Genomic DNA, 56,962 nt, shown 5'->3' with positions numbered 1-56,962 from the left:
CGACCGTGCCGATCTCGATCGCGTCCATCCCGACCAGCCAGCCGCCGACCCCGATGGTGATCGCCGTCGCGAAGATGCCCATGGCCTCGACCAGACCGAAGTACCAGGTGGACACGCGGATGCTGCGCACGTGCGACCGGTAGAGCGAGCGGTTCGAGGAGACGAACTGGCGGGTCTGCTGACCCTCCTGGGCGTACGCCTGGATCACTCGGACGCCGGAGATCCCCTCCTGAAGCTCGGACAGGTTCTGGCCGACCCGTTCACGGACTTCGAGGTACGCCTCGTTCGAGTCGCGCTGGAACTTGCGCGACCCGATGATGATCACCGGCATCACCAGCAGTGCGCCGATCGTCAACTGCCACGACATCGCCAGCATCAACCCGAGTGCGATCACGATGAGGAACACGGCGGCGATCAACTGCAGCAGCCCCCACTGGACCAGTTCGCCCATGGACTCGATGTCGGCCGTCATGCGCGAGATCAGCACGCCCGACTGGTACCGGTCGAAGAATCCGAGCGACTGCTTCTGGATGTGATCGAACGTGCGGACCCGCAGCGACTGCAGGAACCCCTCCCCCGCCCGGTTGACGAAGATGTACTGTTGGCGAGCCGCCAGGTACCCGATCACCACGACCACCACGTAGGCGAGCACCGCGTTGCGCAAGACGGTTCGATCGTTCGCGACGATGCCGTTGTCGATGCCGTAGCCGACGATCACCGGCCCGAGCAGCAGCCCGAGCGTCGACAGCAGGACGAAGCCGAGAGCAGCCAGGATCGTGCGGCGGAACGGCGCGGCCATCCGGATCGCACGACGCAGCACGGCGCGGGTCTGGTCCTTGTCGAGCTTGTCGTCGTCGGCGACGCCACCCACGCGGAACACGTCAGTCCCCCGCCACGACCCCGACGGCGCCGATGACGTCGTCCGCAGCGTCGGCTCCGGACGGAGATTCCATCGCGGCGAGGACGTCGCGGTACCGCGGCTCACTCGCCAGGAGTCGGTCGTGAGGTCCGCTCGCCACGACGCGCCCGCCGTCGAGCAGCACGACGGTGTCGGCGAGTGCGATCGTTCCGGGCCGGTGCGCGATGACGATCGTGGTCCGCCCGTCCATGACCGTCGACATCGCCGAGCGGATCTCGTGCTCCTTGGACGGGTCGACGGCGGACGTGGCGTCGTCGAGGACCAGGATGCGCGGGTCGGCGAGGATCGCACGGGCGATCGCGATCCGCTGTCGCTGGCCGCCCGACAGCGAGAAGCCACGTTCGCCGAGCATCGTGTCGTACGCGTCGGGCAGGCCCATCACGAAGTCGTGGGCACCCGCGAGTCGCGCCGCCCGCTCGATGGTGGCGCCGTCGGCCTCGGGGTCGGCGAAGGCGATGTTGGCGCGCACCGTGTCGTGGAACAGCAGGGTGTCCTCGAAGACGATGCCGACGGCACGTCGGAGGTCGTGCAGGCTCAACTCGCGGATGTCGACCCCGTCGATCGACACCGAGCCCGCATGCACGTCGTAGAACCGCACGAGGAGGCGCGCCACGGTCGACTTGCCCGATCCGGTCGCCCCGACGATGGCCACGGACTCGCCCGGCGCCATGTCGAGCGTGAAGCCGGCGAGCACCGGACCTGCGTCGGCGGCGTCGGGCGCCTCGTACCCGAACGTGACGTCGCGGAACGACACGGCGCCGAACCCGTCGGTCGGGCGGTCGCCCTTCCCGGTGGGAAGGGTCGTGGGACGATCCGGGTCCCGGACCTGGGAGTCGACGTCGAGGACCTCGTTGATCCGCTGCAGAGCAGCAGCGGCGCGCTGCGCGAAAGCGATCGTCATCCCGATCATCCGCAGCGGCGTGACGAGAAGGGCGACGAACACGTTGAACTGCACGAGCCCGCCGAGGGTGAGGTCGCCGTCGATCACCCGGTTGCCACCGAACCAGAGCACCGCGACCAACCCCACCTGGGGCAGGAGTTCCATGGCCGGGAGGTACACGGCGCGGATGCGGGCCGCAGCGATCGACTCCCGGCGGATGTCGTCGGCGGCGAGCTCCAGCTTGGCGGACTGCACGCGCTCGGCACCGAAGCCCTTGATGACGCGGACGCCGCCCACGGACTCCTCGACCACCGTCGCGAGTTCGGCCTGCTCGGCCTGGACGGAGAGCATCGCGGGATGGATGGCACTCGAGAAGCGCGCACCGAGCACCTGGATCAGGGGCAGGGAGATCAGGGCGAGCAGAGCGAGGAACCAGTCGGTGACGAACAGGATCACCACGACGGACGCGATCATCGCCATGTTCGACAGCGTGATCGGGATCATCACCACGAACATCTGGATCGAGTTGAGGTCGCTCGACGAACGGCTCATCAACTGCCCGGTCTGGGCCCGGTCGTGGTAGCCGATGTGCAGCGACATGATGTGGCTGAACAGGCGTTCGCGCAGACGGGTCTCGGTCCAGCGAGCCTCGCGGAATGCGTAGAACCGACGGAAGGCGGTGAACGTGCCGGCGACGAGGCCGGCCGCGGCGATCAGCCCCGCCCACAGCCACAGGCGGTCGTCCTCACGGATCCCGCGGTCGATGCCCAAGCGGATCAGCAGTGGCGAAGCGACCTTCCCGATGGTCCACAACAGACCGATCAACGTTCCGATGATCAGGTTGCGTCGTTGCGCCCGCAGCGTGAGCCACAGCAGACCCCACTTCGACGACACGGGCTTCGTCGTTGCGGTCGTGGAGGCGCGGTCGGACATGGATGGTGGCGGAAGTGATCAGCCGAGGAGTTCGGCGACTCGACTCTTGGGTCGTCCGATGATGGCCGTGTCCTTCGTGACGACGAGCGGCCGCTGCAACAACTGCTTGTGCTTCACCAGGATGTCGACGATCTGATCGTCGGTGGCAACGTCGTCATCGGTGAGCTCGAGCTTCTTGAACTTGCTGTCTCGGCGAACCAGGTCGGTGGCCGGATCCTCCAGCTTGGCGATGATCGCGCGCAACGTGTCGGCATCGGGTGGGTCCTTGATGTAGAGCACGACGTCGTGTTCGACGCCGAGTTCTTCGGCAATGCGCACGGCATTGACGGAAGAGTTTCAATGTTGGTTGTGGTAGATCGTGACTCGATCGTTCGTGGGGGACATGGCGTCGAGACTACGCCGATGTGATCCGATCCCACTGATCGGTTCGGCGGCCCTCCGATGCCGGCTCGATGTCGGCCGATCAGTCGTCGGTGTGCAACGACACCTCGTCGAGTCGGCCCGTCGACACGTCGTACACGAAGCCGCGTACGTACTCCTTGTGCGGCACGAAGGGCGTCATCTCGAGACGCTTCATCGACTGACGCACGTCGAGGTACGGGTCCTCGAAGGACTCGACGGCCCACCAGGGCTTCACGCCGAGTTCGGATTCGAGTTCGGACTTGAGGCCGTCCTCGGTGACCAACATGAGACCGCAGTCGGTGTGGTGGACGAGCACGATCTCGCGTGTGCCGAGGTAGCGCTGCGACAGGCACAGCGAGCGGATCACGTCATCGGTGATCACGCCGCCTGCGTTGCGGATGATGTGGGCTTCGCCGTGGCCGAGGCCGAGGAGAGCGAAGATGTCCATCCGCGAGTCCATGCAGGTCACGACGGCCATGCGGCGCGTCGGGCTGACCTGGAGGTCCTGATCGGCGAATCCCTCGGCGAAGCGTTCGTTGCCCGCGACGAGTTCGTCGGCCGTCGGTGTGAACGGCGTGTCGGTGTCTGACGATGAGGAGGCCACGCCAAGAGTGTGACACCCCCTGCGTACTGTTCGTCAAACCAACTCCCTCCCCCGTTCCGTTCCGGGCACGCGCCCGACGAATCCCACAGGGGGACCCATGCACCACCACCGCCCACTCCGTCACCGTTCCCACTCCGGACGCCGCTCCGGCATCGCCTCACCGTGGCCTGCGCTCGGCGCCGTGACCGGCGTGCGACTCCCGGTCGCCGACGTCGACGCGATCGACGATCCGAGTCTGGCGCTCACGCTGATCGGGGAACTGGCGTCCGATCCGCCCGCCCACGAGACGCTGGTGATCCTGCTCGACACCGAGCGCCGGGGGTCGACCATCATGATCATCCACGGAACGGTGGACAACGATTCGGTCCTGCACGTGGCCGACCACGTCATCGAGCGGGGGCACCGCATCGATCACATCGGTGCGGTGATCATCGCGTCGATGCGACCGGGCGGCTCGGACGAACTCGACGACATCGACCGCTGGCTCACCATCGACGAGCAACTCGGGCTCGTCGGCATCGAGTTGGTCGAATGGTTCGTCATCGGACGATCCGTCTCGTGCCCGCGCGCCCTCCTCGGCGACGCTCCCCGCTGGGCCGCATGAGCTCGCCGACCGATCGGCGTATCGCAACGCGTGATACATTGATGCGCGTGGCTTCCGAACTCGCCTTCCCTGTGTCGGTCCGACTCGACCTCGAGTCGTTCGGCTCCCTTCGGCGACTCGAAGCGACCGGCCTGTCCCGCTCCGATGCCATCCGCCAGGCACTCGTCGCCGCCGCGGACCGGCTGTGGGAGCCCGAGGTCTTGGCGGCGGAGGCGGCGGAGCTGATGAACGATTCCGTCGACCGAGCTGAGATGCGCCGGCTCGACGCGGAACTCGACGGCCTCGACGAACCGATCGGTGGGGTCTCCGATGCTTCGGGGTGACGTCGTGCGGCTTCGGATCGGCCGCACGGTCGGTCACGAGCAGTCCGGGACTCGACCCGGCGTGGTCGTCCAGTCCAATGCGTTGCTTCGGTGGTCGACCGTGCTCGTCGCACCACTCTCGACAGGAGCCCAGCCGAGTTCGTTCCGTCCCGAGGTCGAGGTCGATGGCATTGCGACCCGCGTGCTCACCGATCAACTCCGAGCGGCCGACATCAGCCGGATCGGCGACGTCGTCGGGCATCTCTCGGTGAGCGAGATGTGGTCGCTGGAACGGGCGATGGGACGAGTGCTCGACCTGTAGCGACGACTCGGACCGCCAGAGGTCAGGGGTCCGAGGTCTGGGCGGCTGTCGTCCGTGCCCGCCGCTCGCTCGGGCTGAGCCGGAGCCCCGCCGCCCGGAGACGCCGCACGAGTTCCCTGCTCTCCGTCACCACGGCACCCGCCGAGATCATGTCGTCGCGGTACTCCTCGGGAATGTCGAAGTGGTCGCCCTGGAATGCCCGGCGGGGGATGTCGAGCGCATCGGTGAACTCGAACAGTTCGTCGTACGACACGTCGCTCACCAGGTGGCACCACTTGCGCCCCTGGAACCACCAGCGGGCTTCGTCGATGAGGATCGCCACGTGCCGAGCATGCCACGACCGGGTCGGCATGCGCGAGACTCCATCCGTGCCCGACGACCCCGGCGAACCCGCCTCGACCGACCTCGCCGCACCCGGCGACCCGTTGGCCGAGGAACGTGCCCAGTGGGTGGAACTCGTCGGCGACGACGCCGTGCTGGACGGTCTCGTCCGCCGACACCGCGAGCGCCACCGCCGCTATCACACGCTCGGCCACGTGCTCGCCGTCGTCCGTCACGTCGACGAACTGGCATCGGTCGAGGCGATCGGGGATCTCGGAGCCGTGGTGGCTGCGGCCTGGTTCCACGACGCCGTGTACGAGCCCCGCTCGTCGGCGAACGAACGTGCGAGCGCCCGGCTGGCGCGACGCGACCTGACGAAACTCGGATGGGCCGGCGAGCGCGTGGAGTCGGTGGCCACGATGGTCGAGGGCACCACGCATCATCGCGATCCGGACGATCTCGGCACCGCCGTGCTCTACGACGCCGACCTGGCGATCCTCGGCGCAGCGCCCGACGAGTACTCCGCCTACGTGGCGAACGTGCGAGCCGAGTACGCCCACGTGGACGATGTGGCGTGGGCCGCCGGCCGCTCGGACGTCTTGGCCGCATTCATCGGCCGCACCCGGATCTTCTCCACCGGCACCGGCTACGCCAGGTGGGAGTCGTCCGCCCGGACGAACGTCGAATCGGAGATCGCGCAACTCCGACGCTGATCACCGACCGTCCCGGGCATGGTCGAGTCGGTCGGCCCGACGTCCGACTCGTGGGCTGCTAGTCCGGGCGAGGCCGACGAGGAGGGTTCACCGGGATCGGGATGAGTGCCGGCTCGGGCTCGCGCTGCGTTGCGATCACACCGCCGATGGCCGCAGCAGCAGCCCCGACGGCGACGATGATCGTGATCAACATGAGATGACCGTACCCCAATGGCGTGGGTGTCGGACGACGCTTCTCGATGTTCACCAGGTGTTGTCGAACGTGCGTCGGCGACTCACGAGATCCACCGACGGTGCGTCCGCCTGCAAGAATGACGTCATGACCGATCTCGAGACGATGCCCCAGATCGACTTCGACACGATCACGGATTCCGAGAACGAGACGAGCGAGCCCACGTCGGCCCACATCGTCAAGGCCGGACCCGGCGAGAACGGTGCCGCGATCGTGCTCGAAGCCCGTGTCATGGGCACCCCGATCGAAGCGCTCTGCGGCTTCGTGTGGGTGCCGTCGAAGGATCCGAAGCAACTGCCGGTGTGCCAGAAGTGCAAGGACGTCTACGAGATGTACAAGTCGTTCAGCGACAACGTCAACCGCGACACCCCCGTCGATTGAGCAATCCGCTACGCATCCGCCAGGCGGTGCGTGCCGTCGTCACCACCCCGGACCACTCGATCCTCCTCGTCCGATTCGAGTTCCCCACCGCGACCGTCTGGGCGCTGCCCGGTGGCGGGCTCGACCCCGGCGAGGATCACCTCACGGCGCTGCATCGCGAACTCCACGAGGAGGTCGGACTCGTCGGTGCCGAGATCGGCCCGCACGTGTGGACACGCGAGCAGATCATCGAGTTCATCGACGGCAACTGGGACGGTCAGCGCGACGTGTACCACCATGTGCCGGTGCCGGCCCGATTCGAACCGACGCCCGCCCTGAGCTGGGATCAACTCAGGGCGGAACGTCTGCACGAGTTGCGCTGGTGGACGATCGACGAGATCGATCACGCGACGACGAGTGGCGTGCGCTTCGCCCCAGGTCGCCTCGGTGGTCTGGTCCGTGCCCTGAGCACCGACGGTGCACCGTCGACCCCGATCGAGACGGGCGTCTGAGGACGACCGGAATCCGCCGCCCACCGGGCGAGGTCAGCGTCGGTGGTGGCTGGTGCGCACGATCGCCGACTGCTGGGCCAGTCCCAGGAGTCGGCCGTCCTCACTCCACAACTGCGCGGTCGAGTGGCCGACCGAGCGGTGGAAGCCGTCGGCTTCGAGGTCGATCAGCACCCAGTCGCTCGGCGTGGGGTCGACGACACGGATCGTGTTGTCGAGGCTCGTCCCTCCCGGTGGCACGCCCAGTGACGCGCACACCACGAGCGGACCGAGGTCGGCGACAAAGCCCTGCGTCGCCGGGCTGCCGATCCCCTGGTCGAACATCCGCACCCACATCGCGAGTCCGTCGGTCTGGGGTTCACCGACCGCCTCGTGGGCGAACTTGCCGGCGGCGATCCGACGCTCGAACGAGCCGAAGAACGACGCCGACACTCCGGTCTGGAAGATCTCGTCGAACGGGCGGGAGTCGTGCGGGCCGGGCACGTCGGGCATGGTGGCGAAGGCATTCTCGTCGCCGGCCGGTCGCACGTTGTGGGCACACACCGAGGCGAGGACGACCTGCCCGTCCACCGATCCGGTCACCTGCGTCTGCGTGGTCGCGCGCCCGGCTGCGGCGATGTTCACCTCGAACTCCACCACCTCGCCCGGCGTCGGGGAACCGACGTACTGCGTCGTGATCCACTGCAGCGGCCGACCCGTCGCCCGCTCCGACGCCTCCACCGACGCTGCGATGCCCGAACCGCCGTAGAGGAAGGCGAACGGCGTACACAGTTCGGAGCGGACGTCGAGTCGGAACGACGTCGCTGTCGCCCCGTCGGCCAGTTCGAGCAGGTCGAATCGCGCGAGCGGCACGCCACCGTCGAGGTCGGGCACATGATCGATCGCATCGGACACCCGGTCAGCGTCGCATCTCACCTCGCACCCCCGGAAACCGGTGGGGTGTGACCGTTGCGACGGTGTGGCAGGCTCGGCGACGTGAAGATCACCGACGTCACCACGTTCGTCATCAAGAATCCCCCGCCGGCGTTCGGGGGCCGGTACTTCATCGTCGTCAAGCTCACCACGGACACCGGGATCGTGGGGTACGGAGAGATCTACGCCGCCACGTTCGGCCCGCACACCATCTCCGCCATGGTCGACGACGTCGCAGCGCGCTGGGTGATCGACCAGGATCCGAACCGGATCGAGCTGATGTGGCGACGGATCTACTCGAGCGGATACGCACTGCGACCCGACCCGACACTCGTGGGCATCATGAGTGGGCTGGAGATGGCGTGCTGGGACATCGTCGGCAAGGACGCCGGCAAGCCGATCCACGACCTGCTCGGCGGCCGGGTCCACGAGAAGCTCCGCACGTACACGTACCTGTATCCGAGTGCCGGGTACCGCGAGGTCTACACCAACCCGGACCATGCGGCAGCCCGGGCCGTGAACGAGATCGAGCGCGGGTTCACGGCGTTGAAGTTCGATCCCGCCGGTCCCTACACCGCGTTCGACGGCCACATGCCGAGCCAGGACGACATCGCGAACTCGGTGCAGATGATCGCGAGACTGCGCGGCGCGGTCGGACCGAAGGCCGACCTGCTGTTCGGGACCCACGGACAGTTCACCGCCGCAGGAGCCATCCGCCTGGCTCGGGAACTCGAGCCGTTCGACCCGCTGTGGTTCGAGGAGCCGTGCGCTCCCGACCTGCCCCACGAGATGGCGCGCGTCGCGTCGCACACGACGATTCCGATCGCCACCGGCGAGCGTCTGACCACGGTGTCGGAGTTCGCGGCTCTCGGTCGACACCAGGCGGCGTCGATCTGGCAGCCGAACCTGGGGCGCTGCGGGGGCATCCTCGCGGGCAAGAAGATCGCGGCGATCGCGGAGGTCAACGGCTGCCAGATCGCACCGCACCTCTATTCGGGGCCGATCCTCGGAGCTGCCAACGTGCAACTCGCCGCGACCCTTCCGAACCTGCTGATCATCGAGGGCATCCGCGAGTGGAACGGTTTCCACGCCGACCTGCTCAACACTCCGATCGTGTGGGAGGACGGCTACGTGATCCCGCCGACCGCGCCGGGACTGGGTGTCGAACTGAACGAGGAGGTCGCTCTGGCCAACCCGTGGCCGGAGGGCGACGGCGGCCCACTCCACCTGTCGATGGTCTCCGACCCGGTGCGATGACGATCGCACTCGTCGTCCTCGGTGTCGCGGTCGTCGCGTTCATCGTCGAGATCATCGCCGAGGTCGTGTTCGAGATCTTCGGCCAACTGCTGTTCGAACTCGTGGTGGAGGGGGTCCGCAAGGCATTCGGACTCGGAGGGCGATCGGTGAGGGTCGCCGCCGGATCCACGGGTCCGTCACTGTCGCTGCGGACCGGCGCCGGCCGCGTGATGTGGGTGGTGGCGATCGCGATCGGCGCCTCGTTCGGCGTGTGGCGAGGCAGCCGGGCCGACACCGTGACGTGGGGTTTCGTCGTGGCCGCCGCCGTCGTCGTCGTGACCGTGATCGCCGCGCAGCGACCGTCTCGCGGTGTCGAGCCGGACTCGCGATGGAGACGGCTGGTGTTCTGGTGGCCGAGCGACCGGCTGTACTGGTTCGCCGCGGCCAACGGTTCCTTCGTGGTCGGCTACCTCGTTGCTCTCACCTTCCTGACGGGCGGTTCGGAACCGATGTGAGCCGTAGCCTCCGTTGCGATGGTCTACGTCGAACCCGAGTTCCTGCCGTGGGACGGGCGGCGGGTGCCGATCACGTTCGTCGGCGGCTACCTGGGCGCCGGCAAGACCACGGCGATCAACGAGATCCTCGCGGAAACCGATCGTCCGATCGCCGTGATCGTCAACGACGTGGGTGCGATCAACATCGACGCGAAGCTGATCCGCCAGCGGTCGGGCGACACGATCGAGCTGGCCGACGGGTGCGTCTGCTGTTCGTCGATCGACGGCTTCGGCGCAGCGTTCGATCAGATCCGCGAGCGCGTCGAGCCGCCTGAGCACGTCATCGTCGAACTGAGCGGCGTGGCCGAACCGGCCAACGTCGTCCCGTGGGGGCAGTCGGCCGGATTCCTCCTCGACGGTGTCGTGGTCGTGGTCGCCGTCGACCAGGTGCTCGACGACGACATGCCCGAGTGGGTCCGCACGCACCTCGACCGACAGATCGTCGAGGCCGACCTGCTCGTGCTCACCAAGACCGATCTGGCCGACGCCGGGGCGATCGAGTCGGCAGCGGCACGACTCGCCGACCTCGCGCCGGGCGTCACGGTGGTCGACGCCGGCCGCCATCGACGCGAACCCGGATCACTCGGACGGTTCCTCGCTCTCGGCGGTCACCGGGCCGGCGACGCCGCCCGGGTCCCCGGACCCACCCTCTTCGATCTCCACCAGATCGACACGATCCCGGTCGACGGGCCGCTCGACCGCGCCGGCATCGATGCACTGATCGATTCGCTCCCGCTGCACGTCGGCGGCCGCATCGCTCGCGCCAAGGGCGTGATCGACACGCCCGACGGTCCGGTCCTCGTGCAGGTCGTCGGCAACCGACGCGACGTCACCCGCCTGCTGCCACCGGAGTTCCAGGCGCCGACCGACCTCGTCGTGATCTCGCTCCCCCGTTGAACCGTTGAACCGGGCGCGCTGCGCCCGGCAGTGCGACGTCGGGCCGGAGACGAGTCGGATGTCGCACCCGTTCCCGCGCGGTGGTCGCGCACGAAGCCACCTACCATCGAAGGCTCCGCTGCCATGCAACCCGGTTCGTCGCGGACTCGTTTCGAATGGAGACCCACCTGATGACCATCGTTCCCGCTCTCGAAGTCATGATCCTGTTCGCCGGTGCCTGGATGCTCGCGTGGGTCGTGCGTCGGGTCATCCGTGCCTCGACTCGTCGCGCCGTCCGCCTCGCTCAGGAGCGTCCCGGCACCTGGCGGCTCCGTCTGCCACGGGTCAGCGAGGTCGACACCGAGGTCGAGACACGACGACGGCAGCGGGCCGACGCCGCAGCGCGCATGTTCGGCCACATCGTCACGTCGTTCATCTTCGTGGCCGCAGCGTTCATCGGGCTGCAACTGGTCGGGGTCAACCCGGTGTACGCGGTGTCGAGTGCCGGTTTCCTCGGGGTGGCGATCGCACTGTCGTGCCAGGAGATCATCCGCAACGTGCTGACCGGCACCCTGGCGCTGCTCGAGGACCGCTACGCCGTCGGCGACGACGTGCTCCTGGCACTCGGTGGCAACGAGGTCCGCGGGACGGTCGACCTGATGGGTCCGGCCTCCATCCGTCTGCGCACGGCCGACGGTGCGACGTGGCACGCGGGTCACTCGTCGATCGACTCCGTCACCAACTTCTCCCAGGTCGCGGCGGTCGCGGAACTGATGGTGCCGACCGAACAGTGGAACGACGTGGAGGACGTGGCGGCCAAGCGACTCGCCGCAGCATCCAACGACGTCGGGCTGACCGGTGTGATCTTCCTTCCCGAACTGACCGCGATGGCGCATCCGACGGGTGTCACCACCGTGCAGGTCCGGTCGAACAAGCCACTGTCCGACGGCCAGAAGGAGTCGTTGCACGAGCGACTCGTCGAGTCGACCGATTCACGCTGACGGTCCGCCGGACGGGTCCCCCTCGACGAGACGGCGTCAGACCCCGCGCGCGTCGATCACGCCCTGGTCCAGCGGCTCGATCATGATGCACTCACCCGGGCATTCCTCGGCTGCCTCGACGGCATCGTCGATCTTCCCGTCGGGGATCCGGGCGACGCCCTTGCCCATGTCGGGTCCGTGACCCGGGCCGTCAGCACCGTCGAAGACGATCGTCGTCCCGAAGTGGCTGGCCTCCTCCTTCACGACCCAGAGTCCGTCGTCTCTCGCCTGGAAGACATCCGGGCAGATCTCGGAACAGATGCCGTCCCCCGTACAGAGATCCTGATCGATCCAGACCATCAGTTGTGCCATCGGTGTCTCAACCCTTTCGAAGAAGTCGTCGTGAGCGAGGGTAGGCGAAGCTCGGCGGACCGAAACATCAACGGAAGTCACGGCTGACGGTCCTGCCGGGCATCGGGAGCACGGCGAGGTGATCGGCGACGATGTTGATGACGCCTTCGGAACGTTCGAGGCGGCCGCGGATCAGCATCGCCGGAGCACCGCGGGCGACCGTTCGGAACCGGGCCCAGCAGCCTTTCGACACCACGACGTTGATCAACCCGAACTCGTCCTCCAGATTGAGGAACGTGGTGCCCTGTGCGGTCATCGGACGTTGACGGTGGGTGACCACGCCGGCCACCCGGACCGTGGAGGTCGGTTCGGCATCCCACAGGTCCTTCGACGTGAGCACCCCGAGTCGGTCCATCTCCTGGCGCACGAAGATCGTCGGATGCCCCTCGGGTGACACGCCGGTGGCCCACAGGTCGGCCACGGCGACCTCGACCGGTGTCATCCCCGGCAGGCGCGGTGCGTCGACTCCGGTGACCATCCCTTCCAATCGACCCGGCCTCGACTGCGAGGTGGCCCCGACGGTCCACAGCGACTCACGGCGATCGAGGTCGAAGCACTCCTGGAACGCGCCCGCCGTCGCGAGTGCTTCGAGGTTGCCGAGGGTGAGCGACGGCACCCGACGCACCAGATCCTCCGTGCCGGTGAACACGCCGTCACGCTCGCGGGCGTCGACCATCGCCTCGGCCAGGTCGGCCCCGATCGAGCGCACCGACCCCAACCCCAACCGCACCGCCAGCCCCGTCGCCAACGACTCCTCCACTCCTCCGCTCCCGGGAGTTCCCGGCTCCTGTCGACGATTCGACGTGGCGAATCCGTGCGCTGTCGGGCGGGCGGTGGAACCCAGTGAACCTTCGCACGGTTCCAGGGTCGCTCCGGCGCCGGACGCGTTGAGGTCGGGGGTGTGCACGACCACACCGTGGCGGCGGGCGTCCTGGACCAGGGTGTGCGGCGACCAGAAGCCCATCGGCTGCGCGTTGAGGAGTGCCGCACAGAACGCAGCGGGTTCGTAGTGCTTGATCCACGACGAGGCGTAGACCAGGTAGGCGAACGACACCGAGTGCGACTCGGGGAAGCCGTAGTTGGCGAACGCCTTGAGCTTGGTGAACAACTCGTCCGCGATGTCCCCCTCGATCCCGTTCTCCTTCATCCCTGCGTACAGCCGTTGGCGCAGTGCCTCCATCCGACGCGCCGACCGCTTCGAGCCCATCGCCTGTCGCAACTCGTCGGCCTCGGCAGGGCTGAAGTTCGCCACGTCCATCGCCATCTGCATCATCTGCTCCTGGAACAGCGGCACGCCGAGCGTCTTGGCGAGCGAGTTCTCCAACAGCGGGTGCAGGTACGTGACCTGCTCCTGGCCGTTGCGCCGGCGGATGTACGGGTGCACCGAGCCGCCCTGGATCGGGCCCGGCCGGATCAGCGCCACCTCCACCACGAGGTCGTAGAACTTGCGCGGCTTGAGGCGTGGGAGCGTCGCCATCTGGGCGCGCGACTCGATCTGGAACACGCCGACCGTGTCGGCCCGACACAGCATCGAGTAGACGTCGTCGTCCTGGGGGATGGTGGCGAGGTCGATCTCGTAGCCCCGGTGATCGTGGATCAGGTCGACGGCGTAGTGCAACGCGGAGAGCATCCCGAGGCCGAGCAGGTCGAACTTCACCAACCCGGTGGCGGCACAGTCCTCCTTGTCCCACTGCAGGACCGAGCGCTTCTCCATGCGCCCCCACTCGACCGGGCACACCTCCACCACCGGCCGGTCGGCGATGACCATGCCGCCGGAGTGGATGCCCAGGTGGCGCGGCGCGTCCTCGATCTCGGCGGCCAGGGCCAGCACCGTCGGCGGGATCGTGCAACCGGGTTGCTCGGCGGTGGCAGCCACGTTGCCCCACGCATCGACCTCCTTGGCCCACGCATCCTGCTGACCCGGCTCGTAGCCGAGCGCCTTGGCCATGTCGCGGATCGACGAGCGCGACCGGTAGGTGATGACGTTGGCGACCTGTGCGGTGTGGTGGCGCCCGTACGTCGCGTACACGTACTGGATCACCTCCTCTCTCCTGTCGCTCTCGATGTCGATGTCGATGTCGGGCGGCCCGTCACGTTCCGGTGAGAGGAAGCGTTCGAACAGCAGGCCGAGCGACACCGCATCGGCTGCGGTGACGCCGATCGCGTAGCAGACCGCCGAGTTCGCCGCGCTCCCGCGTCCCTGGCAGTAGATGTTCGAGCGACGGCAGAACTCGACGAGGTCCCACACGATGAGGAAGTAGCCGGCGAAGTCGAGTTGTTCGATCAGGGCGAGTTCGTGGTCGATCGTCTTCCACGCACGCGCCCGCAGCGACAGGTCCTCGCCGGGCGGTGGCCGCGTGCCGTAGCGACGGGCTGCTCCCTGCGCCACGATCTCGCGCAGGTATTCCATCTCCGTCAACGTCTCGCGATCCGGCTCCGTCGACGTCTCACGATCGACTCCGGGATCCGGCACCGGCGCGACGATGGCGTCGCTCCCTGTGCCGGACACCGGACGCACCGGGCACGGGAAGGGCGGCAGGTTCGGGGCGACGAGGGACAGGTCGAACGCCGCAGCGCGGCCGATCTCCGACGAGGTCTCGACCGCACCGGGATATCTGGCGAAGCGTGTGGCCTGCTCGGCACCGGAACGCAAGTGGGCACCGGCCGACGACGGGAGCCACGCATCGATCTCGGCGAGGCTGCGTCGCGAGCGGACGGCGGCGAGTGCGGTGGCGAGCCGGCGTTGGGCGGGGGTGGCGTAGTGCACGTTGTTCGTGGCCACGCACGCCACGCCCATCCGCCGGGCGATCTCGTACAGCGCGTCGTTGCGTGTCGTGTCGGCCGGATCACCGTGGTCCCACAGTTCGACGAGCACCCGGTCGCGGCCGAATGCATCGACGAGGCGTTCGAGTTCACGACGGGCAGCGTCCACGCCGTGGTTCACCAGCGCCGCCGGGACCGCGCCCTTGCGGCACCCGGTCAGTACCCAGCCGTGCGTGCCGGTCGGGCCGACCAGGCCCGAGTCGCCGCCGCCCACCAGGTCGTCGAACGCGAACTGCGGCGCTCCCTTCTCGCCTGCCAGGTGCCCTTGGCTCAGGATCCGTGACAGACGTGCGTACCCGGTCGGACCGTCGGCGAGGACGAGCACATGGGTGCCGGCCGGATCGGGGGCGTGGGAGTCGGGGACGAGCCCGGTGTCGACCTGGACGAGCGTGTCGGCTTCCGAGCGGGCGACGCTCCCTTCGATCAGTCGGCCGTCACGTCGAGCGGTGAGTGTGATCTCCGCGCCGAACACGGTGGCCAGGCCGACCGCTCGGGCCGCCTCGGCGAAGCGGACCACGCCGTAGAAGCCGTTGTGGTCGGTGACCGCCAACGCCTCCAACCCCAGCCGGGCCGCCTCGACCGCCAGTTCTTCGGGATGCGACGCACCATCGAGGAACGAGAAGTTCGTGTGGCAGTGCAACTCCGCATACGGATGTACGGGATCGACCGCCCGGGAGGTCAGGTCGTCGGGTGCTTCGAACGGCTGGCGCTTGCGGCTCCATGCGGGGCTGTCGCCGCCGCCGTTCCACGACGGAGAGCCGGGGGCACGCCCGTCGCGACCGGTACGCGGCGCCTGTGGGGTGCGGCCCCGGTCGGAGAGCGCACCTTCCAGTTCGCCCCACGTCCAGGACGGGTTGTTGAATCCCATCCACCACAGTATCGAACGTATGTGCTACGAACGCAAGTTCGATCTGATCACCCCAGCTCACCCGCAACCAGCCTCTGTTGTTCCGTCCCGGACCGATCAACAGAGGTTGGTGCGTCGGCATCGTTCAGGGGACGTGGCGGCGGTGGATCTCGTCGTCGAATCCGTTCACGACGGCGAGCTTCCAGAACTCGAAACCGACCTTGCGGGCCACCGCCTTCGAGGGTTCGTTCCTCGGGTCGATCATGGCGAACACGGTTCCGGTGAACTCACGCTCCAGCACCGCCATCACAGCGCCCGCCGCTTCGGTGGCGTACCCCGTGCCGCGTACCGACGGCACCAGCCGCCACCCGAACTCCAACTCGATCGCACCCTCGAACTCGAACCGGTCGACGCCGGTGTAGCCGACGATGGTGCCAGTCGACCGTTCGACGATCGGCCGCTTCGCGAACGGCATCTCGACGGCGAGTTCACACATGTGGTCGAACCGCGCGTCGGCGGCGTCCACGTCGAGCACCCCGCCCGAGAAGACCATGAACTCCTCGTCGCCGAACAACTCGACGAACCGATCACGGTCCGACTCGACCGGGTTTCGGATCTCCAGCCGATCGGTCAACATCGGGTCAGCGGGCGGTCCAGCCGCCGTCGACGAGCAGGCTGTGGCCGGTCATGTATCCGCCGGCCCGGCTGGCGAGCAGGAGCAGAGCGCCGTCGAGTTCGTCTGCGTGACCCATTCGGGGCAGCATCGCATTCGCCTTCACGAAGGCCTGACTCGACTCGTCGGATTCCATGCCCGCCGTCATCTCCGACTCGAACCATCCCGGGCTCAGAGCGTTGACCCGCACACCCTTGCGACCCCACTGCGCGGCGAACTCGCGCGTCATGTTGATCACCGCTCCCTTGCTCGCGCAGTAGTGGGCCTGCTTGATCGGCGCCGACGCCACGTGACCGAGCATCGAGGCGACGTTGATGATCGAACCCGACCCGGCAGCGATCATCGACTCACCACACAACTTCGACAGGTGCCAGATCGCGGTGACGTTGACCTCCATGGCGAACCGGAACTGTTCGAGCGTCTCGTCCTCGATCCGCGTCGCCTCTCCGATGCCCGCGTTGTTGACCAGCACGTCGACGCGGCCGAACCGCTCGAGCGTCCGGGCGACGAGTCGCTCACGGTCCTTGGCCACCGACAGATCGGCGGCGACGGCGAGGGATCCGGGCAACTCGGCGGCGAGCGCCTCGAGGCGATCGGCCCGACGGGCGGCCAGCACGACGCTCGCACCGACCGCAGCGAGGACCCGGGCGAACCGCTCCCCGAGGCCCGACGACGCTCCCGTCACGATCGCGACCTGCCCGTCGAGGCGGAACATCTCGGCCGGGTCGAGGCCGCCCGGCGTGGAGGTGGGCCGGCCGCCCGGGTCGGACTCGACGTGGTCGGATCGGGCGGCGTCGGGCTGAGCTGAGGCGTCGGTCACACGGCCGACTCTACGAATGTTCGACCGGTGCGGCATCAGCAGATCCCGATCGCCGCACACCATCACCGGAGTGGACCACGATCTGTTCGCACCGCCGCAAATGACAACGACACGGTTCGGCGCGCGAGCCGACACCGGTTCGTCATGTCGCGCCTCACGACTCCGCGACATTTGTCGCGATCTGGTGACAATCGGCGCGCGACACATTCGCACGGGACGTTGCGGTGACATCGGACCTGCATGATCAGGACATGGAAGTCAGCCGCCGCACCTGGACCGCCGCCGTCAAGCTCGCCGTGGTCCTGTCCGTGCTCGCAGCGCTGATCGCTGTCGGAGTCTCGCGCTCCGGTGACGTTCCTCAGGCTGCCGTCGTGGTCCCCGTGATCGTCGTCGCCTTCGCCGCCAGCTGGTTCCAGACCGAGCGGATCCGCCGTCGTGCGGTCGCCGACATGGTGATCGTCTCCGCACGTCACTGACCTCGACCCGATGCCGGCCGACGGCACCACGCGGTCGAGTCCGAACGGTCCACTGCTCCGGCCTGCGTCCCTCGGATCGCCGTGTGACACGATCGCCGAGTGACCTCCGACGACTCGACCGATGTCGACGACACCCCGCTCGTCCGCTCGAGCCCTGCGTTCGTCGTGCTCGTGCACGGAGCGTGGCACGGAGGCTGGTGCTGGGCCGCACTCCAGACCCGACTCGACGAACGCGGCATCGCGTCGCTCTCGATCGACCTCCCCGGCCACGGCGCATCCACCGCCGACCTGACGGGCCTGCACGGCGACGCTGCGGCCGTGTCGGCGACCCTCGACGTACTCGCGTCACGCGACGTCGGACCGATCGTGCTGGTCGGCCACAGCTACGGCGGCGCGGTGATCACCCAGGCCGCCGCCGGCCGCACCGACATCGGCCACCTGGTCTACGTCGCGGCGTTCGCACTCGACTCGGGCGAGTCGGTGCTCAGCGCACTCGGATCCTTCGAACGACGAGACGTCGACCTCGGCGCGGCGATGATCCCGACGGCGGACGGCACCGCGACGACCCTCGACCCTGCAACCGCCGCAGGTGCCCTGTACGGCGAGTGCGCTCCCGAGACGATCGCTGTGGCGCTCCCACGCCTGTCGCCGCAGCCGATGGCCTCGATGACCGAGGAGGTCGACGGCTCGCCTCGCGACAGCGTGGAGTCCACCTTCGTCGTCTGCAGTCGCGACCGTGCGGTGCATCCCGACCACCAGGCCGCAATGGCTGCCCGATGCACCCACCGCATCGAACTCGACACCGATCACTCACCGTTCATGAGTGACGTCGACGCAATGACCGACATCGTGTCCGACATCGCTCGTGGTGTCGGCCACACACGCCAACCGGAAGGAACCGACTCGTGAGCGATGACATGAAGGTCCGGATCGGATATGGGCTCGGCACTCGGACGAACCTGCACGACGAGAGCTATGGCGCCGTCGTCGACGCACTCGAAGGCCTCGGTTTCGATTCCCTCTGGCTGTCGGAGAAGATCAGCGGCGAAGCTCCCGACCCGCTCGTGGCGATGGCGTACGGCGCCGGGCGCACGACGAAGCTCAAGTTCGGCATGTCGGTGATGGTGCTCCCCGGGCGCAACCCGGTGGTGTTGGCCAAGGAGCTCGCCACCCTCGCCACGATGTCGGGCGGACGACTGCTCCCGGCGTTCGGCCTCGGTGCCGTCGACCCGATCGAACAGCAGGCGTTCGGCGTGGAACGCGGCGAGCGAGCTGCGCTCTTCGACGAGACCCTCGCCGTCATGCGCAAGTGCTGGACCGGCGAACCGTTCACCCACGACGGACCCCGGTTCTCCTACGACGGGGCCTTCGTCCGACCCGCACCGAAGCGGATGGACGTGTGGCTCGGCGGGATCGCTCCGTCGGAACTCAAGCGTGTCGGTCGCCTCGCCGACGGTTGGCTTCCGTCGTTCGTGCTGCCGGCCGACGCCGAGGCGGGTCGCGCAACCATCGAACAGGTCTGCGCCGAGCACGACCGCGAGATCGAGGCCGACCACTACGGAGTCCTGATCCCCTACTCGTTCCGCATCATCCCCGAGCCGATCCAGAAGCTGCTGGCGAAGCGTCGACCCGACCTCGACGACATCACCGAACTCGTCCCCGACTCGTGGGAGTCGCTGCAGGAGATGATCTCCCGCTTCGTCGACGTGGGCACCACGAAGTTTGTCGTCCTCCCTCTCGACGAGCCCGCCGACGCCGACGAATGGGTCGAACATCTCACCGAGGCAGCCGGTGCTCTGAAACCGCTCGAGGTCGGCTGATGCCGTCGTCCCCCGAACCGCAGGAATCGTCGAGGCCGCCGGCGCTGTTCGTCCCGGTCGACGCCGCCGGCGCGGGTCCGGGCGACTGGTGGTCGGCGACGGAGTTCGCACGAGGGCCGTGGGATCCGGCGCACTGCCACGGCGGCCCGGTGTCGGCGATGCTCGCCCGAGCGTGCGAACAGATCGAGTCGCCCGATGTCGACTGGGTGATCACCCGCCTCACGGTCGAACTGACGCGGCCGGTCCCCGTCGGACGACCGTTGAGGTTGGCAGCCGAGGTGGAACGTCCGGGGCGCAAGGTGTCCGTCGTGGCGGCGTCGTTGAACGATGTCGATGGGATCGAGGTCGCCAAGGTTCGTGCGCTGCGGGTCCGTCGCCGTGACTTCCCGCTCCCGATCCACCCGACCGCACCGCCTTCGCTGACCGGCGATGCGCAGGACGCCCCACGGGTTCTCATGTCCTGGGCGACCGATGGCGACCAGGTCGCCTTCCACAGCCACAGCGCCGAACATCGGGTGGTCGCCGGGAGCTGGGACGAGCCCGGGCCGATGTCGCTGTGGGTCCGGCTCACGACGGTCCTCGTCGAGGGCGAACCGCTGTCCGGCGTCCAGCGGGCGGTCGCTGCTGCCGACTTCGGCAACGGCGTGAGCAGTGCGATCGACTACGAGCGGTTCCTGTTCATCAACCCGGACCTCACCGTGCACCTCGCCCGACCACCGGTCGGTGAGTGGATCGGAATGGTCAGCCACTCGCGATACGGCACCGACACGGACTCGTCGGGAGCCGGATTCGCCGAGTCGGAGTTGTACGACGCCGACGGTCGTGTCGGCCGCAGCGTCCAGAGCCTCTTCGTCGAACCCCGCTGACCCCGTCTGTCACACGGTGTCAGACACCGTTCGACGGGCCTCGCACGTCGGACGTCAGGGAGGTGGCGGCGGGGCCTGGGTCGTGTTCCCGGCGGTGGCTCGGAGTTCGTCGGCGTCGAAGTCGTCGGGTGCGTACTTGACGATGCGGTACGGGGTGACGCCGGGAACTGCGATACGGAGCAACTCAGTTCCGGTGGATCCATACTCGACGAATACCGGTTGCAAGGACCCCCAACCCACCAACACAGAGCCGTCGTCCGCCAGTCGTGCGCTCCCGAGAGCGCCGCTGGAGAAACCGAACGGCGATTCGATTTGGCGGACCATCGTCGCCGTCCAGTCGGCAGAGTCGGAACTTGAGGTGTCGATGCGATATTGAACGAACCGTGCCGCTTCTTCGGGATTCGTCAGGCTCCGATTGTCGTGCATCGTGAGAATGTCACCCTTGAGGATGGCATCGTGCGGGCGCAGCGGACCAAAGTGGGGGTCTCCGACGATGTTCAGACGCTCGGCGCCAGACAAATTTTCGAGGCTCTCGGGCGAGCTGGACAGGATCCACTCCACTGCATCGGTCGGGCGATCGACGCGGAAGACCGCATCGAGGTGGCGAGCCGAGACGACGTAGTCGCACTCCGTGCCGCAGTCGTCCTCCACGACTCGTTGGAGCGAGTTGATGTGGAAGACATCGACCTCGCCAGCCCCCGAATTCTCAGCGGGGTACTTCTTGAAGCAGAGCGGAATCCGCACCTCCTCCATCCCGAAGTAATCGGACATGTTCCAATCCCAGACCAGCGTGCCGTCGCCGGAGATCTCCCGAATCGAACCGTCCACAATCGTCTTGTCGACCCCCGCAACTGACCCGTCGCAGCGAATAGGCGCGGGCAGTGACTGATCCGGAGCGAGGGAGCTCAAGTCGACGCCGTCCAGGAGCGGGTAACTGATGATGGCCCTCCCGTCCGGCAGTTCAGGGATCTCTGCGATGTCGTGCTTATCAGGCGGGTGGTCATTCGAATCGGTGAGCCACTCGTCCACCAGGGTCCCGTCGAGTGCGATCATGCGATGACCAACCTCCGGTTTAGTGCTGAAGCGACTCTCATTTTCCGCGGCAGAGATATTGCCCGTCGACAGGAGCTTGGCGTCGATCAGCGCCCGGTCGAGTCGCTGGTACCAGACCGGCGTGCCGCGTTCGTCGAGGATGGCGAGGAAGTCGGCCCCGGTGGCGGCTCGCGCGTTCAGGTCGGTGAGGTACCAGCCCGGCGCGGCGCCATCGGCCTTCTCCACCAGGAGCGTCGGGAAGTCGGCCGGGAGGCAGCGGACGTAGTACTCAGCTGTCTCGGTGCCGCGGGTGAGCCGCACGGTCAGCAGGTCGTCGGGGCCGAGTGTGATCGGACGGTCGGGCTCGACGGTGGTCCCGGCTCCGACGGGAAGTCCGTTCACGTTCGCCGTCGCGGTCACGCCGGAGGCGGTTCCGAGTCGGAGGCGGAGGTTCCGAGTGGCCGGGCACCGCATCGATGCGTCGGGTGAGTCGACGGCGAACTCCTGGTCGAGCGGGACGAGCGTGCCGTCGACCTCCGACAGCGACAGCTGGTTGATCAACGAACCCTCGGGTCCGGTGACCACGCCGACGAGATCGATGACCACGTCGACCGCGGTGTCGGTGTACACGCAGAACTCGGTGTCGTCGGTGAGCGCAGTCACCACGAGGTTGGCGGTCTGGTTCAGGTCGTAGTTGATCGACGACGTCGTCGGCGTGCCGGCCACGCACGGGGTGATCGAGAGGAACGATGCGCTCGACGCACGCACGGCGACGGCGTTGAGCACCACGGCGACCGCGTCGTCGGGTCGCTCGATCACGTCGGACAGGTCGAACCGCTGGGTCGTCCGGGCGCCGAAGCGCACTCCCGGGACGTTGGGTTCGCGTGTGTCGACGATACGAGTGTCGGCGACCGGCTCGATGGTGACGTCGGGACTGGTGAAGGCCGACGGAGCGTTGTAGCCGGTGACGTCGAGGAGGAAGTGGGTCGTGGCGTTGCCGCTGACGCACACCTTGCCGTCGGCCGCAGCATCGATCGATCCGAGTTCGACGATCGCCGAGACGGCTCGCCGCTCGCCGGCGAGGAAGTTCAGGTTGGAGGCGAGTGGCCTGGGTTGACCGCACGGGTAGACGACCAGGAACCCGTTCGTCTCGGGTGCCACCGCTGCCAGCGTGACGGTGACCGACACGGCGTCGTCGGGAACGACCACGCCGCCCACCTCGACCGCCTGGACGGCCTCGGCCGGCAGCTTCACGCCGGACGTCGGCGCGACGCGACTGTCGTAGGCGCGCTGGGGTTCGATCGGCGTGATCCGGTTCGGGCCGTCGGCCCACCAGCCCGAGACGTCGATCACGACGTCGCCACCCCGATCGGAGTACAGGCAGACGGCGCCGCTCGCATCGGGCACCCCGACGACGAGGTTCGGAGTGGCCACCGACGAGCGCGCGTTGACGCTCGACGTTCCCGGCCGACCGGACGCGCATGGGAACGCCGTGAAGAAGCCACGTTCCTGGGAGATCACGGTCACCGAGAGAGCGAAGGCCGCCACGTCAGCCGGTCCGATGCCGGACATGTCGACCCGGAGGGTGCAGCCCGCACCGAGCGGCGTCGCCACCCCACCCGTTCCCGCGCGGGTGTCCACGATGCGCTCCGGAACCTGGGAGTCGAACGAGAGCAGTGTCGGTTCGACGGGGGGTTGCGAGGCGACGACCGGTGCACAGGTGACGGCGGCGGTGGCGGCGGCGGACGCGGTCGGCGTCGCCACGGGCAGGAGCACCGTGATCACGGGAAGCACCAGTGCCAGCGCAGCGGACCAGCCCGACGCGATGCGGCCATTGAGAGTCGACATGGTCGCGAATGTAGCGACACGGCGCGTGGCCGTTCGTGCAGTTCACGTCGCTCACCCGATCGGGAGTTCCGTCACCCCACCACGACGACGAGACCCCGTCGCATCTCCTCTGAACCAGAACGACGAGGCCTCGTCGCATGTCCTCCGAGCCAGAACGACGAGGCTCGGGTCAGGCGGGGAAGTAGACGCGGAGATTGTCGGCGACGAAGCGGGCACGGGCGGTCAGTCCGGCAGGGTTCGGATGGATGTCGTCGGAGACGAACCACGGCTGCGCACTGGCGGCGGCGTCCCAGTCGGCGACCTGGACGTTGGGCACGCCCGCGAGGAGCGCCAGCAGTCGATCGTTCCACGCCAACGTGTTGGGACGCGCCCAGAAACCGTCGTTTCGCACCGTCGATGCGGTGAGCCACAAGGTGGGTTCGCCGGCGACGGCGTCGAGGACGAGTCCGATCCGTCGCGCTGCGTCGGCGTTCGACCCGGCAGCGATGTTGGCGGCATCGTTCGTTCCGAGCAGGATCACCCAGCATCCAGCGAACCCGGTGGCCTGGATCGCGGCGATCGCATCGGGACCGTTGGCCTGTCCCGGCAGCGTCTCGACGATCGACCGACCGCCGCTCGCGTCGATGCGGAGGTCGGCGACACCGATGGCGGCGAGTTGCGCGTTGATCGTCGCACCGCCCGAGAGCACACCGTTCGTACCGTCGAGTCCGACCGCGGTCGAGTCGCCGATCAGTGCGACCCCCTGGCATGCGGTCGCCGTCCCGCCGAGCGGCGGCGGCGCAGTGGGCACCGAGGTCGCCGTGGTGATGGCGGTGGTGGTGGCGGGAGCAACGGTGGTCCACGTCGTGGTGGTCGGAGCGAGGGTCGTCGGAGGAATGGTCGTCGCAGGAAGGGTCGTCGCAGGGAGAGTGGTGATCGTGGTCGTCACCGAGGTCGGGACATCCGTCGAGGCAGCGGTCGTGGTCGACACGGTCGTCGTCGAGACGGCCGGCGGAAGCACCGTGCTCGCGACGCCTGCGAGTGTGGAAGTCGGAGGCGAGCTGGTCGTGGCGGCGGAGTCGTCGCCACCACACGCCGACGTGGCGGCGAGCGTCATCACCAGCACCGCCACACCGACACGCCGGCCGCCGGGCTTCGAGCGCCGACCCACCCGACCCGTCAGCCCTTGCGCTTCTGGATGTTCGCCCACTCGTCGCGGAGCCCGACCGTTCGATGGAACAGCATCGGCTGGTCGGGATCGTGAGCGAAGTAGCCGAGCCGCTCGAACTGGACCACGGCACCGGGCGGCGTGTCGGCGAGCGCCGGCTCCAGCTTGCAGTCGGTGAGCAGTTCGCGCGAGTCGGGATCGAGGTCGTCCAACACGTCCCCCGTCGCCTCGCCCGGCACCTCGGCGGAGAACAACCGGTCGTACAGGGCCACGCTGCCGCCGACGGCGTGCGCAGCCGACACCCAGTGCATCGTCGACTTGACCTTGCGGCCGTCGGGCGCATTGCCGCCGCGCGTCTCGGGGTCGCAGGTGACGAGCACCCGGGCGACCGAGCCGTCGTCGTTCGCCTCGAACCCCGTACAGGTCACGAAGTACGCGCCGCGCAGCCGCACTTCGCGACCGGGCGACAGCCGGAAGTACTTCGGCTCGGGCTCGGCCATGAAGTCCTCCCGCTCGATCCAGAACCGACCGGAGAACGGCGCGGTGCGCGTGCCGTCCTCGGAGTTCTCCGGGTTGTTGATCAGTTCGACGTGTTCGACGATCGGGTCGCCCGCGTCGTCGGTCGGCCAGTTGGTGATGACGACCTCGAGTGGGCGCAGCACGGCCATGCGTCGAAGGGCGAGCCGGTTGAGGCGGGTCCGCACGAACGACTCGAGCAGCTCGATCTCGTTGCGGCTGTTGGTGCGTGACACGCCGATGAAGGAGCAGAACTCGCGGATCGACTCCGCCGGATACCCCCGTCGGCGCAGTCCGCTGAGCGTGGGCATCCGAGCGTCGTCCCATCCGTCGACCACACCGTCGGTGACGAGCTGGAGCAGCTTGCGCTTCGACGTCATCGTATGGGTCAACGCCAGCCTGGCGAACTCCGTCTGGCGGGGCTGTTCGTGGGGCAGTTCGCCGGCCTCGCGCAGCTGGTCGAGGTACCAGTCGTAGAGCTCGCGGTGGCTGTCGAACTCGAGGGTGCACAGCGAGTGGGTGACCCCTTCGATCGCGTCGCTCTGCCCGTGCGCCCAGTCGTAGGTCGGGTAGATCGGCCACGACGTCCCGGTGCGGTGGTGCTCGGCGGCTCGGATGCGGTACATGACCGGGTCGCGCATCTGCATGTTCTCGTGCTGCATGTCGACCTTGGCGCGCAGCACCATCGCGGCGTCGGCGAACTCACCGGCGCGCATCCGGCGGAAGAGGTCGAGGTTCTCCTCCACCGGCCGGTCGCGGTGCGGGCTCTCCACGCCCGGGTTCCCGTACCCGCCGCGCTGCGCCGAGATGGTCTCGCCGTCCTGTTCATCGACGTACGCGCAACCCCGCTCGATCAGCAACTCCGCCCAGCGGTAGAGCTGTTCGAAGTAGTCGCTCGCATAGAGCGGCTCGGGGTAGTCCTCTCCCTGGCGGTACCCCAGCCAGGCGAGGTCCTCGATGATCGCATCGACGTAGCTCGTGTCCTCGGTGTCGGGATTCGTGTCGTCGAAGCGCAGGTTGCACACACCACCGAACTCCGCGGCGAGGTCGAAGTCGACGCTGATCGCCTTGGCATGACCGATGTGCAGGTAGCCGTTCGGCTCCGGTGGGAACCGGGTCTGGACACGGCCGGCGAACGTGCCCCGCTCGTTGTCGGCGATCACGAGTTCGCGCACGAAGTTGGCGGCGGTCGGGCGATCGTCGGCGTCACTCATCGGCCCAGTATGCAACCCGGCGTCGAGCGTCCCCTCCCACGAGGTCTCCCGTCGAACGATGTCGGTCGCGGGCCGTCTGCACCCCTCACCGATCTCTGACAGAGTGTGACGCATGTCGGTGCCCGCTGAATCGATCTTCTTCGACCTCTGGTCGGCCACCTACGATCGGGCGGGCCTCCAGCAGAGCACGTACCGACCGGTCCACGATGCCGTGCTCGCCCGTCTCGACGGCCTCCGACCCGAACGTGTCCTCGACCTCGGCTGCGGCACCGGCCAGCTCACCCGCCGCCTCGGCGAGAAGTTTCCCGAAGCGACCATCGTCGGCGCCGATCTCTCCGACGGCATGTTGGGGCGTGCGCTCGAGCGTGCCGAGGCCGATGACGCATTCACGAACGTCGGCGGTTTCGTCCGCGCCGACGCGCAGCGACTCCCGCTCGCCGACGGGTCGTTCGACGTGGTCACGTGCACCGAGTCGTTCCACTGGTATCGAGACCAGGAGGCCGCCGTCGCCGAACTCGCACGTCTGTTGCGGCCGGGAGGTCGTCTCGTGATCGCGTCGATCGCCACGGTCACGGGCTTCGCCGACGACGCGATCCAACGGGCGACCGAACTCGCCGGCCGGCCGATCCGGCCGATCCCGAAGCGACGCCTCAAGAAGCTGCTCGAAGCCGACCGCTTCCGTGTCGAGCACCAGGGCCGGATCCCCCGCCTCGGCTTCGTGCCGTGGCCGATGCTCACCGACGCGACTCGACGCTGACGGCCGACCCTCGGACCGCTCGAATCGTCAGGTCTCCTCCGAGGTCGGCAGCCACACCGAACCCGAGGTCGCGAGCGCATCGATCTCGGCGGAGGTGTAGCCGAGCGACTCGAGTACTTCCACCGTGTGCTCGCCGATGCCCGGCGCGAGGCCGCGCGGTGCGATGTCGGCTCCGCGCACGCCGATGGGTGATGCGACGGTCCGGAACGATCCCTCGGCGTGCTCGATCTCGGGGAACAGCCCGATCGCGGCCGCTTGAGGATCGTTGGCGAGCTCGACCATCGTCGACGCCGGACCCCAGATCAGCCCGGCCGCGTCCAAGATCACGCCCCACTCGGCGAGGGTCTTCGCCGCGAAGGTCTCGTCGATCAGATCGATCAGTTCGGGCATGTTCTGGAACCGGTCGCGCGGCGTCTCGAAGCGTGGGTCGTCGAGCAGTGCCTCCTGGTGGGTCGCGATGCAGAACTTCGGCCACCAGCGGGGCTCGGGCATGTTGAAGATCATCCAACGGTCGTCGCTCGAGCGGAACCGGTTCGCCAGCGGTGTGATGACGTGGCGACGATCTCGCTTGGTCGGTTGGCGTCCGTCGATCAGCACGGCTGCCAGGTCCGACGCCATCGTCCAGGTCGCAGTGGCGAGCAGGCTCACGTCGACGACCTGACCCTCGCCCGTCTGGTCGACGAGCCGCAGCGCGGCGAGGATCGATGCGACCAGCGCCAGGCCGGTCGTGTGGTCGCCCTGTGCCGGTCGCGGACCCGGTGCCGCCGAGCCCGGCTCGCTCATCGAGTCGGTGACCGCACCTCGACCGAAGAACGTCGTCACGTCGAAACCGGGACGGTCGGCGTCGGGTCCGTGCAGGCCGTATCCGGTCAACGTGGCATGGACGAGCCGCGGTGTCTCGGCGAACAACGTCTCGGGGTCGAGCCCGTAGCGGAGCTGGCGCTGCGGCAGCAGGTTGCAGAGGAAGACGTCGGCCCCCGACACGAGCCGACGCATCACGGCGGCACCGCCGGGTTCGTCGAAGGCGATCGCGATCGACTTCTTGCCGCGGTTGTCGACGGTGAACGAGTAGTCGATCTCGGCGGCTGGACCCTCGACCTTCGGCGGCCGGATCATGCCGCGCACGACGTCGCCGGTCGGCGGCTCGACCTTCACGACGTCGGCCCCCATGTCGGCCAGGATCGCGCCGGCACTCGGCGCAGCCATCCAGTTCGTCGCCTCGACGACACGTATGCCCGACAGCGGTGACACCACGATCGACTCCTCCTGCTCGACCCGGCACACCGATCACCTGTCGAGGCGACCCCGGGAATGCGCACGTCAACCTAGGTGATCGCCCACCACGGAAGGAATGGGACGGTCGGGTGCCCGCCGGTCTCCCGGAAACTCTGGAGTACCCCCGTGCTTGAATGGACATCATGACCCGACAGGTGTTTGCCGAGTGCGTTGAGGAGATGGCCGAACGGGCCGATCCCGCGCCTGCGGTCGACGCCGCCACCCGAGCCATGCGACGCAACCGTTCCGTGCAACTGGACGAGGTCGATGCCGTCGTCAACGGCGGGTCGTTCTACGCCCGTGGCTTCCGCTCGCCCACCGACTGGTTGGTCGTCACCACTCGCGAAGGCGTCGGGTTCTGCAAGCTCACTCTCCACCTCGCCGACCGCATCCAGAAGATGCCCGTCATCCGAGCCGCGTTCGCCGACGGCATCCTCGCCGAATCGTCGCTGCGCCTCCTGGCCGATGCGTGGGTGCCGACGATCGCCGACCAGTTCGCCCACGACGAACGGATGCTCTGTGGCTGGGCCACCACGATGCCGCACGCCGACTTCCGACTCGTCCTCGACACGTGGCGCATGCGCGCCGACCCCGACCGCGAAGCCGCCACCGACGACGACCGGTTCGACTCGCGCGCACTGCACCTCTCACGACTCCTCGACGGCGTCGGCGTCATCGACGGGAAGCTCGACCCCGAAGGCTTCACTCTCCTGCGTGAAGCCATCCGCCTCCACGCCCAACCCGCCGACGGCGAAACTCGCAGTGCTGCCCAACGACGCGCCGACGCTCTCGTCACCATCGCGCGCATGGCCGTCGAGAACCACCTCCCGGTTCCGGGAAGGAAACGCCGCAAGGCCCGGGTCGTCGCCACCATCGCGTACGACGACCTCGTCGACACCTGGCACGCGCAACAAGCACCCGGCGCACACACCACAGCGGACGAATCGCGGACGACGGTACCGGAAGCCCGTCGGCCAATGGGCGGGGCGCTCGACACCGACACCGACCGCATCCTCGTGTCCTCCGATGCCGTGCGGCGCGTGGCGTGCGACTGCAACATCCACCGGTACGTCACCAACCCGCTCGGCACCGTGGTCGACTTCGGACGCAGCCAGCGCGTCGTCAGCGATTCGCTGTTCGACACGCTCCTCGTCCGCGACCACGGGTGCCGCTGGGCCGGCTGCGCGATTCCCGCCGGAGGGTGCGACGCCCACCACGCGATCCACTGGCTCGACAACGGCGAGACGACACCCGACAACCTCGTCCTGCTCTGCTGGTTCCATCACCATCTGCTGCACGAGCAGCACTGGAGTATCGAGCCCCTCGGGGGCGGCCACTTCAACCTGAACGACCCACACGGCAACGCAACCGTCCTGCGTCCACCACTCGTCGGCCTCGCCCTGCCCGGCGGTCCGCTGTCCGCGTCCGTCCGCGGCACCCCATCTGTCTGATCTTCACGTGCGGGCGTGCCCGTACCTCGCGTCGGAATCGAGCCGAACGCGTGGTCGACTGGTCGGATGACGACGACGACTGCGGCACCGGGAGACGTTCGACAGCGCCCACCGAGCCGTCCTGCGTATCGACCACCGCTCGCCCTGCGCGCCTTGGTCGGTCTCCTCGCACTCGGTGCCGCACTGTTCAACGTCGCACTCATGCTGTCCGACCGAGCCCCGGGTTTGATGGAGCGGATCTTCGGCGACTTCGCCGTACGCCTGTCGGACCGACTGAACCGATCCGATCGGATCGGTTCGCTGACCGAGGGGCGGGACCCCGGCAACGACGCGATCGTCCACGTCGGCGTGTGGGCCGTGGCCATGACGTTGGTCGGGCTCGCGGTCTGGCGCTGGGCGCCGCTGATCATCGCCGCCATGGCGACCTTCGCCGGCAGCATCCTGGTGGAGGTGGGCCAAGGCCGATACTCCTCGACCCGCGCCGTCGAGATGGGTGACGTGTTCGCGAACGGCGTGGGAGTGGCGCTGGGCGTGTGCGCATGCGCCGCCTGCTACCTCGCCTGGAGCAGCCTTGCCTCCATCGGCTCTCGGTTGCGGTCCACCTGACCCGGCTGCGGCGGTCAGATCCTCGGGTCGACCCCGGTCAGTTCGATCGAGACATCCCACAGTCGAGCCGCCAGTTCCGGGTCACGGGCGCGATCGGTCGACTCGACCTTCTCGGCTTTGCCCGAGGTCTCACCGAAGCGCGACGGACCGGTGTAGTCGCCGCCGTCGACATCGTCGGACGTCGCGGCCATCAACGTCGGCCAGGCACCCTGGGACGCCGAGTTCAGCACCAACTTCACGAGCGGCATCGCCAACGCCACCACCTTCGGCAGGTGGCGAGCGAGTTCCGTGGCGGCGATGCCCGGATGACACGCGACGGCGATCGTCGGCGAACCGGCGGCGCGGAGGCGGCGGTCGAGTTCGTACATGAACAGCAGGTTCGCGAGCTTGCTCTGCTGGTAGCGGGTCTGGGGGTCGTAGCGCTCGTGGGCTTCGAGGTCGGCGAAATCGATCCTGCCGGGCTTGTGGGCGATGCTGCTCGTGACGACGACCCGCGAACCACCGTGCTCGGCGCCCGTCGTCGAGAGCATCGGGAGCAGGTGCGACGTGAGGGCGAACGTGCCGAGGTGGTTGACACCGAACTGCGACTCGAATCCATCGGTCGTGTACTCCAGCGGCGGCATCATGATCCCTGCGTTGTTGACGAGCACGTCGAGGCGATCCTCCTCCCCCACCAGAGCCGCCGCGGTCTCGACGCTGGCGAGGTCACCCTGATCGAGGGGGACGAAGCGCAGGTCGGCTCCCGGAACAGCGGACGCGATCTTGGCCATCGCTGCCGTCGCCTTGTCCTCGGAACGACAGCCGAGAAGAACGCGTCCACCTCGAGCGGCGAGCACTCGGGCCGCCTCGAACCCGAGACCGGTGTTCGCGCCGGTGACGAAGAACGTCCTCCCGGACTGGTCGGTGACGTCGTCGGCGGTGAATCCACTCATCGTTCCAGTGTGCCGACCGGCGCACCGGTCCCCTCCCGGCCGTGAACCGAGCGACACTGGCTGGATGGTCGACAAGAAGTACATCGCCACGAACCGCGACGTGAGCCGGGAGGAACTCGACGAGTTCATCCGGCCTCGCCATCACGGGGTGCTGCTCACGCGTCGCAGCGACGGCTGGCCGCAGTCGTCGCTCGTGTCGATGGGACTCGACGAGTCGAGTGGCGCAGTCGGCGATACGGACGGCGGGCGGATCGTCGTGTCGAGCTACCCGGAGCGCGCCAAGGTCCACAATCTGCGTCGGGATCCGCGGGCGTCGATGGTGGTGCAGAGCGACGACTGGAACGGCGAGTGGGTGCAGGTCGACGGGACCGCCGAGGTGATCGACCTGCCTGACGCACTCGACGGACTGTGCGAGTACTTCCGGGTGATCTCTGGCGAGCACCCGGACTGGGACGAGTACAGGGCGGCGATGACGGCGCAGGGCAAGTGCCTGATCCGCATCACGATCGAACGGTGGGGGCCGATCGCGAAGGGTGGCTTCCCGGCCCGCCTCGCCGACGACTGACTCGGCGCCGAGCGGCGCTCAGCGTTCCCCGAGCAGAGTCGGCAGGAGTGCGCCGGCCACCTCGGCCGGGCGCTCCTCGTGCGCGAACAATCCGGCACCCTCGATCACGTCGAGTCGTGCGTCTGGGAACGTGTCGACCATGGCTCTGGCGGCATCGACGGGGAAGAACGGATCCCGAGCGCCCCACACCAACTGGACGGGCACGTCGATCCTGGGGTGGATCGAAGCGAGTTCGCGGACGTGGTCCATGTCGAACGTCCGCAGCACCTTCGTCGCGGCGGCTCGCCGTGCGGGGGACTGCGCCAACGGCTGGAGGAAGAATTCGTCGAACTCGCCATCGAGGAGCGACCGGTCGGCGAAGGCGTCGCCGAGGACGGCGCGAATCCGGCGCAGACGCGGCCGGCCGGCGACGAATCCCAATCCGGCGGCGAAGCCGGGGAGGCGACGTGCGGCGATGAACGAGCGGAAGCGCCAACCCGGCTCGGGTGGTTCGGTGTCCACCAACCCCATCGAACGCAGGCGCGGGTCGTCGACCATCGCATGGCGTGCGATCAATCCTCCGCTGTCATGGCCCACCACGGCCACCGAATCGAGTTCGAGCAGGTCGACGACCCGCCGGACCGACGTGATGTGCTGCTCGACCGACATCGGGGTCTCGGCGTCGAACCGGCTCGATCCGGCGGACGGGAGGTCGATCACGTGGCACGTCACGTGATCGGCGAAGTGCGGGAGGAGCAGTCGGAACGTGGCACCGCTCACCGGCCAACCGTGCACGAACAGCACGTCGGGCCCGGAGCCGACGCTCCGGAGGGCGACCTCGCCTGCTCCGACGTCCAGGTAGCGGTCCGGCTCGCGTCGGAACAGATCGCTCGCTGCGGATGGGGTGAGTGTCGCCATGGTCGCCTCCGTGTTTGTAGTGAACACTACAAAGCGTAGTCTCTGACCCTCTCTGACACTCACTGTCAGGTGACGAGTCGCTCGCTCAGCTCCCAGAGTCGTTGTGCGGTGTCGACGTCGGCGATCCACGGGCGCATCCCGTTCTCGCCAGGATTGGCACCGAGCACACCGGGGCCGCAGTCCGCGAGGTATCCGCCGTGGTGCGCCGACATTCCTGGCGCCGTCGCGGCCCAGACCTCCGTGGCCGCTCCCTGCTCGACGGTCTTGAAGCGTCGCCCGGTCGAGGCCCACGGGTGCTCCGCGGCACGCTGCCGGCCGCGCTCGATCGCCTGGTTCATCAGTTCGTCGTCGAGGTGGCGGCCGAGCGACGTGCGGATCGCCCCCGGGTGGACGGACACCGCTGTCACCTCCTCGGCTCCGTGGCGCATCGACAGTCCGAGCGCGTGAAGGGCGTTCGCCGACTTCGACCGACCGTACGCGATCCATGCGTCATAGGGGGTGTGTTCGAAGTTCGGATCGTCGAGGTCGACGTCGCTGATGTCGTGAGCGGACGACGAGAGACACACGATGCGCGGTTCGTCGCCGGCGAGCACGACCGGCATCAGCAGCCTCGTGAGTTCGAAGTGACCGAGGTGGTTCGTGCCGAACTGCGTCTCGAAGCCGTCGGCGGTGCGACCGAACGGGCACGCCATCACCCCCGCGTTGTTGATGAGGACGTCGATCGCCTCGCCACGCCCGTCGATCTCGGCGGCGCACGCTCGCACGCTGGCGAGGTCGGCCAGGTCGAGCACGGCCGTGGTCAGTTCGGCATCGGGGACCGACGCCCGCACCCGTGCCGCCGCTGCGCGGTTCGCGGCATCGTCGCGGGCGAGCATCAGCACCGACGCGCCGCGTGAGGCGAGCGCACGCGTCGCCTCCTCACCGAGTCCGGCCGATGTGCCGGTGATGGCGAACCGACGAGCGCTCAGATCCATGCCGTCCAGCACGTCGTCGGTGGTGGTCTCGTGGTCGAAGCGTTCGATCATCGAGCCAACGTAGGAGGGGACACGTCCCCGTCAACGACCGGACGCCGGTGACGTAGTGTCTGCTCCATGGCACTCAGAGACAAGATCATCGAACGGGCGACACCATTCCTCGACGAGGGTGAACGGGTCGAAGCGGCGTTCGCTGCGCAGACGTTCAACCCCTACTGGGCGTTCCTCAGCTACTGGATCGTCCTGTTCGGCAACGCGTACCGTTCCGTGGTGGTGACGGACCGTCGGATCGTCGTGTTCGACACCGGCAAGTGGAGTGCCACCAAGGCCAAGTCGATCCGCAACGTGATCGACCGGAGCACCGTGATCGGCCCCGCCAGTGGGCTGTGGTGGAAGTGCGAGACCCTGGGCGAGAAACTCTACGTGCACAAGCGCTTCCACAAGGACGTCACCGCAGCAGATGCCGGGCGAATCGGACCGGCTCCCACGACATCTCCGGCCTGAGTCGGGCCACTCCGGTCACCGCTCCGTCCGCCGCCTCCGGGCGGACGTGCCGGGCGCCCCGGGTTTCGGACAGGTGAACGCTCGGTGGCGCGCCTCGGAAGCACCCGATCAGGTCTGGCGTTCTCCGGCGCGGCCTCCTACAGTGCGATTCGTGTGCGAGGCTCGTACTCAGCGGGCGCCACGAAGACAACGAATACCGGAGGTTCCATGACTACACAAGTCCCCGCTCCCCGCGTGCGCTCAGCACGCCGGAGAGCCATCACCTCGCTGGTCGCAGCAGGCACCGTCGCGTCGACGGTCGCCATCGTCGGCGCCAGCGGACCATCGGCGCAAGCCGCTGAAGGCGACACGGTTCAGATCCTGTCGTTCAACGACTACCACGGCCACGTCGAAGGTGGTGCGGCCGGATCCATCGGCGACGAGGATGCCGGGGGCGGCGAGTTCCTCTCCGCCAAGCTGACCGAACTCCGTGCTGCTTCCGAGGCCGACGCATCGTTCACCGTCGCGGCCGGCGACAACATCGGCGGCACGCCGTTCTTCTCGGGCATCGTCCGCGACGAGCCCTCGGTCGAGTCGCTCAATGAAATGGGCCTCGACATCTCCGGTGTCGGCAACCACGAGTTCGACGATGGCGTGGCAGAACTGCTCCGCATGCAGAACGGCGGATGCTTCGATACCGATGGCGACATGGCCGCTGTCGGAACCGACGACGCCGACGACTGCTTCTTCCCCACCGATCCCTACGCCGGCGCCGACTTCCAATGGCTGGCCGCCAACGTCACCGACGATCTCACCGGTGAACCGCTCGATCTCGACGACGCCAAGGGCGACTACGAAGATCTCGGCGGCTACTCGCTGGTCGAGGTGAACGGCGGGGGCGGCGTCACGGAGATCGCCTTCATCGGAATGACCCTCGACGGAACCGACGAACTCGTGTCGGCTTCCGGCATCGACGGGTACACCTTCGAAGACGAAGTGACGACGGCGAACAACCTGGTCACCGAGATCCAGACCGACCACCCTGGCGTCGAGTCGATCTTCGTGTTGTTGCACGAAGGTGGCATCCCGACCGAGTTCGCGATCGACGGTTGTGAGGGAGTCTCCGGACCCATCGTGGCGATCAACGAGGGCCTCGACGCCGAGATCGACGGTGTCATCTCGGGCCACACCCAGCAGCCGTACAACTGCGAGCTCGAAGGCCGTCCGGTCATCAGCGCATGGGAGCACGGCAAGGTCGTCAGCGAGATGACCTTCGACATCGACGACCAAGGTGATGTCGACCGCAGCACGCTGTCGGTCGTCAACCACCCGGTGATCCAGAGCGAACTCACCGCCGATCCGGCCATCACGGCCGTCATCGACAAGTGGAGCCCCATCGTCGACGACATCGGCGAGCAGGAAGTGGGACGCATCGCCGAGGACATCACGCGCGGTGGAACTCCGACCGGTTCGGACCGAGGAGTGGAATCGAGCGCCGGCAACCTGATCGCCGACGCCCAGCTCTTCGGCGTGAACGACGCCGGCATCGCAGCCGACATCGCGTTCATGAACGCCGGCGGCATTCGTTCCGACCTGACGTTCGCGGCCTCCGCAGGTGAAGCCGAGGACGGCATCGTCACCTATGCGGAAGCGTTCACGTTCCAGCCGTTCAACAACTCGTTGTCGGTCCTGCCGATGACCGGTGCGCAGATCAAGCAGGTCCTCGTCGAGCAGTGCCAACCCGGTGACAGCAGTCGCCCGGTGCTGTTCCTCGGTGTGTCCGAGGGCTTCACGTACGACCTCGACCTCACCACGCAGGGAACCGTCTGCACCGACATCGCTGTCAGCAATGTCCAGCTGGACGGAGTCGACATCGACGACGCCATGACGTACAACGTCGCGGTGAACAACTTCCTCGCCGACGGTGGGGACAGCTTCGACACCTTCGCCGAAGTCGCCCCGGGCGATCGTCTGCCCGGACCGACGGACCTCGAGGCGCTCATCGACTACTTCGAGGAGTCGGCCGCACCGCTCACTTCGCCCGGCACCGACCGGGTGACCGAAACGCTGACCACGCTGCCGGCTCCGCAGGTCTCCGTGACCCCCGGGCGTCTGCTCGACACCCGGACAGGCCCCAACAGCCAGACGGTCGACGACCTGTTCGAAGGCGTGGGTCGACTGGCCGCAGGCGAGGAGATCGAACTCCAGGTCGGCGATCGTGGCGGCGTCCCCGCCAGTGCGTCGGCTGCCGTGCTGAACATCGGCATGGTCAACCCGAGTGCGACAGGCTTCCTCACGGTCTACCCCTGTGACGCAGCCGAGCGGCCCACCGCGTCGAGCCTCAACGCCGATGCCGGCGACGTGCGCTCGAACGCCGTGTTCGCTCAGCTCTCGAGCGAGGGCACCACGTGCATCTACTCCAGCGTCGAGACCGACGTCTACGCCGATGTGAACAGTGCCGTGCCGGCGAACGGATCACCCACCCCGGTGCTCCCCGCTCGCCTCATCGACACCCGCACCATCCCGGGCTCGACGACCATCGACGGTGACTTCCAGGGCGGTGGCCCGGTTGCCGCCGGCACCACCGTCGAACTGCAGGTCACGGGACGTGGCGCAGCGGGCGACACCGTCGACACCGACGCTGTCTCGGCCGTGCTGAACGTCGGAGCGATCAACGCAGCCGATCGTGGGTTCCTCACGATCTACCCGTGTGGTGAGACCCGGCCTCTCGCGTCGAGCCTGAACTACGACCTCGGTCGGATCGCGTCGAACTCGGTCAGCAGCCAGATCGGTGAGGACGGCAAGGTGTGCATCTACACCTCCGTCGCCACCAACCTGATCGCCGACATCAACGCATTCGTGCCGCTGGGCGGAACACCGGAGCCGCTGCTTCCGGCCCGCCTCGTCGACACCCGCACGTTCGACACCTCCACCACGATCGACGGTCAGAACGAAGGGGACGGCCCGCTCGCAGCGGAAGAGACCCTGACCCTGACCGTCGCCGGTCGCGGTGGCGTCGGGCCGATGCCCGAGACGGTGATCCTCAACGCTGCTGCGATCCGCGGCGCCGCCCGAGGGTTCCTGACCGTGTACCCGTGCGACGAGGACCGTCCGCTCGCATCGACGCTCAACTACGAGGGCGGCGACATCATCGCCAACTCCGTGGTGGCCAAGGTGAGTGCAGACGGCACCGTGTGCATCTACACCTCACAGGAGACGGAACTGATCGTCGACGTGACGGGTTCGATCGATCCGGTCGTCCCGTTCCGACCGGCGACCTGATCGTCTGAGAACCATGCCGCTCGTGCGGCAGACCTGAAGGGAACGGCCCGTCGAGCGATCGGCGGGCCGTTCCGCGTCCCGCCCGAACGTCCATGGCGGTCCTCCGGCGAGAACGACGACGGCCGGCCCTGATGGGCCGGCCGTCGCATGGTTGGGGTGAAGGGAATCGAACCCCTAATAACAGAACCAGAAACTGTCGTGTTGCCAATTACACCACACCCCAGAGTGCGGTGACCCCGATCCGCCGGAGCGGTCGGAGCCTGTGCGGGAACCGAGGATATCGGCGGCTCCGCCCATCGACTCGGTGCAATTTCCGGACCCGGGCCGCTATCGTTGGCGACCGCACCAGCCACGGCCGGTGCTGCATCACGTCCCGTTCGTCTAGGGGCCGAGGACTCCACCCTCTCAAGGTGGCAACACGGGTTCGAATCCCGTACGGGATGCCACGCGAAAACCCCTGATCAGTCGACCTGATCGGGGGTTTCTCCGTTTTCGGGCCTCACGTGCGGCGCGCTCGCAGGATCACGTCGTCGACGTGATGGGACGTGGCTGCCGCAGGACGCTCCCGCCGCTCGTGAACCTCGACCGTCCAACCCGGCGCCGCAGCCACGACCCGGGCGACGTCGTCGGCGTGGACGTAGGCGTCGGGGTCGAACATCTGACTCGCTCCCCCACTGCCGACCACGACGCGCATCGGCGTCACGTCGTGACTCACCACGAGCAGTGTTCCCCCGACCGCCACCGCGTCCATCAGGTTCTGGATGCCACGCCCGTCGGTGGTCCGTGGGATCGCCGGATAGTGGGTCGTCACGAGGTCGAATCCGCCGGACTCGAACGGGTCGAGCGCATTGGCATCGACGTGCGACGCGGCGACCACCAACCCTCGGCCGGCTGCAGCTTCGGCGACCCGGACGAGACCGCGTTCCGAGACGTCCGATGCCGTGACCTGCCAGCCCTGCTCGGCGAGCCACACCGCGTCGCCACCCTCGCCCGCTCCGACGTCGAGGGCCCGACCGGGTGCCACCCCGCTCAGTTCTGCGACGAGCGCGCCGTTCGGGTTGCCGCTCCACACCTGAGCACCGCTGTAGCGCTCGTCCCACTCGCGTTCGTTCGCCGAACGGCGGACGTGCGTCTCCAGGTCGGCCGCTGCGAGCGACGCTGCGATCATCGCTCCGACACGGTTCCCGTGGGCCGCGGCGTGCAGCACCTGTTGCATCGGGTCGGTGACGTTGCCGGCGGCGAACACACCGGGGACCGAGGTCGCGCCAATGTCGTCCACGGCGACGTGATCACCCAGACCGGACGGATGCTCGACCGGGGTGATCCCCAGGGCGGAGAACGGTTCGACCCGCGCCCCGACCCGGAACGGGGCGGTCACGACCACGGCGTCGGCGTCGAGTCGCCGACCACCGACGATGTCCACACCCGTCACGGATCCCGCGTCGTCGGTGACGACGCGCTCGACGCGTCCGTCGACGATGAGCACACCGGAGTCGCGCAGAGCACTCAGGGCCTCGTCGTCGGACGCGACACCCTCGTGGAGAACCAGCGTGAACCGCTCGGTGAGTTGCCGGAAGAGTCCGGCCGGGTGCAGGCCCATCGGATGGGTGATGATCTGCACGATCCGGCGGTCGCGCACTTCGTAGCCGTGACAGAACGGGCAGTGGATCACGCCGTTGCCCCACTGCTCGGCCACGCCGTCGATCTCGGGGAGTTCGTCGACGAGGCCCGTTGCGACGAGCACCCGTCGCGCCACGACCGTGAGTCCGCCCGCGGTGTCGACGCGGAACCGACCGTCGTCCGTCCTGCTCGCCGCCGTGACCCGTCCGGCGAGCACCTCGCAGCCGTAGCTGCGCACCTCGTCGCGAGCGATCGCAGTGAACTCCCGGGGAGGTCGTCCGTCATGGCCGAGGTACCCGTGCATGTGCGCTGCTGGAGCGTTGCGTGGCTCTCCCGCGTCGATCACGATCACCGAACGGCGCTGGCGACTCAACTGCAGCGCAGCGGCCAGGCCGGCAGCCGATCCGCCGACGACGACCACGTCGCAGTGGCGCTCGAAGTTCGGTCGATGGTCACCGTTCGACTCGGTGCCACCGTGTGCATGGCCGGCGTGATCGGGGTGGACGGAGTGCGTGTGATCGCTCATGGGATCGACGGTACGCTCCGGACGATGAAGTGCAAGAGCTGTTGCAATATTCGCAAGAGAGGGACGTCGTGACTCCCGTCGGGACGGACGACATCGAACGCGTGGTCCGCACGCGACTGAGGAGTCTGCGCACCACCCTGGGCCTGTCGCTCGACGACCTGGCGGACCGCACCCATCTCAGCGCCTCGACGATCAGCCGGATCGAGACCGGCAAGCGAACGATCGGCCTCGACGTCCTGGTGCCACTCGCACGGGCGCTCCAGATCGACCTCGACACGCTTCTCGACGTACGTCACGACGACGACGTCGTCATCCGACCCGAGCCGAGCCCGTGGGGTGAACACACGATCTGGACCCTCAGCCGACCGACCGGCAACACGATCGCGATCAAGATGCGACTCACTCCGTCCGAGATGCCCGAGCAGCAGGTGCACCCCGGGCACGACTGGTTCGTGGTGGTCGAAGGACGTGTCCGGCTCCACCTCGGCGACCGGGACATGATGGTGGAGACCGGCCAGGCCGCGGAGTTCGCGACGATGACACCCCACGCCTTCGCCGCGGTCGACGGACCCGCCGAGTTGATCATGATCGTCGATCGCGAGGGACAGCGGGCGCACGTCCATCACGCACACGACTGATCGGGTGACGCCGACCGCGGACGTCGCGTCAGTCGACGAGGTCGCTCAGGCGCTGGAATCCGATGATGCGCCCGACGGCCACACCGCCGGCCTCCTGGACGTGACGCTTGAACGATTCGGATCCCGTGACCACCGAGGTGTCGGTGGAGGAGACCTCGGTGCCGAGACCGGCCTCCTCGGCGATGAGCCGGCTGCGCAGGGCGTGGTAGGGGTCGGTCACGATCAACACGCTGTCGAGACCTCGCGCCTCGAGCAACGCCGCCACCGACGTCAGGCTGTCCTGGGAGTTGGCGCCGGCGTTCTCCTGCAGGATGACATCGGCCGGGATGCCCCGCTCGACGAGGTAGTCCGCCGAGGCCTCGGCCTCGGTGAAGCGGTCACCGGGAATGTTGCCACCGGTGACGACCACGAGGGGCGCCACCGCATCGGGCCAGATCTCCACGACGTGATCGAGCCGCGCCGCCAACTGCGGCGACGGACGACCGTCGTACTGCGCGGCGCCCATCACCACGATCGCATCGACCGGACCGTCGTCGCGGGTGCGCCCGGTCGACCACACCTGCAGCAACGACACCAGGAAGTAGGCCAGGCCGAGCACCAGTGGGATCGCGACGGCGACCATGATCCGTCGTCGGATCCGGGACCATCGCACGCCGGTCCGGCTCGCCTCGACGGCATCCGGATCGATCGCCGGTTCGGTCCGGCCCGACACGATCGCGGACTCGGAGTCGGGTCCGCCGGTACTCGACATGGCCTCAGTCTGGCGCGCTGGATTCACCGAGGCGCGTCACGGCACTGCGCATTCTGCGGATCGTCTCGATCTGCCCGAGCGTCTCCATCGCCTCGAACAGCGGCGGTCCGACCGCCCGGCCCGTCACCGCGACACGCGGCAGCGCCTGCGCCTTGCCGAGCTTGACCTCGTAGGGCCCCATTGCGGTTTCCATCGCTGCCTTGAGGGTCTCGTGGGTCCACTCACCGTCTCCGAGCGCCGAATACGCCTCGATCACGTCGTCCAACAGCGGAGCCGCCCAGTCGGGCGCGCTGGCCTTGGCCCACGCGTCGTGGTCGAGCTCGGGGTCGACGCCGTCGCCGAGGAAGAGGAAGTCGACGAGTCCCGGCGCATCACCGAGTCGTTCGAGGCGCTCCATGATGTGCGGAGCGATCGAGGCGAACCGTCGACGGTCCCAGTCGACGGGCAGTTCGGCATCGACCGCAGCGAGGAACTCGTCGAGCGGCAGGTTCTTGATGTACTGCTTGTTGAAGGCGACGAGCTTCCTGACGTCGAAGAACGCCGGGGACAACGTCACGTCGGCGAGATCGAAGTCGGCTTCCATCTCCGCCCAGGTGAAGATCTCGCTGCCGGCGGCCTCGGCTCCGGGCGGAGTCCACCCGAGCGTCATCAGGTAGTTCACCATGGCGCCGGGGAGGATCCCCTCGTCCCGGTACGACTCGAGCGCCACCTTGTCACGACGCTTGGACAGCTTCTTGCGCTGTTCGTTGACGAGGACCGGCACGTGGGCCCAGCGCGGTGGTGTCGCCCCCAGTGCCTCCCACAACATCTGCTGCTTGGGCGTGTTGGGGAGGTGCTCCTCGGCGCGCACGACGTCGGTGATCTCCATCTTGATGTCGTCGACCACGTTGGCGAGGAGGAACATCGGGGTGCCGTTGCCCCGCAGCAGCACGAAGTCCTCGATCGTCTCGTTCTCGAAACTCACGTCACCGCGAACGCCATCCGACACCACCGTCGTCCCGTCCGGCACGCGGAATCGCAGGACTCGGCCCGGCGCGGCCTCGAGCCCGCGGTCACGCGAGTACCCGTCGTAGCCCGTCAGCCCGAGTTCCTTCGCCCGGTCCTGGACCTCCTGGCCGGTCAGGTCGCAGTAGTACGCAGCCCCCGACTCGAAGAGTCGGTGTGCAGCTGCGACGTGTGCGTCGGCGTTCTCGCTCTGGAAGTGCGGCCCCTCGAAATGAGCGTCGTCGGCCGAGATCCCGATCCATGCCAGGGCATCGATGATCCCCTGCGTCCACTCGGGTCGGTTGCGCGCCTCGTCGGTGTCCTCGATCCGCAGGACGAACGTGCCACCCGAGCGACGTGCGAGGGCCCAGTTGTGCAGAGCGGTCCGTGCACCACCGACGTGGAACGAGCCGGTCGGTGACGGTGCGAATCGGAAGCGAGGTCTGGTGGAGGTCATTCGCCTCCGAACGCTACCGACGGTGAGGTCGCCTCCCGAGTTCGTCTGGCTCGCCTCACGGTTCCTTCAAGAATGGTCCGCACGGCTTCAGAACAGTGATCCGATCCCGAAACTACGTCGAATGTTGCGCCGGCAACAATGCTGCAGACAACCTTGCATCGAGCAACAGTGCCACCGGCAACGGCTACTTCGAGCAAAGAAATTCGTACAGGACCGACACGTGACATCAGAAGACCAGCAGCGACAGCGATCGGGACGCCGGATGCGCTCGTCGGTGCTCGCCGCAGCCATCACCCTCGCGTCCCTGACCGGCGGACTCCTCCACGCCGGATCGTCGTCCCCGGCCAATGCCGACACCCCGACCGCGGTCGGCGTCGACGGGGCGGACCTCGTCGACGAGGTCGGCGGACTGATCCGCATCACGGAGCCTGCGATCCTGGGACCGTTCGCAGCGGAGACGCCCGGTGCGGTCGAGCGCAGCACCCGGACCGAGTCCGCTCCATCCGTCGTCGAGACGTTGACGCTGCACTCGCGTCCCGGCGCCACCCGCAAGATCCTGCTCGACTTCGACGGCGGCACGATCACCAGCAGGTACTGGAACGGCGGCCGGCCGATCCAGGCCGCCGCCTACTCGCGCGGCAGCGACACGAGCAACCAGTCGTTCTCCGAGATCGACCTCGTCGAGATGCGCCGCATCTGGGAGAAGGTCTCGGACGACTACGCGGCGTGGGACGTCGACGTCACCACCGAGGACCCGAGATCGAGCGGCCTCGCCCGCAGCGACAGCGGCGACGTCCACTACGGGGTGCGGATCATGATCACCCCGACCTCGTCGTGGTACGAGACACGCGGCTCGGGCGGTGTTGCCTACGTCGACACCTTCGACTTCGCCGAGGACCTGCCGGCATTCGTCTTCTCGGCCAACCTCGCCAACGGCAGCTCCAACTCGGTCGCCGAAGCGGTCTCGCACGAGGCGGGCCACACCCTCGGCCTCCACCACGACGGCGTGCACGTCCAGAACGCCGACGGGTCCGCGACGCATCTCGAGTACTACGGAGGCCACGGTGACTGGGCCCCCATCATGGGGGTGGGATACAGCCGTCCCCTCACTCAGTGGTCGAAGGGCGAGTACCCCGGCGCGACCACCACCCAGGACGACATCGCGGTGATCGACCGCTACCTCACGCGCCTCCCCGGCACCGCCACCGGCGCCGCGACCGCGATCGGCCCGGGCCAGTCCACCACCGAGCACACGATCTCCCGAGGCGGCACGTCGGACGTTCACGTGCTGCACGTCGGAATCGGGCCGGTGACCATCACGGTCGACAAGGCCGACCCCGCCGGCAACCTCCTCGCACGCCTCGTCGTCCGCAACGCGTCGGGCCGGATCGTCGCGAGCGCCGAACCCGCCGGTGCCGCCCAGTGGTCGCTGGCGGCCACCCTTCCGCTCGACACGCCGAGCGGACTCCACACCGTCGAGGTCCAGAGCATCGGCTGGGCTCCCGGCACCGATCAGGCCTTCAGCAGCTACGGGTCGATCGGCCGCTACGTCCTCACCGTCGACGCTCCCGCCCAGGCCGCCGTTCCGACTCCCACCGCGCCCCCGACCGTGGCTCCGACCCCGCGGCCGACGACGCCGCCCGCGAGCACCCCGCCCGCGAGCACCCCGCCCACCAGCACCCCGACCACGGGCACCTCGCCGGCCGTGACGCCGACACCGGCTGGCGGCGACCGCCTCACGGCCGTCGCGCCCCGTCGCCTGCTCGACACCCGTGCCGCTGACGCAGCGGTCCGTGGCCCCCTGACCGCCGGGCTCGACACCCCGGTCACCCTCGGCGGAATCCCGACCGACGCCACCGCCGTCGTGGTCAACCTCACCGCCGTGGCACCCCAGGCGTCGGGCTACTTCAGCCTCACGCCCTGCGGTTCCGACGACGACGCTCGCACCTCCGCACTCAACTTCGCCGCCGGCCGCAACATCGCCAACTCGGTGATCGTGCCCGTGTCGCAGTCGTCCGCCACCCGTGGTCAGATCTGTCTCTTCTCGTCCGTCCCGGCTCACGCGCTGCTCGACCTGACCGGCTGGATCGGCGCCGACGGCGACCTGTCGCTCGAACACCTCGGTTCGACCCGCGCCGTCGACACCCGGACCGCGACCGGCATCGGCGGTCGCCTGCCCGCCGGTGTGCGCACCCCCGTCTCCCTCGATGCGGTCCTGCGCAGCGACACCGTCGGCGCCGTGTCGCTCAACGTCACCGCCATCCGCCCGGCCTCGGGAGGCTTCCTGACCATCGACGACTGCTCCGACGGACTCCCGCCGACGTCGTCGCTGAACTTCGTCGCCGACGAGATCCGGGGCAACAACGGGGTCTTCGCCATCGGCGCCGACCGCCAGATCTGCGTCACCAGCAGCACCGACACCCACCTCACCATCGACGTCACCGGCGAGTTCGGAACGGCTCCGGGGCTCACCTTCGTGGCGACGCTCTCACCGGAGCGGATCCTCGACACCCGCGACACCGGCCGGCTGAGCGCCGGTGGAACGACATCGTTCGACGTCGACTCCGCCGCAGGGGCCAGTGCCCTGGAGCGTGCTCCCGTGGCGGCCAGCGTCAACCTGACCGCCGCTGCGAGCGATGGCGGGTACGTCACGGCGTGGGCCTGCGACGAACGCCCGAACACGTCGGCGCTGAACCCGTCGAGCGGCGGCGCCACCGCCAACGGTGCACTGGTCGAACTCTCCCCCACCGGGACGTCGTGCTTGTTCGACTCGGCGGGTGGACACCTGATCGTCGACCTCGCCGGATGGTGGATCTGACCACTGCGCGACCACACTGGGGAGATGAGCTCCACCGCCGGCCAGATCAACGTCCTCGGCACGGAGTTGATGCCGTGCTCCTACGACCCGATGACGGGCTACTACCGGACGGGCTGCTGCGAGAACCGCGGGGACGATCCCGGCATGCACACCGTCTGCTGCCGGGTGACCGAACCCTTCCTCGCCTTCTCGGCGTCGATGGGCAACGACCTGAGCACGCCGATGCCGCAGTACGGGTTCGCCGGCCTGAAGCCCGGCGACCAGTGGTGCGTGTGCGCGATGCGGTGGAAGGAGGCCTTCGACGCCGACATGGCCTGCGACGTGGTGTTGGAGGCGACTCACGTGTCGACGCTCGAGTACGTCGACCTCGCCGACCTCCGGGCCCACGCCGTCACCGCCGACTGACGGGGGTGGCTGGGTTTCCGACCCCAGCCCACCCGTCAGTGGGAGTAGTCGTAGAAGCCGCGGCCGGTCTTGCGACCCAGGAGGCCGGCCTCGACCATGCGGGAGAGCATGGCCGGCGACGCGTACAGGGGTTCCTTGAACTCGGAGTACATCGACTCGGCCACCGCTGCCGTGGTGTCGAGGCCGATCAGGTCGGCGAGCGCCAGCGGACCCATCGGATGGTTGCAGCCCTCGACCATTCCGTTGTCGATGTCCTCCGCCGTGGCGAAACCAGACTCCATCATCCGGATCGCCGAGAGGATGTAGGGGATCAGCAACGCGTTGACGACGAAACCGGCACGGTCCTTGCTGCGGATGACGACCTTCGACAGAGCGTCCTCGGCGAAGCGTTCGGAGCGGGCGACCGTCTCCTTCGACGTCATCAGGCTGGTCACCAACTCGACGAGCTTCAGGACGGGCACCGGGTTGAAGAAGTGGATCCCCACCACGTTCTCCGGTCGCTGCGTCGCGATGCCGAGCTTCATGATCGGGATCGAACTCGTGTTGCTGGCCAGGATCGCATCGTCCGCGGTGACGATCCCGTCGAGTCGGGTGAACACATCGGTCTTCATCGCCTCGTCCTCGATGATCGCCTCGATGACCATGCGGCGGTCGGCCATGTCGGCCAGATCGGTCGTGAACGTGAGGTTCGACACCGTCGTCTCACGCTCCTCCTCGGTCATCTTGTTGCGGGCGACCGCCTTGTCGAACGAGCCGAGCAGCCTCGTCCGACCGCGTTCGGCCGACGCCGCGTCGACCTCGTGGACGACCACGTCCATCCCGGCTCGGGCGCACACCTCGGCGATGCCGGCGCCCATCTGGCCACAACCGATGACCCCGACGCGTTCGATGGATGGCGGAGCAGATGTCGCAGTGTCTGTCATGGTGCGGGACGGTATCCGCGCCGGTACGCAGCTTCGCATCGGGACCGATGTTCGATTGCGCGGTCCCCGACCTGCGTGTGTGACACTCGATCCGTGCAACTCTCACGCCGCCGGTTCCTCGCTCTGTCAGCGTCCGTCACCCTGGTCGCATGTGCAGGATCCGACTCCGACACCGCGCCCGCCACGACCGACGGGGACGCTCCACCCGAACCGACGGATCCACCGGCGACCGAGCCGTCCGACACCGGACCGCCCGCCACCGAACCCGCCCCGACCACGAACGACACGACGACCACCGACACCGTCGTCGACGACGAGCCCGACAGCCCGTTCGCGGCGGATCCGTTCGTCCACGGAGTGGGGTCGGGTGACCCCGACGCCACCTCCGTGGTGCTCTGGACCCGCCTCGGGGGCGACCTCCCCGACGGCGACATCGACGTCGACTGGTTCGCCACCACCGACGACGGCGACACCGTGGCCGGTACCGCGGTCACGAACGCCGGACTCGGATACAGCGTGCACGTGGTCGCCGACATCTCCGGTTCGGCCGAGTACCGGTTCGAGGTACCGGGATGGACCAGCCCGACGGGGCGCACGTCGCCACTCGCCGGAGATCCGTCGGAGTTCCGGATCGCCACGGCGAGTTGCCAGCACTACGAGACCGGCTTCTACGCCGCCCACCGCGACATCGCCGAGTGGCAGCCCGACCTCGTGCTGTTCCTCGGCGACTTCATGTACGAGGGCGACCCGCGGACCGACGACGGGTCCGGCGTGATCGTGCGATCCCACGAGAATCCCGAGCCGATGGACGTCGACGGGTACAGGATCCGATACTCCACCTACCTCGGCGACCCGGACCTCCAGGCCAGCCGCGCATCGGCACCCTGGCTGGTGATCTGGGACGACCACGAGGTCGAGAACAACTACGCCGGCCTGGTCTCCCAGGTCGACGACGAACCCGATCAGGACCCGGCCGTGTTCGGCGTGCGTCGCAACGCTGCGTACCGGGCGTGGTGGGAGAACCAGCCGACCCGACTCCCGATGCCCGAACTCGACCGCGACCCGACCGCGCCGTACCCGATCCACCGCGGGCTCGACATCGGTGGTCTGCTGCGCATCTCCGCGCTCGACGGACGCCAGTTCCGTGACGACCAGGTGAGCGACGTCACCCTCGACACCGGCCCGCCGGCCGCCGGGTGGGACGACCCCGCACGCTCGATCCTGGGAGCCGAGCAGGAGGCGTGGATCGCCGAGCGCTTCGCCACGTCGCCCGCCACCTGGAACTGTGTCGCGCAGCAGACGATCCTCAGTGACACCCGTCTGCCCGGCGGTGCGATCTTCAACTACGACCAGTGGGACGGCTACCACCCGGCTCGCGAGCGGCTCCTCGCCGGCGCACCGGCGAACTTCGTCACGGTGACCGGCGACATCCACCTCGCCGGCGTCGGTATGGTCGGCCGGTCGGGCGAGACCGTCGGCATCGAGTTCGTCACCACGTCGATCTCCTCGGTCGCGAACGTGGACCCGGCACTCGCCGAGGTGGTCTTGAGCATCCCGTCGATCGTCGACGCCGACCTCGTCGGGCGCGGCTACACCCGCCACACCGTCACGCCCGAGGCGTGGACGGCGGAGTACCGCAGCGTCGACGTCGTCGGCGACGCCGACTCACCGGTGAGCACGTGGAAGACGTTCCGCGTCGACGCCGGAGTCGTCGGGGTCACCGAGGCCTGAGGTGTGGCAGGGGTCTGACCCACTCCACACCGACCCACTGCCCGCCGGAGTCCGACGGTGTCAACGAGCCCGAGCGGGACGTGCGATCGCCGCGAACGTGACCGCCGCTGCGTGGCCGACGTTGAGCGAGTCCACCTCGGTCGAGATCGGGATGCGGACCCGGTGGGTCGACGCCGCCATCGTCGCCTCCTCGAGGCCGTGACCCTCGGCGCCCAGCACGACGGCGATGCGCTCGGGCACGTCCATGTCCCACAGGTCGGTCGAGCCGTCGCCAGGAGTCATCGCCCAGGTCTCGAACCCGGCTCGGGCCAGTGTGTCGAGCGCGCCCGGCCAGTCGTCCCGGCTGGCGCGGGCGACGGGCACGTGCAGGATCTCGCCCATGCTGACCCGAACGGTCCGACGCTGGTACGGGTCGTTGCAGGTCGGGCTGATGACCATCGCGTCGATGCCGAAGGCCCGTGCGGCGCGGGCGATGGCGCCCACGTTCTGGTCGTCGTTGAGCGCCTCGAGCACGACCAACCGAGCGCACGTCGAGGCCAACTCCGCCACGCTGGGCATCGGGGCGCGGAACGCCGACGCGAGGCAGCAGCGGTACATGTCGAAGCCCACGACCTCGGCGATGACCTCCTGCTGGGCCACGTAGACCGCCACGCCCGCCATCTCGGGCCGCTCCATCGTCGCTGCGAATCGGGGGAGACGCTTCGGATGCAGCAGGACGGAACGCATCCGGTGGCCGGAATCGAGCATCCGGTCGATCGGCACGTACCCCTCGCCCATGAAGAACTCGTCGCCCTCCATCTCGGCGCGCACCGCGATCGAGTTGAGTTCCCGGTAGTCGTCGAGACGCGGATCGGCCGGGTCGACGACGTACGTGACGCCGTTCATGTCCATGGGGTCACGTCCATCGGGCGACCCGGCCGACCTCGTTCAACGGTGCAGCGGGATCAGCGCTGCATCGACTTGGTCTGGAGGAACTCCTCGATGCCGTACGGTCCGTTCTCACGGCCGTATCCCGACTGCTTGTAGCCGCCGAACGGAGCAGCGATGTTGAAGCTGCCGCCGTTCACGTCGACGGCGCCGGTGCGCATCCGCCGGGCGACCGCCATGGCCCGGTCCTGGTCGCCCGACCACACGCCGCCCGACAGACCGTAGAGGCTGTCGTTCGCGATGCGGATGGCGTCGTCCTCGTCCTCGTAGCCGATGATCGAGAGCACCGGGCCGAAGATCTCCTCCTGGGCGATGGTCATGTCGTTGGTGACGTTCGCGAACACGGTCGGCTTGACGAAGTAGCCCGTCTCATGGCCCTCCGGCTTGCCGAGACCGCCGGCGACGACCACGGCACCCTCGTCGATTCCCTTCTGGATGTAGTCCTGCACGCGATCCCACTGGGCCTGGCTGATGAGCGGCCCGAGGTGCATGCCCTCCTCGGTCGGGTCGCCGACCTGGGTCGCCTCGGCGGCGGCCACGGCGATCTCGACCGCTTCGTCGTACCGGCTGTTCGGGACGAGCATGCGGGTGTGAGCGGTGCAGGTCTGGCCCGAGTTCAGGTAGCAGGCGAACAGGCCCTTCGGGATCACCGCTGCGAAATCGGCGTCGTCGAGCACGATGTTCGCCGACTTGCCGCCCAGCTCGAGGGCGACACGCTTGACGGTCTCGGCGGCCGACGCCGCCACCGCCTTGCCGGCCCGGGTGGATCCGGTGAAGCTGACCATGTCGATGTCGGGGTGCGACGAGATGGCTGCGCCGACCTCGGGCCCCGTTCCACTGACCAGGTTGAACACGCCCGCCGGCAGGCCGACCTCGTGCATGATCTCGGCGAGGATGAATGCGTTGAGCGGGGCCACCTCGGAGGGCTTGAGCACGATCGTGCAGCCCGCGGCGAGCGCCCCGCCGACCTTGCAGATGATCTGGTGCAGCGGGTAGTTCCACGGGGTGATCGCGCCGACGACACCGACGGGCTCCTTCACCACCAGGCTGTTGCCGATCTCCTCTTCGAACTCGAAGGTGTCGAGGAGCGTGGCGAAGGTCTGCATGTTGCCGGCGGGGAGGCCGGCCTGGATCATGGTCGACCAGGTGATCGGCATCCCCACCTCGCCGGCGATCACTTCGGCGATCTCGGCCGAGCGTGCCTGCAGCGCTTCGTTCAGGCGGACGAGGTACTTCTGGCGTTCCTCGACCGGGGTCTGTGACCAGGATTCGAAGGCGGCCTTGGCGGCGGCAACCGCTCGGGCGACGTCGCTCGCCGAGCCGTTCGGGATCGAGCCCATGACCTTCTCGGTTCCGGCGTTGACGACGTCGATGGCTCCTTCGCCATCAGAAGCCACCCAGGCACCGTCGATGTAGATCTGTTCGTAGTTGCGCATCCCCACAGCCTCGCAGAGCGCGACCCGTCGGGCCGAACCGATCTGCGATCACCGGTGCGTCAGGGCGCGAGTCCCGAGAACGGAGCCCACGGCAGGTTGCGCAGCACGGCGAAGGCGACGAGCACGACGACCGACCCGTAGAGCACCGGTACGGGCGGTCGCAGCGCCGGCACGCGTGCGTGGCCGAGACGCCGATCGAACCACGACACCCACGCCCAGGCCAGCAGCGCGAGTCCGACGGGAACCAGGACGTTGAGCGAGAACACTCCGGCGATGTCGCCGTGGGCGAGTTCGTGCATCGCACGCATGGATCCGCATCCCGGGCAGTGCACGCCGAGAAGAGCGATCGACGGGCAGGTCGGGTAGTTGCCTGCCGCGTGTGGATCGCGCACGCCCACCGTGACGACCGCGGCAGCAGCGAGCACTGCGACCGCCATCGGCTTGGACGCAGCGCGCCAGACGGCGTGCCGGCACGCCGGGCCGGCGACACCGTCGCGTCGCGTCACCGACGCATTCGACATCGTCACGGCGTCAGGTGCTGGAACTGGAGACCAGCACGACGGCGAACAGGACGTACAGCACGATGATGACGATGCTCGAGATCGCCGCCCACATCGCGAACTTCTTCGCCTTCTCCGACGACTCACGCGCCCCTGCGTAGTCACCGGCGCTGTACTTGCCGTCGACCTGCGCTGCGAACACGATGCTGGCGACCCCGAGGGGCAGGCAGCAGAACAGCGTCGACAGGATCGCCCAGACCAGGTAGTTGTCGGGCTTCGGGCCGGCGGCGCCGCGACCGCCGCCGTAGGGCTGGTAGCCGGGAGGTGGTTGAGTGTTGGACATGATGTGCTCCTTCTGAACGCTGTGACACTGTCGGATCGGAACATACGCGCTCGCCGTCGACGGGCGGGACGAATTCGACGGGGAACACTCCCCGTCCTCGTCCCGGGCGGCGCTCGATCAGCCCGCGAGGTGTCGCTCGGCGAGCTCGATGCTGCGCACGATCCGCTGGAACAGACCGTCCATGTCGATGCCCTCGGTGGACTTCATCCCGAGCTTGTACCGCGCGTACACCCCGTGGATGATGCACGCCGTCTTGAACGAGTTGAAGCTGCGGTAGTAGCCGAGGTCGGACAGGTCGGCACCCGTCCGATCGGCGTAGCGCTCGACCAGGTCCGCTCGTGAGGCGAACCCGGGCAGGGCCGTGGGCGACACCCGTCGGGCGTCGTCGGAGTCGTCGGGTTCGATCCAGGCGTTGAGGGCGTAGGCGAAGTCGGCGAGCGGATCGCCGAGCGTGCCGATCTCCCAGTCGAGCACGGCTGCGACGGTGCCGTGGTCGTCGACCATCACGTTGTGGACGCCGTAGTCACCGTGAACGACGCGCGCCGGACCCTGTTCCGGGATGTTCGCCAGAAGCCGGTCGTGGAGGGCATGGAGTCGCTCGTCGTCGTAGTCGGCGTGTTCGGCCGACGCGGTCCACGACCCGTACCAGGTCCGCAGTTGACGGGCGACGTATCCGTCGTGGCGCCCGAGGTCGCCCAGTCCGACGTCGTCCGGGTCGATCGAGTGGAGGTGGGCGAGCACGTCGACGAACGAGTCTCCCACCCGGACGCGTGCCTCGACCCCCAGGCGGGGCGCCGTCTGTTGCGCCGTGTAGAGCGCCTCGCCACCGACCTTGCCCATCACGTAGAAGTGCGTGTCGCACACGTCGCGGTCGTCGCAGTATCCGATCGGCTCGGGGACCGGCACGCCGGCGGGATGCAGAGCCTCGATGATGCGGAACTCGCGCCACATGTCGTGTGCCTTGGGCAGCAACTCGCCCTTCGGCGGTCGGCGGATCACGAACGACGCACCGTCGGCGTCGGTCAGTTCGTAGGTGAGGTTGGAGTGCCCGCCCTCCAGGCGCACCCAACTGCACGGGGCCACGACGCTCGTGTTCGCACCCATCCACGCCTCGACCACGGGAACGTCGAATCCCGGTACCTGCTCACTCATCCCCGGATCTTCGCGCCTGCCCGGCCGTCGGGAGGATTCCGAACTCGGCGATGCTCAGGTCACCGGTGGGTTCGATACCAGGAGATGAGTGCGTTGGTGGCGCTGTCGTGATCGTCGGGCTTCGCCTCGCCGGTGAGCTCGGGGGTGATCTGGTTCGCGAGTTCCTTGCCCAGTTCCACCCCCCACTGGTCGTAGCTGTCGACACCCCAGATCGTTCCCTGGACGTGCACGACGTGTTCGTACAGCGCGATGAGTTGCCCGAGAACCGACGGTGTGAGGCGCTCGGCAAGAATCACCGTGTTCGGCCGGTCGCCCTCGAAGTTCCGGTGCGGTTCGGCGTCGTTCGACCTGCCGAACGCGAGCGCTTCGGACTGCGCGAACAGATTCGCCATCAGGAGATCGTGGTGCTCCTGGTACGAATGGTTGCCCTTGGCGAATCCGATGAAGTCGCACGGGATGATCCGGGTGCCCTGATGGATCAATTGGTAGAAGGCGTGCTGGCCGTTGGTGCCGGGCTCGCCCCAGATGATCGGCCCGGTGTCGTGGGTGACGCGGTGGCCGTCGAGGTCGACCGACTTCCCGTTGGATTCCATGTCCAACTGCTGGAGGTAGGCCGGGAATCGGGCGAGGTCGTTCGCATAGGGCAACACGGCCTTGGTGTCGTGGCCGAGCCCGTTCGCGTACCAGACGCCGAGCAACGCCATCAGCACCGGAGCGTTCTCGCGCAACGGCGCGGTCCGGAAGTGCTCGTCGATCACGTGGAACCCGCCGAGGAACTCACGGAAACCGACCGGGCCGATGGCGATCATCAGCGACAGCCCGATCGCCGAGTCGACCGAGTATCGCCCACCGACCCAGTCCCAGAATCCGAACATGTTGCCGGTGTCGATCCCGAACTCGGCGACCCGCTCGGCGTTGGTCGACACCGCGACGAAGTGATCGGCCACGGCGGCTTCACCGAGTGCGTCGATCAGCCACGTCCGGGCCGTTCGAGCGTTGGTCAGGGTCTCGATCGTGCCGAAGGTCTTGGAGGCCACGACGAACAGCGTCGAGGCCGGATCGCAGTCGGCGAGCACCGACGCGATGTCGTCCCCGCCGATGTTCGACACGAACGAACAGCGGATGCGGTCGTGGCGGAACGCCCGCATCGCCCGGTACGCCATGGCCGGGCCGAGGTCGGATCCCCCGATGCCGATGTTGACGACATGGGTGATCGACTCGTCGCTGCGGATGCGGTCGGCGAAGGCGCCCATCGCGTCGAGTACCTCGTGGACGTCGGGCACGACGTTCTCACCGTCGACCTCGAAGGATGATCCTGCGGGCATCCGCAGCGCGGCGTGGCCGACCGCGCGGTCCTCGGTGACGTTGATGTGGTCACCGGCGAACATCGCGTCGCGACGAGCCTCGACGCCCGAGCTCTCGGCGAGCGCGAGCAGGACGTCGAGCGTCGGATCATCGATCGAGGCCTTCGACCAGTCGATGCGCAGGTCTCCTGCGGCCGTGACGTACCGCTCCGCCCGGCCGGGGTCCGTTGCGAACAGTTCGCGCAGGTGGTCGGGGCGCGGCAGCGAGGCGAGGTCGTCGAGTGTGATGTCGTTCATCGACACCGGAACGTAGCCCCACGCACCGTGCTCGTCGACCGCGACATCGGCCGGGAACCCGTCGGCGTCCACTCGGACGAAGTCGGACGGGTCGAGATCCTCGGCGGCGGCTTCGTCGAGGAACACGACGGTGTCGTCGAGTCGGACGCTCGCGATCGGCAGGTCGGGGTCGACCCGGGCGCCGCCGGCCTCGGCGACTCCACGCACCCACGACGACACCGGTCCGGCCTTGCTCTCGCCGGTCGCGAGCACGACGCGCCAGAGAGCGGCATTCACGACGGCCGGTCCGAGCGTCATCCGTCGACGACCGTTGAACTCACCGATCGCGAGCACGTGCGCCGAGGACGTCAACGTCTCCTCGACGTCGGGATGGGGACGCGGCGCCCACGATGCGGTGTGTCCGTCGGAACCGAGGCCGAGATGGACCACGTCGAACACGGCGGGCAACTCGTCGGCGTAGCGCACGGCGGCTGCGTCCAGGTCGTCGGCGGTGACCGGCATCGGATGCGTGGTCGCCGGGAGCGCGCCGAGTTGGCCCGCGTTCCGATCGTCGTCGCCGTCGGGGGCGACGCGTTCGTCGACCTGCCACACGTCGACCGCCGACCAGTCACCTGCGGGGAGGCCGCAGTCGACCAGTGCGTCGAACAACGGTGGCGCCGTGCTTCCACCGCTGACGGCGAGTGACGCCGTTCCACGCTCGGCGACGGCGATCGAGAGTCGAGCGCCGATGAACCGGGCGCACGCCCGGGCGGGGTCGGGAGACACGTGGATGCGCATGCGCCGAAGGTACCCGCCACCGGCATCCGTAGGCTCCTGGCCGTGGAGGAACCGCCCGGCACGGAGTCAGACGCCGTGACTCGGGGCGTGAGGGTCGGGCTCGCCGCGTACACATTGTGGGGCCTGCTCACCATCTACTGGAAGCAGCTCGGAGCGTTCGACGCACTCGAACTGATCGGATGGCGGATGGTGTTCGCCGGCCTGGTCATGGCCGGGGTCGTGAGCGTCCGTCGGACCTGGCCGCAACTGCGCGCCGCGTTCGGTCATCGCACCACGCTCCTCCGCTTGGGCGTCGCAGCCGTGCTGCTCACCGGCAACTGGGGCAGCTACGTCTGGGCGGTCACCAACGACCGCGTGATCGAAACAGCGCTGGGGTACTTCATCGCCCCCCTCGCAACGATGGCGATCGGCGTCTTCGTGCTGCGCGAGCAGCCGTCGACGGCGCAGCGCGTCGCATTCGGCCTCGCCTCGATCGCCGTCGTGATCCTCACCATCTCCAACGGTCGCCCTCCCTGGATCGCGATCGTCCTCGCCGCATCGTGGAGCCTCTACGGCCTGACCAAGCGGCGGATCCCGCTCGACGCCGTCGACAGCCTCGCCGGCGAGACCTTCGTGCTCCTGGTTCCCGCCGTGGCATTCCTCCTCGTGGTGGGCGGGCGAGCGGGAAGCGTGGTCGACGTGGCCGACACCCGTGACTGGTTGTTCCTCGCCGGCACCGGTGTGATCACTGCCGTGCCCCTGATGCTCTTCGCCTCCGCCGCCAAGAGCATCCCGTTCACGCTGCTCGGCCCACTGAACCTGGTCGTGCCGGTGATCAACTTCGGTCTCGGCTGGCTCCTGTACGACGAACCGATGCCGCTCGACCGGGTCGTCGGCTTCGCATTCGTGTGGGCCGCCCTGCTGGCCGTGATCGTCGACCGGTTCCGTGCTGCACACGGACCGGCGGCCGTCGCCACCTCGGCTCCGACGTTCGCAACACTGGAATCAACGACCGATTGACGATCGTTCGCTAGGGTTCGGTCCCATGCGCAAGATCCTCATCGCCGTACCCGTACTCGCCCTCGGATTCGCCGCGTGCTCGGACACGGCCAACTTCAAGAGCCAGACCGAGGACTTCATCGAGAGCGACGAGGTCGAGGCCCAGATCGAGGGCGAGGTCACCGACGCCACCTGCGAGGAGCCCGCCAACACCGACGTGGGCACCACGTACACCTGCACCGGTCAGGTCGAGGGCATCGGCGAGGTCACGTTCGTCTCCACGATCACGGCAGAGGACGAGTTCGAGGTGTCCATCCAGCCGTGAGCTGACCCGTGCGGCCGGGTCGCGACGATGGGGAGACCTCCCCGGGCACGGGATGCACCTCGAGTGTCATGATCGCGCTGTGAAACGCACCGCCACCCTCGCTGCCGTGTCCGTCGCTGCGCTCGCCGCCTGTGGTGCGAGCGCCACCGTGCAGGAACAGGCCGGCGACGCCGTTGCCTCGTTCGTCGACGACGACCGCGACCTGTCCGACGCCGAGTTCGACGACGACTGTCTCCGTCGCACGGCCCTCGGGCTCAGCGACGAAGTGGCACAGGCGATCGTCGACGACGGCGGCGAGGTGGACCTCGACGTCGACGACGAAGACGACCGTGACGACGTCTACGACTTCTACAACTGCGCCGACGACCGTGAACTCGCCCGCCTGATCGAAGACCAAGCCGGCGACGTCGACGCCCGTTGCCTCGAGGACACGTTCGAGGAGATCGATCCCGGAGACTTCCTGTCCGACGCCGACGGCGACCGGCCCGGCAGCCTCGGCGATTTCCGGCGGGTCGTCTCGTGCACGTCGTCGGACCCCGAGCCGACGGACCCGGACCCGAGTCCTCCCGACACCACCACGACGGTCCCCGAGACGACGACCACCACGGTCCCCGAGACCACCACGACCACGAGCACGAGCACGACGACCACGGCGCCGCCCACGACGCCACCTCCGACCCCCCCCCCCCCCCCCCC

The 56,962-nt window shown here is 68.2% G+C and carries 54 protein-coding genes, 2 tRNA genes and 2 pseudogenes (1 of these 58 cut by a window edge); 28 read left to right on the top strand and 30 right to left on the bottom strand.

Annotated features, from left to right (window positions below):
- The 4 genes from ABJK40_RS17215 to ABJK40_RS17200 all read right to left on the bottom strand — a co-directional run.
- On the bottom strand, positions 1-871 hold the 5' portion of the coding sequence (locus ABJK40_RS17215) for an ABC transporter ATP-binding protein (RefSeq protein ID WP_348510350.1). Its footprint begins 899 nt before the window's first position; only the first 871 of its 1,770 coding nucleotides appear in the window; the start codon lies at positions 869-871; its stop codon lies beyond the left edge, outside the window.
- Positions 872-881: 10 nt separating this feature from the next.
- The gene (locus tag ABJK40_RS17210) at positions 882-2,732 is read right to left on the bottom strand and encodes an ABC transporter ATP-binding protein (protein ID WP_348483003.1); all 1,851 of its coding nucleotides are present in this window, start codon (positions 2,730-2,732) and stop codon (positions 882-884) included.
- 18 nt (positions 2,733-2,750) lie between these two features.
- Positions 2,751-3,050, bottom strand: coding sequence for an ArsC/Spx/MgsR family protein (locus tag ABJK40_RS17205; RefSeq protein WP_348483004.1), 300 nt, complete (start codon positions 3,048-3,050; stop codon positions 2,751-2,753).
- A 145-nt stretch (positions 3,051-3,195) separates the two neighbouring features.
- Positions 3,196-3,738, bottom strand: a complete 543-nt coding sequence (locus tag ABJK40_RS17200) for a carbonic anhydrase (protein ID WP_348483005.1) — start codon at positions 3,736-3,738, stop codon at positions 3,196-3,198.
- 97 nt (positions 3,739-3,835) lie between these two features.
- Between ABJK40_RS17200 and ABJK40_RS17195 the strand changes: the two genes are divergently transcribed.
- Genes ABJK40_RS17195 through ABJK40_RS17185 form a run of 3 tightly spaced genes read left to right on the top strand, consistent with a single transcriptional unit; the run spans position 3,836 to position 4,966 of the window.
- The gene (locus tag ABJK40_RS17195) at positions 3,836-4,342 is read left to right on the top strand and encodes a hypothetical protein (RefSeq protein ID WP_348510349.1); all 507 of its coding nucleotides are present in this window, start codon (positions 3,836-3,838) and stop codon (positions 4,340-4,342) included.
- Between the two features lie 47 nt (positions 4,343-4,389).
- Positions 4,390-4,665 carry a hypothetical protein gene (locus ABJK40_RS17190; RefSeq protein WP_348483007.1) on the top strand — a complete coding sequence of 92 codons (276 nt, stop codon included), beginning with the start codon at positions 4,390-4,392 and terminating at the stop codon, positions 4,663-4,665.
- Between the two features lie 4 nt (positions 4,666-4,669).
- Entirely contained in the window at positions 4,670-4,966 is a 297-nt protein-coding gene (locus ABJK40_RS17185) for a type II toxin-antitoxin system PemK/MazF family toxin (protein WP_348483008.1), read from the top strand.
- A gap of 22 nt (positions 4,967-4,988) precedes the next feature.
- Here ABJK40_RS17185 and ABJK40_RS17180 read toward each other — a convergent pair whose 3' ends face one another.
- Entirely contained in the window at positions 4,989-5,288 is a 300-nt protein-coding gene (locus ABJK40_RS17180; protein WP_348483009.1) for a DUF4031 domain-containing protein, read from the bottom strand.
- 46 nt (positions 5,289-5,334) lie between these two features.
- Between ABJK40_RS17180 and ABJK40_RS17175 the strand changes: the two genes are divergently transcribed.
- Positions 5,335-6,000 (top strand): metal-dependent phosphohydrolase, encoded by a 666-nt coding sequence (locus ABJK40_RS17175; RefSeq protein ID WP_348483010.1) that lies wholly within the window; start codon positions 5,335-5,337, stop codon positions 5,998-6,000.
- Positions 6,001-6,058: 58 nt separating this feature from the next.
- Here the strand turns inward: ABJK40_RS17175 and ABJK40_RS17170 are convergent, their stop codons facing one another.
- Positions 6,059-6,193 carry a hypothetical protein gene (locus ABJK40_RS17170; RefSeq protein ID WP_348483011.1) on the bottom strand — a complete coding sequence of 45 codons (135 nt, stop codon included), beginning with the start codon at positions 6,191-6,193 and terminating at the stop codon, positions 6,059-6,061.
- Positions 6,194-6,319: 126 nt separating this feature from the next.
- Between ABJK40_RS17170 and ABJK40_RS17165 the strand changes: the two genes are divergently transcribed.
- Both ABJK40_RS17165 and ABJK40_RS17160 read left to right on the top strand, forming a co-directional pair.
- Entirely contained in the window at positions 6,320-6,613 is a 294-nt protein-coding gene (locus tag ABJK40_RS17165; RefSeq protein ID WP_348483012.1) for a DUF3039 domain-containing protein, read from the top strand.
- Complete coding sequence (locus tag ABJK40_RS17160; protein WP_348483013.1) at positions 6,610-7,104, top strand: NUDIX domain-containing protein; 495 nt, start codon at positions 6,610-6,612, stop codon at positions 7,102-7,104. Before ABJK40_RS17165 ends, ABJK40_RS17160 begins: the two co-directional genes overlap by 4 nt.
- Positions 7,105-7,137: 33 nt before the next feature.
- Here the strand turns inward: ABJK40_RS17160 and ABJK40_RS17155 are convergent, their stop codons facing one another.
- A complete protein-coding gene (locus ABJK40_RS17155; RefSeq protein ID WP_348483014.1) occupies positions 7,138-7,995 on the bottom strand; it encodes a thioesterase family protein in 858 nt (285 codons plus the stop codon).
- An 81-nt stretch (positions 7,996-8,076) separates the two neighbouring features.
- On the opposite strand from ABJK40_RS17155, the gene ABJK40_RS17150 reads away from it, so the two are divergent.
- The 4 genes from ABJK40_RS17150 to ABJK40_RS17135 all read left to right on the top strand — a co-directional run bounded on the left by ABJK40_RS17150 (position 8,077) and on the right by ABJK40_RS17135 (position 11,680).
- Complete coding sequence (locus tag ABJK40_RS17150; RefSeq protein WP_348483015.1) at positions 8,077-9,270, top strand: mandelate racemase/muconate lactonizing enzyme family protein; 1,194 nt, start codon at positions 8,077-8,079, stop codon at positions 9,268-9,270.
- On the top strand, positions 9,267-9,764 hold the full coding sequence (locus ABJK40_RS17145; protein ID WP_348483016.1) for a hypothetical protein: 498 nt from the start codon (positions 9,267-9,269) through the stop codon (positions 9,762-9,764). Before ABJK40_RS17150 ends, ABJK40_RS17145 begins: the two co-directional genes overlap by 4 nt.
- An 18-nt stretch (positions 9,765-9,782) precedes the next feature.
- Positions 9,783-10,700, top strand: coding sequence for a GTP-binding protein (locus tag ABJK40_RS17140; protein WP_348483017.1), 918 nt, complete (start codon positions 9,783-9,785; stop codon positions 10,698-10,700).
- A 170-nt stretch (positions 10,701-10,870) separates the two neighbouring features.
- Positions 10,871-11,680 carry a mechanosensitive ion channel domain-containing protein gene (locus ABJK40_RS17135; RefSeq protein ID WP_348483018.1) on the top strand — a complete coding sequence of 270 codons (810 nt, stop codon included), beginning with the start codon at positions 10,871-10,873 and terminating at the stop codon, positions 11,678-11,680.
- Between the two features lie 36 nt (positions 11,681-11,716).
- Here ABJK40_RS17135 and ABJK40_RS17130 read toward each other — a convergent pair whose 3' ends face one another.
- From ABJK40_RS17130 to ABJK40_RS17115, 4 genes are all read right to left on the bottom strand, one after another.
- Positions 11,717-12,031, bottom strand: coding sequence for a ferredoxin (locus ABJK40_RS17130; RefSeq protein WP_348483019.1), 315 nt, complete (start codon positions 12,029-12,031; stop codon positions 11,717-11,719).
- Positions 12,032-12,098: 67 nt separating this feature from the next.
- Positions 12,099-15,761, bottom strand: coding sequence for an error-prone DNA polymerase (locus ABJK40_RS17125; RefSeq protein ID WP_348483020.1), 3,663 nt, complete (start codon positions 15,759-15,761; stop codon positions 12,099-12,101).
- Positions 15,762-15,885: 124 nt separating this feature from the next.
- Positions 15,886-16,377, bottom strand: coding sequence for a GNAT family N-acetyltransferase (locus ABJK40_RS17120; RefSeq protein WP_348483021.1), 492 nt, complete (start codon positions 16,375-16,377; stop codon positions 15,886-15,888).
- Positions 16,378-16,381: 4 nt separating this feature from the next.
- Positions 16,382-17,128, bottom strand: a complete 747-nt coding sequence (locus tag ABJK40_RS17115; protein ID WP_348483045.1) for an SDR family oxidoreductase — start codon at positions 17,126-17,128, stop codon at positions 16,382-16,384.
- A gap of 356 nt (positions 17,129-17,484) precedes the next feature.
- Here ABJK40_RS17115 and ABJK40_RS17110 point away from each other — a divergent pair, with 356 nt between their 5' ends.
- The 4 genes from ABJK40_RS17110 (at position 17,485) to ABJK40_RS17095 (ending at position 20,395) form a co-directional block, all read left to right on the top strand.
- Complete coding sequence (locus tag ABJK40_RS17110; protein WP_348483022.1) at positions 17,485-17,709, top strand: hypothetical protein; 225 nt, start codon at positions 17,485-17,487, stop codon at positions 17,707-17,709.
- 99 nt (positions 17,710-17,808) lie between these two features.
- On the top strand, positions 17,809-18,618 hold the full coding sequence (locus ABJK40_RS17105) for an alpha/beta fold hydrolase (protein ID WP_348483023.1): 810 nt from the start codon (positions 17,809-17,811) through the stop codon (positions 18,616-18,618).
- Complete coding sequence (locus ABJK40_RS17100) at positions 18,615-19,529, top strand: LLM class flavin-dependent oxidoreductase (protein WP_348483024.1); 915 nt, start codon at positions 18,615-18,617, stop codon at positions 19,527-19,529. Before ABJK40_RS17105 ends, ABJK40_RS17100 begins: the two co-directional genes overlap by 4 nt.
- Complete coding sequence (locus ABJK40_RS17095) at positions 19,529-20,395, top strand: thioesterase family protein (protein ID WP_348483025.1); 867 nt, start codon at positions 19,529-19,531, stop codon at positions 20,393-20,395. The genes ABJK40_RS17100 and ABJK40_RS17095 overlap by 1 nt, the downstream gene beginning before the upstream one ends.
- Before the next feature lie 54 nt (positions 20,396-20,449).
- Here the strand turns inward: ABJK40_RS17095 and ABJK40_RS17090 are convergent, their stop codons facing one another.
- The 3 genes from ABJK40_RS17090 to ABJK40_RS17080 form a co-directional block, all read right to left on the bottom strand.
- A complete protein-coding gene (locus ABJK40_RS17090) occupies positions 20,450-23,275 on the bottom strand; it encodes an aryl-sulfate sulfotransferase (protein ID WP_348483026.1) in 2,826 nt (941 codons plus the stop codon).
- A 169-nt stretch (positions 23,276-23,444) separates the two neighbouring features.
- The gene (locus ABJK40_RS17085; protein WP_348510348.1) at positions 23,445-24,380 is read right to left on the bottom strand and encodes a hypothetical protein; all 936 of its coding nucleotides are present in this window, start codon (positions 24,378-24,380) and stop codon (positions 23,445-23,447) included.
- A gap of 53 nt (positions 24,381-24,433) precedes the next feature.
- Positions 24,434-26,152, bottom strand: a complete 1,719-nt coding sequence (locus ABJK40_RS17080) for a glutamine--tRNA ligase/YqeY domain fusion protein (RefSeq protein WP_348483028.1) — start codon at positions 26,150-26,152, stop codon at positions 24,434-24,436.
- Between the two features lie 112 nt (positions 26,153-26,264).
- On the opposite strand from ABJK40_RS17080, the gene ABJK40_RS17075 reads away from it, so the two are divergent.
- Positions 26,265-26,909, top strand: coding sequence for a class I SAM-dependent methyltransferase (locus tag ABJK40_RS17075; RefSeq protein WP_348483029.1), 645 nt, complete (start codon positions 26,265-26,267; stop codon positions 26,907-26,909).
- A gap of 27 nt (positions 26,910-26,936) precedes the next feature.
- Here the strand turns inward: ABJK40_RS17075 and ABJK40_RS17070 are convergent, their stop codons facing one another.
- Complete coding sequence (locus tag ABJK40_RS17070) at positions 26,937-28,193, bottom strand: CoA transferase (RefSeq protein ID WP_348483030.1); 1,257 nt, start codon at positions 28,191-28,193, stop codon at positions 26,937-26,939.
- A gap of 134 nt (positions 28,194-28,327) precedes the next feature.
- Here ABJK40_RS17070 and ABJK40_RS17065 point away from each other — a divergent pair, with 134 nt between their 5' ends.
- Together ABJK40_RS17065 and ABJK40_RS17060 are read left to right on the top strand one after the other, a co-directional pair.
- Complete coding sequence (locus ABJK40_RS17065) at positions 28,328-29,635, top strand: DUF222 domain-containing protein (protein ID WP_348483031.1); 1,308 nt, start codon at positions 28,328-28,330, stop codon at positions 29,633-29,635.
- A 66-nt stretch (positions 29,636-29,701) separates the two neighbouring features.
- The gene (locus ABJK40_RS17060; RefSeq protein ID WP_348483032.1) at positions 29,702-30,241 is read left to right on the top strand and encodes a hypothetical protein; all 540 of its coding nucleotides are present in this window, start codon (positions 29,702-29,704) and stop codon (positions 30,239-30,241) included.
- 14 nt (positions 30,242-30,255) lie between these two features.
- On the opposite strand, the gene ABJK40_RS17055 is transcribed toward ABJK40_RS17060, so the two are convergent.
- A complete protein-coding gene (locus tag ABJK40_RS17055) occupies positions 30,256-31,173 on the bottom strand; it encodes an oxidoreductase (RefSeq protein ID WP_348483033.1) in 918 nt (305 codons plus the stop codon).
- Positions 31,174-31,237: 64 nt separating this feature from the next.
- Between ABJK40_RS17055 and ABJK40_RS17050 the strand changes: the two genes are divergently transcribed.
- Positions 31,238-31,738, top strand: coding sequence for a PPOX class F420-dependent oxidoreductase (locus ABJK40_RS17050; protein WP_348483034.1), 501 nt, complete (start codon positions 31,238-31,240; stop codon positions 31,736-31,738).
- An 18-nt stretch (positions 31,739-31,756) separates the two neighbouring features.
- Here ABJK40_RS17050 and ABJK40_RS17045 read toward each other — a convergent pair whose 3' ends face one another.
- The gene (locus ABJK40_RS17045; protein ID WP_348483035.1) at positions 31,757-32,635 is read right to left on the bottom strand and encodes an alpha/beta hydrolase; all 879 of its coding nucleotides are present in this window, start codon (positions 32,633-32,635) and stop codon (positions 31,757-31,759) included.
- A gap of 65 nt (positions 32,636-32,700) precedes the next feature.
- Complete coding sequence (locus ABJK40_RS17040; protein WP_348483036.1) at positions 32,701-33,660, bottom strand: SDR family NAD(P)-dependent oxidoreductase; 960 nt, start codon at positions 33,658-33,660, stop codon at positions 32,701-32,703.
- 66 nt (positions 33,661-33,726) lie between these two features.
- On the opposite strand from ABJK40_RS17040, the gene ABJK40_RS17035 reads away from it, so the two are divergent.
- Positions 33,727-34,113 carry a hypothetical protein gene (locus ABJK40_RS17035; RefSeq protein WP_348483037.1) on the top strand — a complete coding sequence of 129 codons (387 nt, stop codon included), beginning with the start codon at positions 33,727-33,729 and terminating at the stop codon, positions 34,111-34,113.
- Between the two features lie 207 nt (positions 34,114-34,320).
- Positions 34,321-37,374 carry a bifunctional metallophosphatase/5'-nucleotidase gene (locus tag ABJK40_RS17030; RefSeq protein ID WP_348483038.1) on the top strand — a complete coding sequence of 1,018 codons (3,054 nt, stop codon included), beginning with the start codon at positions 34,321-34,323 and terminating at the stop codon, positions 37,372-37,374.
- Between the two features lie 148 nt (positions 37,375-37,522).
- Here ABJK40_RS17030 and ABJK40_RS17025 read toward each other — a convergent pair.
- Positions 37,523-37,597, bottom strand: a tRNA-Gln gene (locus ABJK40_RS17025).
- Between the two features lie 147 nt (positions 37,598-37,744).
- Between ABJK40_RS17025 and ABJK40_RS17020 the strand changes: the two genes are divergently transcribed.
- Positions 37,745-37,820: transfer RNA gene (locus ABJK40_RS17020), tRNA-Glu, on the top strand.
- A gap of 53 nt (positions 37,821-37,873) precedes the next feature.
- Here the strand turns inward: ABJK40_RS17020 and ABJK40_RS17015 are convergent.
- Complete coding sequence (locus tag ABJK40_RS17015; protein ID WP_348483039.1) at positions 37,874-39,520, bottom strand: bifunctional NAD(P)/FAD-dependent oxidoreductase/class I SAM-dependent methyltransferase; 1,647 nt, start codon at positions 39,518-39,520, stop codon at positions 37,874-37,876.
- 68 nt (positions 39,521-39,588) lie between these two features.
- Here ABJK40_RS17015 and ABJK40_RS17010 point away from each other — a divergent pair, with 68 nt between their 5' ends.
- Positions 39,589-40,158 (top strand): helix-turn-helix domain-containing protein, encoded by a 570-nt coding sequence (locus ABJK40_RS17010; protein WP_348483040.1) that lies wholly within the window; start codon positions 39,589-39,591, stop codon positions 40,156-40,158.
- Between the two features lie 28 nt (positions 40,159-40,186).
- On the opposite strand, the gene ABJK40_RS17005 is transcribed toward ABJK40_RS17010, so the two are convergent.
- Together ABJK40_RS17005 and gltX are read right to left on the bottom strand one after the other, a co-directional pair.
- Entirely contained in the window at positions 40,187-40,909 is a 723-nt protein-coding gene (locus tag ABJK40_RS17005) for a YdcF family protein (RefSeq protein WP_348483041.1), read from the bottom strand.
- Between the two features lie 4 nt (positions 40,910-40,913).
- A complete protein-coding gene (gene gltX / locus ABJK40_RS17000) occupies positions 40,914-42,350 on the bottom strand; it encodes a glutamate--tRNA ligase (RefSeq protein ID WP_348483042.1) in 1,437 nt (478 codons plus the stop codon).
- 220 nt (positions 42,351-42,570) lie between these two features.
- Here gltX and ABJK40_RS16995 point away from each other — a divergent pair, with 220 nt between their 5' ends.
- Both ABJK40_RS16995 and ABJK40_RS16990 read left to right on the top strand, forming a co-directional pair.
- Entirely contained in the window at positions 42,571-45,168 is a 2,598-nt protein-coding gene (locus ABJK40_RS16995) for a zinc-dependent metalloprotease family protein (protein ID WP_348510347.1), read from the top strand.
- Positions 45,169-45,192: 24 nt separating this feature from the next.
- Entirely contained in the window at positions 45,193-45,573 is a 381-nt protein-coding gene (locus ABJK40_RS16990) for a DUF2237 domain-containing protein (protein ID WP_348479452.1), read from the top strand.
- Positions 45,574-45,608: 35 nt separating this feature from the next.
- On the opposite strand, the gene ABJK40_RS16985 is transcribed toward ABJK40_RS16990, so the two are convergent.
- Positions 45,609-46,496, bottom strand: a complete 888-nt coding sequence (locus ABJK40_RS16985) for a 3-hydroxybutyryl-CoA dehydrogenase (protein ID WP_348479453.1) — start codon at positions 46,494-46,496, stop codon at positions 45,609-45,611.
- A 93-nt stretch (positions 46,497-46,589) separates the two neighbouring features.
- On the opposite strand from ABJK40_RS16985, the gene ABJK40_RS16980 reads away from it, so the two are divergent.
- Positions 46,590-48,227 (top strand): alkaline phosphatase D family protein, encoded by a 1,638-nt coding sequence (locus ABJK40_RS16980; protein WP_348479454.1) that lies wholly within the window; start codon positions 46,590-46,592, stop codon positions 48,225-48,227.
- 60 nt (positions 48,228-48,287) lie between these two features.
- On the opposite strand, the gene ABJK40_RS16975 is transcribed toward ABJK40_RS16980, so the two are convergent.
- The 7 genes and pseudogenes from ABJK40_RS16975 to ABJK40_RS16945 form a co-directional block, all read right to left on the bottom strand.
- Positions 48,288-49,112, bottom strand: coding sequence for an RNA methyltransferase (locus ABJK40_RS16975; protein ID WP_348479455.1), 825 nt, complete (start codon positions 49,110-49,112; stop codon positions 48,288-48,290).
- Positions 49,113-49,171: 59 nt separating this feature from the next.
- Positions 49,172-50,590: an aldehyde dehydrogenase family protein gene (locus tag ABJK40_RS16970; protein ID WP_348479456.1), complete on the bottom strand. Its 1,419-nt coding sequence runs from the start codon at positions 50,588-50,590 to the stop codon at positions 49,172-49,174.
- Positions 50,591-50,649: 59 nt separating this feature from the next.
- Positions 50,650-51,096: a DUF2752 domain-containing protein gene (locus ABJK40_RS16965; protein WP_348479457.1), complete on the bottom strand. Its 447-nt coding sequence runs from the start codon at positions 51,094-51,096 to the stop codon at positions 50,650-50,652.
- A gap of 25 nt (positions 51,097-51,121) precedes the next feature.
- Positions 51,122-51,433, bottom strand: coding sequence for a CD225/dispanin family protein (locus tag ABJK40_RS16960; RefSeq protein ID WP_348479458.1), 312 nt, complete (start codon positions 51,431-51,433; stop codon positions 51,122-51,124).
- A gap of 117 nt (positions 51,434-51,550) precedes the next feature.
- Complete coding sequence (locus tag ABJK40_RS16955; RefSeq protein WP_348479459.1) at positions 51,551-52,585, bottom strand: phosphotransferase family protein; 1,035 nt, start codon at positions 52,583-52,585, stop codon at positions 51,551-51,553.
- Between the two features lie 59 nt (positions 52,586-52,644).
- Entirely contained in the window at positions 52,645-54,186 is a 1,542-nt protein-coding gene (gene pgi / locus ABJK40_RS16950) for a glucose-6-phosphate isomerase (protein ID WP_348479462.1), read from the bottom strand.
- 153 nt (positions 54,187-54,339) lie between these two features.
- Positions 54,340-54,963, bottom strand: a pseudogene (locus ABJK40_RS16945) (6-phosphogluconolactonase); the annotation flags it as partial.
- 42 nt (positions 54,964-55,005) lie between these two features.
- Here ABJK40_RS16945 and rarD point away from each other — a divergent pair.
- The 3 genes and pseudogenes from rarD to ABJK40_RS16930 all read left to right on the top strand — a co-directional run.
- Positions 55,006-55,962, top strand: coding sequence for an EamA family transporter RarD (rarD, locus tag ABJK40_RS16940; protein ID WP_348479460.1), 957 nt, complete (start codon positions 55,006-55,008; stop codon positions 55,960-55,962).
- A 25-nt stretch (positions 55,963-55,987) separates the two neighbouring features.
- Positions 55,988-56,266 (top strand): hypothetical protein, encoded by a 279-nt coding sequence (locus tag ABJK40_RS16935; protein ID WP_348479461.1) that lies wholly within the window; start codon positions 55,988-55,990, stop codon positions 56,264-56,266.
- A 79-nt stretch (positions 56,267-56,345) separates the two neighbouring features.
- Positions 56,346-56,962 (top strand): annotated as a pseudogene (locus tag ABJK40_RS16930) (hypothetical protein); the annotation flags it as partial.

It is taken from the genome of Ilumatobacter sp. (genome assembly GCF_039969435.1).
Lineage (GTDB): Bacteria > Actinomycetota > Acidimicrobiia > Acidimicrobiales > Ilumatobacteraceae > Ilumatobacter_A.
The sequence above is the reverse complement of the archived record's forward strand: the minus strand, read 5'-3'. Positions and strand labels throughout refer to the sequence as shown.

Bases quoted from the DNA above. Each gene is read 5' to 3' on its own strand.
- ABJK40_RS17210 (WP_348483003.1), bottom strand. From the start codon at position 2,732: ATGTCCGACCGCGCCTCCACGACCGCAACGACGAAGCCCGTGTCGTCG.
- ABJK40_RS17195 (WP_348510349.1), top strand. From the start codon at position 3,836: ATGCACCACCACCGCCCACTCCGTCACCGTTCCCACTCCGGACGCCGC.
- ABJK40_RS17170 (WP_348483011.1), bottom strand. From the start codon at position 6,193: ATGTTGATCACGATCATCGTCGCCGTCGGGGCTGCTGCTGCGGCCATC.
- ABJK40_RS17165 (WP_348483012.1), top strand. From the start codon at position 6,320: ATGACCGATCTCGAGACGATGCCCCAGATCGACTTCGACACGATCACG.
- ABJK40_RS17145 (WP_348483016.1), top strand. From the start codon at position 9,267: ATGACGATCGCACTCGTCGTCCTCGGTGTCGCGGTCGTCGCGTTCATC.
- ABJK40_RS17140 (WP_348483017.1), top strand. From the start codon at position 9,783: ATGGTCTACGTCGAACCCGAGTTCCTGCCGTGGGACGGGCGGCGGGTG.
- ABJK40_RS17135 (WP_348483018.1), top strand. From the start codon at position 10,871: ATGACCATCGTTCCCGCTCTCGAAGTCATGATCCTGTTCGCCGGTGCC.
- ABJK40_RS17130 (WP_348483019.1), bottom strand. From the start codon at position 12,031: ATGGCACAACTGATGGTCTGGATCGATCAGGATCTCTGTACGGGGGAC.
- ABJK40_RS17125 (WP_348483020.1), bottom strand. From the start codon at position 15,761: ATGGGATTCAACAACCCGTCCTGGACGTGGGGCGAACTGGAAGGTGCG.
- ABJK40_RS17120 (WP_348483021.1), bottom strand. From the start codon at position 16,377: ATGTTGACCGATCGGCTGGAGATCCGAAACCCGGTCGAGTCGGACCGT.
- ABJK40_RS17115 (WP_348483045.1), bottom strand. From the start codon at position 17,128: ATGTTCCGCCTCGACGGGCAGGTCGCGATCGTGACGGGAGCGTCGTCG.
- ABJK40_RS17110 (WP_348483022.1), top strand. From the start codon at position 17,485: ATGGAAGTCAGCCGCCGCACCTGGACCGCCGCCGTCAAGCTCGCCGTG.
- ABJK40_RS17095 (WP_348483025.1), top strand. From the start codon at position 19,529: ATGCCGTCGTCCCCCGAACCGCAGGAATCGTCGAGGCCGCCGGCGCTG.
- ABJK40_RS17090 (WP_348483026.1), bottom strand. From the start codon at position 23,275: ATGTCGACTCTCAATGGCCGCATCGCGTCGGGCTGGTCCGCTGCGCTG.
- ABJK40_RS17080 (WP_348483028.1), bottom strand. From the start codon at position 26,152: ATGAGTGACGCCGACGATCGCCCGACCGCCGCCAACTTCGTGCGCGAA.
- ABJK40_RS17075 (WP_348483029.1), top strand. From the start codon at position 26,265: ATGTCGGTGCCCGCTGAATCGATCTTCTTCGACCTCTGGTCGGCCACC.
- ABJK40_RS17065 (WP_348483031.1), top strand. From the start codon at position 28,328: ATGACCCGACAGGTGTTTGCCGAGTGCGTTGAGGAGATGGCCGAACGG.
- ABJK40_RS17060 (WP_348483032.1), top strand. From the start codon at position 29,702: ATGACGACGACGACTGCGGCACCGGGAGACGTTCGACAGCGCCCACCG.
- ABJK40_RS17055 (WP_348483033.1), bottom strand. From the start codon at position 31,173: ATGAGTGGATTCACCGCCGACGACGTCACCGACCAGTCCGGGAGGACG.
- ABJK40_RS17050 (WP_348483034.1), top strand. From the start codon at position 31,238: ATGGTCGACAAGAAGTACATCGCCACGAACCGCGACGTGAGCCGGGAG.
- ABJK40_RS17045 (WP_348483035.1), bottom strand. From the start codon at position 32,635: ATGGCGACACTCACCCCATCCGCAGCGAGCGATCTGTTCCGACGCGAG.
- ABJK40_RS17040 (WP_348483036.1), bottom strand. From the start codon at position 33,660: ATGATCGAACGCTTCGACCACGAGACCACCACCGACGACGTGCTGGAC.
- ABJK40_RS17035 (WP_348483037.1), top strand. From the start codon at position 33,727: ATGGCACTCAGAGACAAGATCATCGAACGGGCGACACCATTCCTCGAC.
- ABJK40_RS17030 (WP_348483038.1), top strand. From the start codon at position 34,321: ATGACTACACAAGTCCCCGCTCCCCGCGTGCGCTCAGCACGCCGGAGA.
- ABJK40_RS17015 (WP_348483039.1), bottom strand. From the start codon at position 39,520: ATGAGCGATCACACGCACTCCGTCCACCCCGATCACGCCGGCCATGCA.
- ABJK40_RS17005 (WP_348483041.1), bottom strand. From the start codon at position 40,909: ATGTCGAGTACCGGCGGACCCGACTCCGAGTCCGCGATCGTGTCGGGC.
- gltX (WP_348483042.1), bottom strand. From the start codon at position 42,350: ATGACCTCCACCAGACCTCGCTTCCGATTCGCACCGTCACCGACCGGC.
- ABJK40_RS16990 (WP_348479452.1), top strand. From the start codon at position 45,193: ATGAGCTCCACCGCCGGCCAGATCAACGTCCTCGGCACGGAGTTGATG.
- ABJK40_RS16985 (WP_348479453.1), bottom strand. From the start codon at position 46,496: ATGACAGACACTGCGACATCTGCTCCGCCATCCATCGAACGCGTCGGG.
- ABJK40_RS16975 (WP_348479455.1), bottom strand. From the start codon at position 49,112: ATGAACGGCGTCACGTACGTCGTCGACCCGGCCGATCCGCGTCTCGAC.
- ABJK40_RS16970 (WP_348479456.1), bottom strand. From the start codon at position 50,590: ATGCGCAACTACGAACAGATCTACATCGACGGTGCCTGGGTGGCTTCT.
- ABJK40_RS16960 (WP_348479458.1), bottom strand. From the start codon at position 51,433: ATGTCCAACACTCAACCACCTCCCGGCTACCAGCCCTACGGCGGCGGT.
- ABJK40_RS16955 (WP_348479459.1), bottom strand. From the start codon at position 52,585: ATGAGTGAGCAGGTACCGGGATTCGACGTTCCCGTGGTCGAGGCGTGG.
- pgi (WP_348479462.1), bottom strand. From the start codon at position 54,186: ATGAACGACATCACACTCGACGACCTCGCCTCGCTGCCGCGCCCCGAC.
- ABJK40_RS16935 (WP_348479461.1), top strand. From the start codon at position 55,988: ATGCGCAAGATCCTCATCGCCGTACCCGTACTCGCCCTCGGATTCGCC.